The organism is Micromonospora sp. NPDC005257 (genome assembly GCF_042872445.1).
GTDB lineage: Bacteria > Actinomycetota > Actinomycetes > Mycobacteriales > Micromonosporaceae > Micromonospora.
Genome location: NZ_JBIAKL010000009.1, coordinates 188744 through 230819 on the forward strand (window position 1 = coordinate 188744; position 42076 = coordinate 230819).

Genomic DNA, 42076 nt, shown 5'->3' on the forward strand with positions numbered 1-42076 from the left:
TCCTCGCGCTCACGGGCCAACCTTAACGACGACCGTGCCGGCGAACTTGTCGTGTAGGCACTGCTGCCAGGGCTTGTCCCAGAGTTGCCACAAACCGTCGAGGTAGCTGAGGAACGGCACGAACACCCCGCCGGCGAACTCGACGAGCCAGCGCTTGCCGAGCATGCCCCGGGTCAGTGGGGCGTCCGGCTGCATCGGCACGATCCGCAGTTTCATCACCTTCTTGCCGAGCGTCTGCCCGGTCCGGCGGGCGTACTCGACGTGGTAGACCCAGTAGAAGGCGAGCAGCAGAAGCAGGACCCCGAACTCGGCGGCGAGCAGCGGCAGGAACAGGCTCGTCCAGATGTCGAGCGGGTCCGGGCCGTTCGGGCCGGCCTGCTCGACCTGGTCGACCATCCAGAAGACGAGCAGGAGGAAGACCGGCAGGAACAACACCAGCGTCACCGCCATCGCGACGGCGGTGTCGATCAGGTAGGCCAGCAGCCGGTCGCCGAAGCTCGCCAGCGGCTGTCCGTTCGGAGCCACCGGGGGCGGGAGGGGCGCCGGGGCGTACCCGGGGGGCGGGTAACCGGGCGGGCCGGTGTACCCCGGAGGAACGTGTTGTGCGGGCACCGCCGGTCCGCCGGGCGGCGCGAAGCCGCCGCCCGCAGATGGATGTCCGGCGGGCGGCGGCGTCGGGTACGGAGGAGGCTGGGTCACGCGGACAGTGTTACAGGTTGCCGCGCTTCTCCTGCTCGCGCTCGATCGCCTCGAACAGGGCCTTGAAGTTGCCCTTGCCGAAACCGAGCGAGCCGTGCCGCTCGATCAGCTCGAAGAAGACGGTTGGGCGGTCCTGCACCGGCTTGGTGAAGATCTGGAGCAGGTAGCCGTCCTCGTCCCGGTCCACCAGGATCTTGCGGGACTGCAGCTCCTCGATCGGCACCCGGACGTTGCCGATGCGGGCGCGCAGCTCAGGGTCCTCGTAGTACGAGTCCGGCGTGTCCAGGAACTCGACACCCGCCGCGCGCATGGCGTCCACGCTGGCCAGGATGTCGTTGGTGGCCACCGCGATGTGCTGGGCGCCGGGGCCCTGGTAGAACTCCAGGTACTCGTCGATCTGCGACTTCTTGCGAGCCACCGCCGGCTCGTTGAGCGGGAACTTCACCTTGCGGGTGCCGTTGGCGACCACCTTGCTCATCAGCGCCGAGTAGTCGGTGGCGATGTCGTCGCCGATGAACTCGGCCATGTTCGAGAAGCCCATGACGCGCTTGTAGAACTCGACCCACTCGTCCATCCGGCCCAGCTCCACGTTGCCGACCACGTGGTCGACCGCCTGGAAGAACCGCTTCGGCTGGAGGCCGGCGTCGATCATCGGCTGCCGGTCCACGATCGGACCGCGGGCCACGAACCCGGGCAGGAACGGGCCGGTGTAGCGGGACCTGTCGACCAGGCTGTGCCGGGTGTCGCCGTACGCGGCGATGGACGCCATCCGGACGGTGCCGTGCTCGTCGCTGACGTCGTGCGGCTCGACCAGGCCGGTCGCGCCCTGCGCCAGTGCGTGCGCGTACGCGGCGTCCACGTCCGGCACCTCCAGCGCGATGTCGGAGACGCCGTCGCTGTGCTTGGCAACGTGGTCGGCGCCGTCGGCGTCCGGGCGGACCGCCCCGGTCAGCACGAAGCGGGCCGAACCGCTGGTGAGCACGTACTGCGCGTGGTCCCGGTAGCCCTGCTCCGGACCCCGGTACGCCACGCAGGTCATGCCGAACGCGGTGGAGTAGTAGTGCGCGGCCTGCTTGGCGTTGCCCACCAGGAAGTGGACGTGGTCCATGCCCTTGACCGGGAAGGGGTCGCGGGTGATGTCGTGGTCGACCGCGCCGACGAGAGTGTCGACGTCGACCTCCTCGGTCGACTGGGGTCGGTCGATCGCCTGGGTCATGGTGGCCTCCCTCGCGTACCGGCCGGCCTCGTGGGCCGCCGTGGATGTGCTCTTCCGGCGAGGATCTACGGGCCACAGTGAGTTGGGCAACAGTTGGCATTATTCCTGGTCAGGTTGTGCATTCGGTACGGTCGGGCACCATGAACACTGGTCAGGATGTACAGCTCGATGAGCTGGACGCTCGCTTGATCGAACTGCTGACGGAGGAGCCCCGGATCGGGGTGCTGGAGTGCTCCCGGCGGCTCGGCGTGGCCCGGGGCACGGTCCAGGCCCGGCTCGACAAGCTCGTCGGCCGGGGCGTGGTGACCGGGTTCGGGCCGGACATCACGCCCGCCGCCATCGGCTTCGGGGTGACCAGCTTCGTCACCCTGGAGATCAGCCAGCGGCACGGCCACGACCAGGTCACCGCGCACCTGGCCGCGATCCCCGAGGTGCTGGAGGCGCACACCATCACCGGCTCCAGCGACCTGCTCTGCCGGATCGTCGCCCGGTCCAACGCCGACCTCCAGCGGGTCATCGACCAGATCGTCGCCTCGGAGGGCATCCGGCGCGCGTCCACGATCATCGCGCTGGCCGAGCAGATCCCGTACCGCACGTTGCCGCTCGTCCGCTCCGCCGCCCGCGGGTAAGGAAGGGCCCCGCATCAACACCTGCCCGGCAAGAAGCGCTGCGACACACCCCGCGCGGGGCCCCGGGGAGCCTGATCGTCGCTACCGTGTGCGGTGTGAAGGGCCTAGGCGTACGCGGCTGGTTGCTGCTCGGGCTCGTCACCGTGGTCGTACTCGCCGCGACAGGCGTCTGGAACCCGTTCCCGGCGCTGTGGGACTGGGTCGACCGCAGCAAGCCGATCTCCGAGCCGGACGTGGCCTGGCAGCAACGCGTCGGCGGCACGCCGCGCAGCGTCACCATCGCCGGCGACACCGTGATCGTGGAGCAGCGCACCCGCATCGAGGCGCGCAACCTCGCCGACGGCAGCCGGCTGTGGGAGCGCAAGGCCGACTGGTCGGCGGTGGCCGGCGGCGACCGGGACCCGGTCGTCGCCGTGGGCCGGCTGCTCGACAAGGGGTACGAGGTGCTCGACCCGGTCAGCGGCGTGACCCGTCGCCGCGACGGCCGCGCGATCGCCGTCTGGACGTACCGGAACCTGCTGCTGGACGCGTACTGCGTGCAGCCCACCGACTGCACGCTGCGCGCCTGGGAGCCGCGTGGCACCGCCCCGCTGTGGAGCGCGTTCCTGCCCGGCGTGCACAGCGGCGTGCTCGCCGACAACCCGGAACTGCTGGGCACCCGGCGACTGGGCGCCAACCGGATCGACGGCGGGGTGGCCGGTCCGGAGTCCGTCCCGCCGCTGCTCGGCTTCCCCGTCGACGGGCGGGTGCACGTGGTGGACACCGCCACCGGCCGGGTGCTGCAGAACGTCCAGCCCGGCCGGGAGGAGCGGCTCGCCGTGGTCGGCGGTCGGCTGCTCCGGATCGCCGCCACCTCCCGTGACGGGGGCTGCTACTACGCCGTGACCGCTGTAGACCCGGCCACCGGTCAGCAGGTGTGGCGGCGTACCGGGCTCAACCTGCGTACCGCCGACTACGCCGGCTGCGTGCAACGGGAGGACCCGCAGGGCGGGCGCAACGTCCTCATCGCTGTCGCCCCGGACGGACGTGAGGCGGTGCTCGACGGGTACGACGGCCGGCTGCTCCAGGTCGGCGCGGACGGCGAGAAGCTGCTCGCCGTGGACGACCGCTACACCGTGGTGCGCAGCGCCGACAAGGGCTCGCTGCTGGGCCGGGAGCTGTCGGCCGACCGGACCCGCTGGACCCGGCCGGCGGGCGGCAAGAGCGGCGCGGCGCTCACCCCGTACGCGGGGGTGATCACCGAGGAGAAGCCGTCCCGGCTGATCGCCGTCGAGCCGCGCGGGGGGCGGGTGCTGGTCGAGCTGCGCACCTCGGCGAACGCGCTGGCGGTCGGCCCGAACGGCATGATCATCGGCGAGGGGCGGGAGATCGGGTACGTCCGCTGGGGCCCCGGTACCGCCGCGGTGCCGGGGCGGGAGCAGGACGGCACACCTGTCGCGCCGGACCCGGGTGGCAGCTGGCGACCGCCGACCGACCAGGGCAGTTGCGGGCCGAAACGGGAACTCTGCGCCGACGGCGGGTGACTGCCTGTGAGAGCGTCGTCCCACCACCCACCTGCGGGTGCCACCGATCGACGCCTCTGCCCTAGGCTTTTCGGTCATGAGCAGTGCCGCCGCCTTCTCGTTCGCACCCCTGCTGCCGACCGGCCCCGACGAGACCGAATACCGCCTGGTCACCGACGAGGGCGTGGACGTCGTCAACGGCCCGGGAGGCCGCCGGTTCCTGACCGTGGATCCGGGCGCGCTGACCGCGCTGACGGCGGAGGCGATGCACGACATCGCCCACTTCCTGCGCCCGGCGCACCTGGCCCAGCTCCGGTCGATCATCGACGATCCGGCGGCCTCGCCGAACGACCGCTTCGTCGCGCTCGACCTGCTGCGCAACGCCAACATCGCGGCCGGTGGTGTGCTGCCGATGTGCCAGGACACCGGCACCGCGATCGTGATGGGCAAGCGCGGCCGGCACGTGCTCACCGACGGCGCCGACGCGGAGGCGATCTCGCGCGGCGTCTACCAGGCGTACACCCGGCTCAACCTGCGCTACTCGCAGCTCGCCCCGCTGACCATGTGGGACGAGCGGAACACCGGCAGCAACCTGCCCGCCCAGGTGGAGCTGTACGCCGAGGACCCGGACGGCCACCCCGACGCGTACAAGTTCCTCTTCATGGCCAAGGGGGGCGGCTCGGCCAACAAGTCCTACCTCTACCAGGAGACCAAGGCGCTGCTGAACCCGACGCGGATGATGCAGTTCCTGGAGGAGAAGCTGCGGCTCATCGGCACCGCGGCCTGTCCGCCGTACCACCTGGCCATCGTCATCGGCGGCACCTCCGCGGAGTACGCGCTGAAGACCGCGAAGTACGCCTCCGCGAAGTACCTCGACGCGCTGCCCACCCAGGGCTCGATGAGCGCGCACGGCTTCCGTGACCTGGAGCTGGAGGCCGAGGTGCTGGAGTTGACCCGCAACTTCGGCATCGGCGCGCAGTTCGGCGGGCGCTACTTCTGCCACGACGTACGGGTGGTCCGGCTGCCCCGGCACGGCGCCTCCTGCCCGGTCGCGATCGCGGTGTCCTGCTCGGCCGACCGACAGGCGGTGGCGAAGATCACCCCGTCGGGCGTCTGGCTGGAGCGGCTGGAGACCGACCCGGCGCGCTTCCTGCCCGACGTCACCGACGAGACGCTGGACACCGAGGAGGTCGTCCGCGTCGACCTGAACCGGCCGATGGACGAGATCCGGGCCGAGCTGTCGAAGTACCCGGTGAGGACCCGGCTGTCCCTGACCGGCCCGCTCGTCGTGGCCCGGGACATCGCGCACGCGAAGATCGCCGAGCGGCTGGACGCGGGCGAGCCGATGCCGCAATACCTGCGCGACCACGCGGTCTACTACGCCGGTCCGGCGAAGACCCCGGAGGGCTACGCCTCCGGCTCGTTCGGCCCCACCACCGCGGGCCGGATGGACGCGTACGTGGAGAAGTTCCAGGCGGCCGGCGGTTCGATGGTGATGCTGGCCAAGGGCAACCGGTCCGCCCAGGTCACCCGCTCCTGCCAGGCCCACGGCGGCTTCTACCTCGGCTCGATCGGCGGTCCGGCCGCGCGGCTGGCGCAGGACTGCATCAAGCACGTCGAGGTGCTCGAATACGCCGAGCTGGGCATGGAGGCGGTCTGGAAGATCGAGGTGGAGGACTTCCCCGCCTTCATCGTCGTCGACGACAAGGGCAACGACTTCTTCGCCGAGGTGACCAAGCCGGTGCTCACCGTCGGCCGGCGCTGAGTTCATCAGACGTACGCGAGGGGCGCCCGGAACGACCCGGGCGCCCCTCGGCGCGTTCGTCGTGCATCGACATCGGTGCGCCTGCCCGGCCGCGTGACCGGACAGGCACACCGCCCCCGTCGGATGCCGTAACCGACAACCCGCGACAGTCTGTGTCAGGCCGCTGCCGAACCGCTATCGAATCGCTATCGCCTGCTCCAAGCACCCGGTGATCGTCGGGCTACTCTGCTGAATGTTGCTCATGACAGGCGGGAGCGCGGATGCGGTTCGGAATCCTGGGGCCCCTGCGGGTCGGTGGCGGTGAAGCCACAGTCACCGCGGGACGGGATCGAACCGTGCTCGCCGTGTTGTTGTTGCGCCCCGGACGGGTGGTGCCGGTCGAGGATCTGGTCGACGCCGTCTGGGAGGAGCGCCCACCGGCCACCGCGCGTACCCAGCTCCAGAGCTGCGTGTCGCGGCTGCGGCAGCGGTTCGTGCGGCTCGGGTTGCCCGCCGGGACCATCGTCACCGACCCGGCCGGCTACACCATTCGGGTCGAGGCGGGTGAACTCGACGCCGAGGTGTTCGCGAGCAGTGTGGAGACGGCCCGCCGGGACGCCGCCGCCGGCCGGCTGACCGAGGCACGCCAGCACTACCGGGCCGCTCTGGCGCTGTGGCGTGGCCCGGCGCTGGCCGGCATCCCCGCCCGCAGTGTGCGGCAACGGGCCCGGGCGCTGGACGAGCAGCGGCTCGGCGTGCTGGAGGACTGCGTCGACATCGAGCTGCGGCTGCGCATGGCGGCCGATCTGATCGACGAACTGACCGAGGCGGTCGAGCGCAACCCGCTGCGGGAACGACTACGCGGGCAGTCGATGCTGGCGCTCTCGGCGGTCGGCCGCCACGCGGACGCGCTGGCCGTCTACCGGGAGGGGCGGCAGATCTACGCCGAGGAGCTGGGCATCGAACCCGGTGCGGCGTTGCAGGAGCTGCACCAGCGGATCCTCGCCGGCGACCTGGCGCTGGGCGGGTCGGAGAGCCGGGCGACCGCACCGGTACGGGCGCTGCCGCGCACGATCAGCGACTTCACCGGTCGCCAGCAGACCGTGACCCGGCTGGTGCGGGAGATCGAGGAGGGCAGCCGGGTCCAGCTCATCGACGGCATGGCGGGAAGCGGCAAGAGCACGCTCGCCGTTCAGGTGGCGACCGCGGTGGCCGGCCGGTTCCCCGACGCGCAACTCTTCGTCGACCTGTACGGGCACAGCGAACGCAGCCCGCTGAGCACCGCCGCCGCGGCGGCGACCCTGCTCCGGCAGCTCGGCGTACCCCCCGAGCGGGTGCCGATCGACCTGGCGGACCGGCTGGCGATGTGGCGTTCGGAGCTGGCCGGCCGGCGGGCGGTGGTGGTGCTCGACAACGCGGCCGACGCCGGCCAGGTGGCGCCGCTGGTGCCGAACGGCCCGGACTGCCTGGTGCTGATCACCAGCCGCCGCCGGCTGGTCGGCCTGGACTCGGGCCGGCCGTCCTCACTGCCGGTGCTCGACAGCGACGAGGCGGTCGAGCTGCTGGCCCGGGTGGCCGGCGTGGAGCGGGTCACCGCCGAGCCCGAGGCGGCGGCGGAGGTGGCCCGGCGCTGCGGTCATCTGCCGCTTGCCCTGCGGCTGGCCGGGGCCCGGCTCGCGCACCGGCCGCGCTGGCGGGTGGCCGACCTGGCGCAGCGGCTGGCCGGCGCGTCCGATCCGCTGGCCGAGCTGGTGGCCGGGGAACGCTCGGTGGCCCGCGCCTTCGCGCTGTCGTACGAGCAGGTGTCGCCGGGCGCGCAGCGGGTCTTCCGGCTGCTCGGGCTGCACCCGGGCGCCCACGCCGACAACCGGGTGCCGGCAGTGCTCGCGGAGCTGCCGCTGTCGGAGGCCCAGGACGCGCTCGACGAGCTGGTCGACGCGCACCTCGTCGAGGAGACGGAACCGGGCCGCTACCGGCTGCACGACCTGATCCGGGAGTACGCGCGGATGCTCGGCGCGCAACGCGAGTCGCCCGAGGAGCGAAGGGCGGCGACGGCCCGGCTGCTCAATTTTCACCTGCACGTCGCCGTGATCCTCGTGAAGTCGCTGGAGCCGGTCGCCCTCCACCCCCTGCCGGAGCCGGCGCGGCCCGACCTGGTGGCGGCCGCCACCGGCCTCGGTCGTCAGTGGCTGGAGGAGAACAGGCCGACCATGACGGCCCTCGTCCGGTTGGCCGAGAACGAGGGTTTCCTCCGGCAGTGCTGGCAGCTCGCCCGGGTCGGCTGGGCTATGAACTTCTACGGCGGTCATCTCGACGATCTGGTGGAGACACACCAGATCGGTCTGCGTGCCGCCGAGCGTCTGGGTGACGACGAGGCCGTGGCGACGATGCTCAACTATCTGGCTTCGGCGGACTACCGCCGAGGGCGGTTCGCCGAAGCCGTCCGGCGGATGGAGGTGGCGGTCGGCATCTACCGGCGGCTCGGCCGTCTGGACGAGTTGGGCAGGGCGCTCGGCAACCTCGGCACGGCGTACGGAGTCGACGGGCATCCTCGGCTGGCCATCGAGGTGTTCGAATCGTTGGCGTTGCTCACCCGCCGGCTGGTGGACCCGACCGCGCTGATCAACTGGCTCAACAACCTGTCGTTCACCCTGGTCGGGATCGGCTGCTACGACGAGGCCGCGCGGATATGCCGCAACCAGATGGCCCTGGCCCGGCAACTCGGCGACCTGCGGCAGCTCGGCAATGCGATCGGCCACCTCGGTATGGCGCGGCGCCGGCGTGGGGAGCGCGGCCCCGCGCGCCGGCTCCTGTGTGCCGGCCTGGGACTCAAGCGCCGGGTGGGCAACCGCTACGGCGAGGGCGAGCTGCTCAACGAGCTGGGCATGATGGAGCGCGAGGAGGGCCGGCCGGAGTCGGCCGCCGGGCTGCACTGGGAAGGGCTCGTCGCCATGACCGACGCAGGGGATCTGGTCGGGCAGTGCACGTCCCGGAACCTGTTGGCCCGGGCGATCCTCGACCAGGGTGACGTCGCCAGCGCGCTCGACCTGCACCGTCGGGTGCTCAGCGACGCCACCCGGCTCAGCGCCCGCTACGAGCAGGCCCGCGCGCTGGACGGCATGGCCCGCTGCCTGCGGCACACCGACGCCGACCAGGCCCGCCGGTACGCCGGGCGCGCGCTGGCGCTGTTCCGTCAGGTCGAGTCGCCGGACGGGCGGGAGGCCGAGGAGCTGCTGGCGGAGCTGGGCTGAGGGCCGCGCCACTTTCCCTGCACACCGCCCGGCGGCGCGGCAGGATGGTACGCGTGACGACTCCAGAGGCGACCGGCTACCGGATCGAACGCGACTCGATGGGCGAGGTGGAGGTGCCCGCCGACGCGCTGTGGCGGGCGCAGACCCAGCGCGCGGTGCAGAACTTCCCGATCTCCGGGCGCGGGCTGGAACCGGCTCAGATCAAGGCACTGGCCCAGATCAAGGGCGCGGCGGCCTTGGTGAACGGTGAACTGGGCGTGATCGACGCGGACGTGGCGCAGGCGATCGCCACCGCCGCCGCGCACGTGGCCGAGGGCGGCTACGACGACCAGTTCCCGGTGGACGTGTTCCAGACCGGGTCCGGCACCTCGTCCAACATGAACACCAACGAGGTGATCGCCACGCTGGCGAGTCGCGAGCTGGGCCGCGACGTACACCCGAACGACCACGTCAACGCGTCGCAGTCCAGCAACGATGTGTTCCCCACGTCGATCCACCTGGCCGCCACCCAGTTCGTGGTGGAGGATCTGATCCCGTCGCTGAAGCAGCTCGCGGGCGCGCTGGAGGAGAAGGCGGCCGAGTTCGAGACCGTGGTCAAGGCCGGGCGTACTCACCTGATGGACGCCACGCCGGTAACGCTCGGGCAGGAGTTCGGCGGTTACGCCGCGCAGGTGCGCTACGGCGTCGAGCGGCTGGAGTCGGCGCTGCCCCGGCTGGCCGAGCTGCCGCTGGGCGGCACCGCCGTCGGCACCGGCATCAACACACCGCTGGGCTTCGCCGACCGGGTGATCGGCAAGCTGCGGGAGTCGACCGGGCTGCCGTTGACCGAGGCGCGCAACCACTTCGAGGCGCAGGGCGCCCGGGACGCGCTGGTGGAGATGTCGGGCCAGCTCCGTACCATCGCGGTCGGCCTCTACAAGATCGCAAACGACGTACGCTGGATGGGTTCGGGCCCGCGCGCCGGGCTGCGCGAACTGCGCATCCCGGATCTCCAGCCGGGATCGTCGATCATGCCGGGCAAGGTGAACCCGGTGGTCGCCGAGGCGATGCGGCAGGTCTGCGCCCAGGTGGTCGGCAACGACGCGGCGGTGGCGTTCGCGGGTTCGCAGGGCGACTTCGAGCTGAACGTGATGCTCCCGGTGATGGGCCGCAACCTGCTGGAGTCGACCAAGCTGATCGCCGCGTCCAGCCGGCTGTTCGCCGAGCGGCTGGTGGCCGGCCTGGTCGCGGACGCCGAGGTCTGCCTGGCGTACGCGGAGGGCTCGCCGTCGATCGTCACCCCGCTCAACCGCCATCTCGGGTACGACGAGGCCGCCTCGATCGCCAAGGAGGCGCTGGCCAGGCAGGTGTCCATCCGCGAGGTGGTGATCTCCCGGGGGCACGTCGACTCGGGCAGGCTCACCGAGACCCAGCTGGACGAGGCACTGGACCTGCTCCGGATGACCCACCCCTGAGGACGGCGCCGGTAATTGCCTCGACCCGTCACCGTGGGCGCGGCATGATCCGACGGTGCGTGACGACGGCGGAGTGTTGCTGGAGACCGCGCGGCTGACGCTGCGCCGGTTCACGATGGACGACGTGGACCGGCTGGTGGCGCTGGACGCCGACCCGGAGGTCATGCGTTTCCTGACGGGTGGCGTGTCGACCCCGGCCGGGACGTTCCGGGACGAGGTGCTGCCCCGGGTGCTCGCCGGGTACGACCGGCATCCCGGGCTCGGCCGATGGGTGGCGCTGGACCGCTTCACCGGCGAGTTCCTCGGCTGGTTCGCGCTCGACCCGTCCGAGGACGGCGCCGAGGCGGAGCTGGGCTACCGGCTGCGCCGTGCGGCGTGGGGGCACGGGCTGGCCAGCGAGGGTGCGCGGGCGTTGGTGCGGCACGCCTTCGACACGGTGGGCGTGCGCCGGGTGTGGGCCGAGACGATGACGATCAACGACCGCTCCCGCGCGGTGATGGCCCGCGCCGGGTTGCGCTACGTCCGCACCTTCCACCTGACCTTCGACGACCCGATCCCGGGTACGGAGCACGGCGAGGTGGAGTACGAGCTGCGCCGCGACGAGTGGCCCGCGACGCGTCAGGAGTGGGACGCGGCGGCCCTGCGGGCCCGGTAGGCGCTCACCGCGGCCCGGTTGCCGCAGCCGGCGTCGCAGAACCGGCGGGACCGGTTCCGGGACAGGTCGACGAGCACGTTGTCGCAGTCGGGGTGGTCGCAGTGCCGCAGCCGGCTCAGCTCGCCCATCCGGACCAGGTCGGCCATCGCCATCGCGGCCTCGACGGCCATCCGGGTTGGCAGCGGCGCGTCCCGCGGCACGGCGTGCAGGTGGTACGGCTCGTCGTCGTGCCGGACGAGTTGCGGCAGCGCCTGCGACTCGCGCAGCAGTGCGTTGACGATCGCCACCACCTCGTCGGTGTCGGCATACCAGATGCGGCGCAGCCGGGGCCGCAGCGCGCGGACCTGGCGCAGTTCGGCGTCGGTGTGTTCGTGCCGGCCGCTCCATTCGTGGGTGGTGAAGAAGGCGTCCAGGGCTGCTACGTCGGGCAGCCCTTCCCGGTCGTCGCCGGCGGTGTTCACCAGCGCGGCTGCGCTGACCAGCGCGCATTCGGTGTCATGGGCGAAAAGCAACTTGACTCCTGTCGGAGGCTGCGCCTAGCGTCATCAGCATAGCCTCCCTTCACTCATGACCAGGAGAAGCCGATGCGTGAACGGTCCGGCGTCGGGCTCGGCCTGGCGCTGCTCTCCGCGATCACCTTCGCCACCTCGGGCACCTTCGCCCGCCCACTGATCACCGGGGAGTGGTCGGCGGTCGCTGTGGTGATCGCCCGGGTCGGCATCGCCGCGCTGGTGCTCGCCGTCCCCGCCGTGCTGGCGCTGCGCGGCAGGTGGGCGGTGCTGCGCCGCAACGCGCTCAGCGTGGTGCTGTTCGGGGTGCTCGGCGTGGCCACGGCGCAGGCGTGCTTCTTCAACGCGGTTCGCTACCTCCCGGTCGGTATGGCGCTCCTGCTGGAATACCTCGGCATCGTGCTCGTGGTCGGATGGATGTGGCTGGCCTACGGGCAGCGGCCCCGGCTGCTGACGGTGGCCGGCTCGGTCACCGCCCTGTGTGGACTGGTGCTCGTCCTCGACCTCACCGGCGCCGAGCGACTCGACCCGGTGGGTGTGCTCTGGGGGCTCGGCGCGGGCGTCGGGCTGGCCGGATACTTCGTCATCGCCGGCCGGATCGACTCGGGTCTGCCCTCGGTGGTGATGGCCACCGGCGGCATGGCGGTCGGCGCTCTGGCGTTGCTCCTGCTCGGCGGCATCGGCGCGCTGCCGCTCGCCGCCGGCACCGCCGACGTCACCTTCGGCGGGCACCGGGTGAGCTGGCTGGTTCCGGTCGCCGGGCTGTCGCTCATCGCCGCGGTGGTCGCGTACCTGGCCGGTGTCGCCAGCACCCGGCTGCTCGGGGCCCGGCTGTCGTCCTTCGTGGGGCTGACCGAGGTGATGTTCGCGGTGCTGATCGCCTGGCTGGTGCTCGACGAGCTGCCCGGCCTGATCCAGCTGGCCGGCGGCGTGCTCATCCTCGGCGGCGTCGCCCTGGTCCGGGCGGACGAACTGCGCGGCACACCGTCGGCGCCGGCGACCGCACCGGCCGAGCCGGCGCTGACGGGCGAGCGATGAGCGGGCGCTGACGGGCGAGCGATGAGCGGGCCGCGCGGCGCCGTCGTCTTCGACGCCGACGAGACAGTCGTCGACCTGCGCCCGGCGGTCACCGGCGCGCTCGTCGCCGTGCTCGAGGAGATGCGGCGGCGGACCCCGGCGGCGGCGCTGCGCCCGTACCACGCTCGCCGGACTGTCCACGGTGCTCACCCGCTTGACCAACTCGAATGCCTAGTTGCGGCCGATAACGGACGTCGATCTGGCGGAACGCGCTCCCGTGAGGTGGGATGACACCACGTCCCTCAACGAGAGGATCTGAATGTGGTGAGCAAGCGCTTCACCGTCGGCGCGGTCGCGGCTGCGGCCTCGCTGGCACTCACGGTGACCGGCCTGGGCATCCCGGCGAGCGCCGCGCCGTCGGACACCCGGACCTTCACCGTGCTGGCCGAGAGCGGCGTCTCCACCGACGCCGCGATCGCCGCGATCACCGCCGCCGGTGGCAAGGTCGTCGCCCGCACCGACGACGTCGGCCTCTTCCAGGTCAGAAGCGACCGGGCGGACTTCGCCAGCCGGGCCAACGCGGCCGGTGCCCTGGTCGGCGCCGCCGAGGAGAAGGCGATCGGCCGCAAGCCGAAGCTGGACCGGGTCGAGCAGGAGCACCTGCTGGCCGCCGCGGCGACCAAGGGCAAGGTCGCCAAGGGCAAGAGCAAGAAGATGGACCCGCTCGACGACAAGCTCTGGGGCCTGGACATGATCCGGGCCGACAAGGCCCGCAAGATCGAGCCGGGCGACCGTCGGGTGACCGTCGGCGTCCTGGACACCGGCGTCGACGCCAGCCAGCCCGACCTGGCACCGAACTTCAACTGGGCGCTGTCGCGCAACTTCGCCCCGGACATCCCCGAGGTGGACGGCCCGTGCGAGGTGGCGAGCTGCCTCGACCCGGTCGGCACCGACGACGGCGGGCACGGCACGCACGTGGCCGGCACCATCGGCGCCGCCGCGAACGGCTTCGGCCTGTCCGGCGTGGCCCCGAACGTCTCCCTGGTGGAGCTGAAGGGTGGCCAGGACAGCGGCTACTTCTTCCTCAACCCGGTGGTGAACGCCCTGGTGCACGCGGGCCGCTCCGGGCTGGACGTGGTGAACATGTCCTTCTACGTCGACCCGTGGCTCTACAACTGCACCGCCAACCCGGCCGACTCGCCGGAGGCCCAGGCCGAGCAGCGCACCGTGATCGAGGCGATGAAGCGGGCGCTGAACTTCGCGCACCGCAACGGCGTCACGCTCGTCGGCTCGCTCGGCAACAACCACGAGGACCTGGGCGCGCCGCGTACCGACGTGAGCAGCCCGGACTACGGCGCCGACCCGTACCCGCGCCCGATCGACAACGCGAGCTGCTGGGACCTGCCGGTCGAGGGCCCGCACGTGATCGGCGTGTCGGCGGTCGGCCCGTCCGGCAAGAAGGCCGACTACTCGAACTACGGCACCGAGCAGATCTCGGTGGCGGCGCCGGGTGGCTGGTTCCGGGACGGCTTCGGCACCGACACCTACCGCACGGACGCCAACATGATCCTCTCCACGTACCCGAAGAAGGTGCTCCAGGAGGAGGGGTCGGTCGACGAGAACGGAAACATCGTCGCCGGCTTCGAGGAGTCGGTGTTCAAGCAGTGCACCGCCAAGGGTGAGTGTGGCTACTACACCTACCTCCAGGGCACCTCGATGGCGTCCCCGCACGTCTCGGGTGTGGCGGCGCTGATCGTCAGCAAGCACGGCAAGAAGGAGGGCCGCAACGGCTACGGCATGGCGCCGAACCTGGTCGAGCAGCACCTCTACCGGACGGCGGCCGAGCACGCCTGCCCGGAGCCGCGGCTGCAGTCCTACACCAACGAGGGCCGGGACGCCGAGTTCGACGCGTACTGCGCGGGCTCGCTGAACTTCAACGGCTTCTACGGCTACGGCATCGTCGACGCCTACGCCGCGGTGAAGACCCCGGTCAAGCCGAACGTCCGACCGTAACGACAGTTTCCCCGAGGTGGCGGTGTCCGGAGTGCCCGGACACCGCCACCTCGGCGTTCCGGCCCGTGTCACGGCCGCCATCCCCGGGCCACCAGGGCGGCGCGGATCTCCCGGACCAGGGCGGGGAACTCCTTGTGCAGGCGGCGGCCGGTCACGTGCAGGACCAGCCAGCCGGCCTCGACGAGCTGGTCGAGCCGCCGCCGGTCGAAGTGCGTCCGGTCCGCGTCGGCGTGCCCCTGACCGTCGTGCTCGACGGCGACCCGGAACTCCGGCCAGGCCAGGTCGGGGTGCAGGATCAGGCCGGGCGACACGCGCACCGGATGCTGGGCCACCGGGCGCGGCAGGCCGGCGAAGACGAGGCGTACCCGCAGGTGGGACTCGGGCGGTGACTGGGCCAGCCCGTCGGTCAGGCCGAACACCCACGTCGCCCGCCGCCCACCGGGACGAGCGGCGTTCCGGGCCGCCTCGCCCGCCAACGCCGAGCGGCTCACCGAACCGGCACGCAGCAGCCCGTCGATGATGCCGACCGCCTTCACCGGATCGGCCCAGACCGCGGTCTCCCAGGCACAGGCGACCGGATCGGTACGCGGCGGCGGCCCGGCCAGGATCACCGCCGCGCCGAGTGACGGCGGCGCGTACGGTTTCGATGCCGTGCCCGCGTGTGGGGCGGTTCCTGCGGCTGAGACCGTTCGCGGGGCGGCGCCGACGGGGACCAGGAGGCCGCTGCGCGTGCTCGACATCGGGGCGTGGTGCACCCGGACACCCGGCTGCGAGTCGGCCCGGACCGTGGCCGGCAGCAGGACGTGCACGTCGTCGGTGAATCCGGCGGCGTGCTCGACCCCGTGCAGGTAGGCCGCCGAGGGGCCGGCGATCGAGGCGCCGGCCGGCATGCGCAGCAACGCGGCGCGGCAGGCCAGTGCGTGGTCGCGGTCGAGTCGCGCGTCGGCGTAGACGTCCTGCCGGAGCCGGATCCAGGACGCGCCCCGCAGATGGTGCCGGGACAGCAGCCCGCGCCGGATCGCTTCCGAGCCCCGGAAGACCTGCCAGGCCAGCTCCGGCGGTCGATGAGGATGAGGTGGCATCTGACGAGCGTGGCGGCGCACGGGCAGAGACCGGTACCCCTGTGGACAGCCGCAGCCGAGCCGCCCGCCGCGCCCTGTGGACAACCCCCGAGCGACCCGCCGGTGTGCTATCGGCCCCGTGTCAGGAGAGCGCGGCGGCCACCGCCTCGGCGGCGGCCGTGACCTGGGCGCCGACGTCCGCCACGTCGAGTGGGGTCAGCGACACCACCCCGACGCTGCCCTCCAGACCCGGCACGCCGAGCACCGGGACGGCCACCCCGTACGCGCCCGACTGCAGCTCGCCGCTGGTGCTCACCGGCCCCGGATCGCCGGTCCGCCCGGCCAGCACCGCCCGGCCCGCCGCGCCCCGCTCCAGCGGGTGCCGGGTGCCGGTCCGGTACGCCACGTGGAAGGACGTCCAGCTCGGCTCGACCACCGCCAGCGCGACCCCCTCGCCGCTCTCGACCACAGTCAGGTGGGCGGTCGCGCCGGTGCCCTCGGCGAGGCGGCGCAGCGCGGGCAGCGCTCCCTCGGCCAGCAGCGGCTGGGCGCGTCGGGCCAGGTGCAGCACGCCCACGCCGATGCGCAGGCGGCCCTCGCCGTCGCGCCGCAGCATCCCGTGGCCGGTCAGCGCGCCGACCAGCCGGTAGACGGCCGCCCGGCCGATGCCCAGCCGGTGCGCCGCCTCGGTGACTGTCAGCCCGCCCGGCGCGTCCGCGACGAGGTGCAGCAGCCGCAGACCCCGGTCCAGGGTCTGTGCGGTCTCTCCGGAACGCGCCGCCGTGTCCACAGCACGCAGCGTACGACCCGGCTCCGGCCAACCCGGAAATGTGCGGGCGGCTACCCTTGTGAGGTGACACTACGTCTGTATGACACCGCCACCCGATCGGTGCGGGACTTCGTCCCGCGGGAAGCCGGCAAGGTGGGGGTCTACCTGTGTGGTCTCACGCTCCAGGCCCCGCCGCACATCGGTCACCTTCGCTCCGGCGTCAACTACGACGTGCTGCGCCGCTGGCTGCTCAGCAAGGGCTTCGAGGTCACGTTCATCCGCAACCTGACCGACATCGACGACAAGATCCTGGTCAAGGCGATGGAGCAGGACCGGCCGTTCTGGTCGATCGCGTACGCGAACGAGCAGATCCTGGCCGCCTCCTACCGCGCGCTCAACGTGCTCCCCCCGACGTGCGAGCCGCGCGCCACCGGGCACGTCCCGGAGATGCACGAGCTGATCGCCCGGCTGATCGAGACCGGTCACGCCTATCCGGCCACCGACGGCTCCGGCGACGTCTACTTCGACGTGGCCTCCTGGCCCGCGTACGGTTCGCTGTCCGGCCAGTCGCCTGCGGACATGCAGTCCGCGGACGACGCCCCCGACCGGGGCAAGCGCGACCCGCGTGACTTCGCGCTCTGGAAGGGCGTCAAGCCGGGCGAGCCGGCCGATGCCTACTGGCCGTCGCCGTGGGGGCGCGGACGCCCCGGCTGGCACATCGAGTGCTCGGCCATGTGCTGGCGCTACCTGGGCCCCGATTTCGACATCCACGGCGGTGGGCTCGATCTGACATTCCCGCACCACGAGAACGAGATCGCCCAGTCGCAGGCCGCCGACCTGCCGTTCGCGCGCTACTGGGTGCACCACGGCCTGCTCAGCATCGGCGGCACCAAGATGGGCAAGTCGCTCGGCAACACGCTCGACCTCGACTATGTGGCCTCGCTCGGGGTCCGCACGGTGGAGCTGCGCTACTACTACGTCGCCGCGCACCACCGCTCCCGCATCGACTACTCCGAGGACGCGCTGCGCGAGGCCGCTGTCGCGTACCGGCGGATCGAGGGCTTCGTGCAGCGGGCGGCCGAGCGGGTCGGCGCGGGCCGGCCCGGCGACCTGCCGGCCGGGTTCGTCGCGGCGATGGACGACGACCTCAACACGTCTGCGGCGCTGGCGGCGCTGCACGAGGTGGTGCGCGACGGCAACACCGCGCTCACCGCCGGGGACGATGTGACCGTCCGCACGACGCTCGCCGCCACCCGGGCGATGCTGGATATCCTCGGCGTCGACCCCTTGGACCCGGCCTGGACCGGCGGCGGCCGCACGGACGACCTGCGCGGTGTGGTGGACTCCCTGATCGCGCTGGCCCTGGAGCAGCGCGCGCAGGCCCGCAGCCGCAAGGACTGGGCGGCCGCCGACGCCGTACGCGACCAGCTCAAGCAGGCAGGCGTGGTCGTCGAGGACACCCCCCAGGGCCCGCGTTGGACTATTGGAGAGCAGGACTGATGGCCGGCAACTCGCAGCGCCGTGGCCGGCGACTGACGCCGAAGGCGGGTGCCCCCAAGGGCACCGGTGGCAAGAACAAGGACTCTCTCGGCGGGCGGGGCCGCACGCTGCCCGCCGACGAGCGGCCCTGGCACAAGGCGTACTCGGGCACCGAGAAGCTGCCCCAGCGCACCGCCTGGAAGCAGGACAAGGAGCGCCGCGCCGCCGCCGAGGAGGGCCGCTCGCCCAAGATCGGCCAGCCCGGCACCAAGGACACCACCTGGGGCAAGGGCAGCCGGCCCGGTGTGCCGCTCAAGGGCGGCAAGGGCAAGCCCGGCGGCCGGGGCGGCCCTCGGGTCGCGCCGGGTCGCAAGGCCAACCCGGCGAAGGACAGCCCGGAGTTGCTGGTCGGGCGCAACCCGGTGCTGGAGTCGCTGCGCACCCAGGTGCCCGCGACCGCGCTCTACACCGCGCAGGGCATCGACATGGACGACCGGGTCAAGGAGATCGTCCGCACCGCCGCCGACCGGGGCATCGCGATCCTGGAGGTCAGCCGCGCCGAGCTGGACCGGATGACCGGCGGGGTGCTGCACCAGGGGGTAGGCCTCCAGGTGCCGCCGTTCGTCTACGAGGCGTTCGACGACCTGGTCGCCGCCGCGCTGGAGCAGGCCGCCCCGCTGCTCGTCGCGCTGGACGGGGTCACCGACCCGCGCAACCTCGGCGCTGTCATCCGGTCGGCCGCCGCGTTCGGCGCGCAGGGTGTCTTCGTACCCGAACGGCGTGCCGCCGGGATCACCGCGACCGCCTGGCGGACCAGCGCCGGCGCGGCGGCGCGCGTGCCGGTCGCCCAGGTCACCAACCTGACCCGGTCGCTCAAGGCGTGCAAGGACGCCGGCTTCGTCGTGGTCGGCCTGGACGCCGACGGGCAGACCGACCTGTACGACCTGGAGGCCGCCGTCGGCCCGCTGGTCGTGGTGGTCGGCTCGGAGGGCCGCGGGCTGTCCCGCCTGGTCGGGGAGACCTGCGACCTGACCGTCAGCATCCCGATGATCTCCGACGTGGAGTCGCTCAACGCCAGCGTCGCCGCCGCGGTCACGCTCGCCGAGGTCGCCCGCCGCCGGTCCGTCGAGGCCTGATCGAGAGTACGAAGAAGGGGCGGTCCGCCGTGGCGGGCCGCCCCTTCTTTCGCGTACGTCAGATCCGGATGCCGGTGGTGGCGTGGAAGACGTGGCTACGGCCGACACGCGGCTTGACGAACACGGTGTCGCCCATGTTCGGCATGGTGCGCCGGTCGGTGCGGACCACGAACCGCTCGTTGTGGCCCTCAAGCGCGGCGTGGCCGTAGACGTTGGCGTCGGAGCCCAGGTCCTCGACCAGCTCGACCACGACCGGCATGCCGCCCTCGGACGGGCTCACCAGGTCGCAGTCCTCCGGACGGAAGCCGACGGTGACCTTGCCGTCGCCGCCCTCGGCGCGGGCCGCCTCGACCTGCTCGCGGGTCAGCGGCATGATCATCTCGGCGAACACGCCGCCCTGGTCGGTCAGCTTCACCGTCTTGATGTTCATGGCCGGGGAGCCCATGAAGCCGGCGACGAAGACGTTGGTCGGGGTGTCGTAGAGCGCCCGCGGGGTGTCCACCTGCTGGAGCACGCCGTCGAGCATGACCGCCACCCGGTGACCCATGGTCATGGCCTCGACCTGGTCGTGGGTGACGTAGACGGTGGTGACGCCCAGCTTCGCCTGGAGCGAGGCGATCTGGGTACGGGTCTGCACACGCAGCTTGGCGTCGAGGTTCGACAGCGGCTCGTCCATGAGGAAGACCTGCGGCTCGCGGACGATCGCGCGGCCCATGGCGACACGCTGGCGCTGACCGCCGGAGAGCGCCTTCGGCTTGCGGCTGAGGAACTCCTCCAGCTGGAGCAGCCCGGCCGCTTCCTTGACCCGCCGGTCGATCTCCGCCTTCGAGGTCTTGCGCAGCTTGAGGGCGAACGCCATGTTCTCGTACACCGTCATGTGCGGGTAGAGGGCGTAGTTCTGGAAGACCATCGCGATGTCGCGGGCCTTCGGCGGGAGGTGGGTGACGTCCCGGTCGTCGATGTAGATCGCGCCGTCGTCGACGTCCTCCAGGCCGGCGAGCATCCGGAGGCTGGTGGACTTGCCGCAGCCGGACGGGCCGACCAGGACGAGGAACTCCCCGTCACCGATCTGGAGGTCGAGCTGGTTGACGGCGGGGCGCTCGGTGCCCGGATAGATCCGGGACGCCTTCGAGTAGGTGACCGTAGCCATGATGGAGCGCTTCCTTTCACCGGCAGGAACGTGCCGGACGATCCGAGTGAAGGAGCGACCGGCGCCCGAGGCGCCGGCCAACGGGGTCGTCGCTCGGGCAGCCGAGGCCGGCCGGAGTGTCGTCCGTGTCACTGCACGGTAAACGGCTTTCGCGATCGTGCCAAGACGTGGCGCGAGGGATGGGACGGACGGCATACGCATAACGGTCAGTCGGGCACGGCGCGGCATCAATCTCCCCACCTGAGAGCGCGGCCAGGTGATGATCCATCACCATCCCGGTCGGGATACCGACGTTTTCCGTGCTCGGGAGCCCTGCGAGGCGGGATTTCCGGGGCTCAGTCGCTATGCTGACCCCCAACGCACGCGCCCCTGTAGCTCAGCTGGCCAGAGCACTCGCCTTGTAAGCGAGATGTCGCCGGTTCGATCCCGGCCGGGGGCTCCAATTCCACCAAGGCACTCCGGTGCCGCCGTCGCCACGAGACGCGCGGCCGCCCAGTCGCCCGTCGCCGGATGTCGACGCCGCCGTCGCGATCGGACGTGCGTGGCCGCCTGACAGCGGCATCGCAGTGGCTCGATGAAGCGGCTAGCATGCGGGGATGGCTCACGATGACGGCGGCTCGCATGCCCTGCCCGAGGTCGTCGGAGTCGAGATCGTCGAGATGCTGGACTGGTACGACGGACCGCTGGACGGCCTGGCCCGTCATGGGGGTCGGTTGTTCTGGTTCTCGGCCGGGCCGGACTGGGTTCCGGGCCGGCCTCGACGGCTCGTCCTGTATGCGGTCAACGCAGAGCAGGCAGCTCGGTTGCGTGCAGAGGCCCAGCGGTCCGAGGCGTTCGCAGCCGCGGTTCCCGCTGATGGCGACGCCTGGGAGCCGTTGGGTTGGTTCGTCGCCTGAGCCGGCGCCGTGGGTGACGGTTCGGGCTGGACGCTCGTCGAGCGGTACTGGGATTCTGCTCGGATGACCCAGGAGCAAGCGCAGGTCCTGTCCCGTGGTGCCAACCGGGCAGTCGTGCAGGTGCCAGGCCGGGCCTTCTGACCGGCGATGAGCCGCGCCGTCGAGGAGTCCAACCGGGCGATGCTGCGCGCCCGGGACGCGATGGACCGGGCGTACGCGCAGCCGCTGGACATTCCCGCGCTGGCCCGGATCGCGTACGTCTCGGAGGCGCACTTCATCCGTACGTTCCGGGCCACCTTCGGCGAGACGCCGCACCGCTATCTGCAACGCCGCCGGGTGGAGCGTGCCATGTACCTGCTGGCGTGCACCGGCGAACCGGTCACCGAGATCTGCCACCTGGTCGGCTTCGGCAGTCTGGGCACGTTCAGCCGGACGTTCCACGGCATCGTCGGTGAGTCGCCGTCGGCCTACCGGCGCCACAAGGCCGCGCCGGCCGGCGTCCCGAGCTGTTTCACCAAGGCCTGGATGCGCCCGAGCAGCACGGCGAGCAAGCCGGCCGCCGCCGGCAAGCCGGCCACGGAGGGCAAGAAGGCCACCGCGAGACGAGCCGCCGCGGTCAACGCCTCCGGACCTGCCGCCGCACCATGACCCAGAGCCGGTCGCCGAGCCGGGTCCGCCGTACCCAGCGCAATCCGGCCAGCCGGTTCCTCGCGGGCGTACGCGGCCGCGGCGGCGCTGTTTTGGATAAGCAGCGGGCCGGAGCGCTGCTCTAGCGTCGTCGGCATGACGATGACTTCGACTTCCCGCTCCCAGATCTACGTGCTCGACCAGGACGAGGCGCTCGACTTCTATGTCGGCAAGCTCGGCCTGGAGGTCAGCACCGACCAGGATCTCGGCTTCATGCGCTGGCTCACCGTGCGTGTGCCGGGCGACCCAGGCCGGGAGATCCTGCTGGAGAAGCCGGGCCCGCCGGCCCTGGACCCGAAGACCGCCGAGCAGGTCCGGGAACTGCTCACCAAGGGCGCCTCGGGCGGGTTCCTGTTCTTCACCACCGACGACGCGCACAAGACGTACGCGGACCTGGTCGCCAACGGCGTGGAGGTGACCGACGAGCCGGCCGACCAGCCGTACGGCATCGACTTCGGCATCCGCGACCCGTTCGGCAACCGCATCCGGGTCGGGCAGATGCACCAGCGTCCATGAGAGCCGGGCGGCGGGTTAGTCTCGCTGTCCCCGACCGTGGAGGTGCCGATGCCCAGCCGACTGCTCTACCTGGTCCGCCACGGCGAGCAGGACCGCCCGGAGGAGGAGGCGGACCCCGGCCTGTCCGAGAAGGGCCGGCGGCAGGCGACGCTGCTGGGCGAGCGGCTGCGCGGCACGCGCTTCGACGCCGTACACCATGGGCCGGCCCGCCGGGCCGCGGAGACCGCCGCGCTGGTCGCGGCGTCGCTGCCGGGTGTTCCGGTACGCGCGGACGACCGCGCCGGCGACCACGTGCCGCACGACACCGACCCGGCCGAGCTGCCGGAGCGGTACGCGGCGTTCCTGGCCGGCTTCACCGAGCGGGAGCGGCGCGACGGGCCGCGCGTGACGGCGGAGGCGGTGGCCCGGTTCGCCACCGCCCCCGCGCAGGGTGACGTACGCGAGCTGGTCGTCACCCACAACTTCCTGGTCGCCTGGCTGGTGCTGAACGCGCTGGAGGCGCCGGCCCGGCGATGGATCGGGCTCAATCAGCAGAACTGCGGGCTCACGGTGATCCGCTACAGCTCGGGCGGCCCGCCGGCGCTCATCGCGTTCAACGACGTCGCCCACCTGCCGCCCGAGCTGCGTGCCACCGGCCTGCCCGACGACTACCGGATCTGACCGCGCTCAGGCGCGCAGCTTCACCACGGCGTCGGCCACGGCGCGGGCGGACTGCGGGTTCTGGCCGGTCACCAGGCGCTCGTCGACCACCACGTGCTCGGTGAAGTCCGGCGCCGGCACGTGCTGCGCGCCCGCCTCGGCGAGCTTGTCGGCGAGCAGGAACGGCACCTCGTCGGTGAGGCCGACGGCCGCCTCCTCGCTGTTCGTGAAGCCGGCCACCCGCTTGCCGGCGATCAGCCGGGAGCCGTCGGTGAGGGTGAGGTTCACCAGCGCCGCCGGTCCGTGGCAGACGGCGGCCACCACGCCGCCGCGCTCGTAGACCGAGCGGGCGATCCGGGCCAGGTCGGGGTCGTCGGGGAAGTCCCACATGGTGCCGTGACCGCCGGCGAAGAGGATCACGTCGTACCCGTCCGGGTCGACGTCGGCGGCCTTCGGCGTGTCGGTGACGCCTGCGGTCGCGAGGAAGTCGTTCTGGGTGCTGTCGTTCTCGTCCCGGCCGTCGACCGGCGGCTCCCCGCCGGCCACCGACACCAGGTCGACGTCGTACCCGGCGGCCCGGAACACCTCCCACGGCTCGGCGGCCTCGCCGACGTAGTAGCCGGTCGAGCGGCCGGTGCGGCCCAGCTCGGAGTGACTGGTCATGGCGATGAGTGCGCGAGTCATGCCCTCCATGCTGGCCCGCTCGCCCGTCCGCCGGCCATAGGCCGAAGTCACAGCCGGATCGGGTTTGAGGTCCGGGCGGGTCAGCCGGTGGCGTCGCCGAGCAGTTCGACCACCTGCGCGGTGACGGCCGGTGGCCGGGCGGCGGCCCCGCAGTCCACGTACCCGGTCTGGGCCGGGCCGACGGTCAGCCGGTAGGTGAACCCGTCGGCGCAGTTGTCCGGGCCCTTGGTTTCCGCGGTCTCGGCGGCCAGCCGGGGGTCGGTGGTGAGCTGCTGCAGCCGGGTGAGGTCCGCCGTGGCGAGCCGGCCCTCCTGGGCGGCGCCGGTCCGGTCGGTCTTGGTCCACTGGCCGTCCGGCCGCACGGTGACCGTGTCCTTCACCCCGGCTATGCCGCCGGACTTCACGAGCACGACCTCGGCGGCCAGCGGCGAGGGGCCGTCCGTGATGACGGGTGGCGCGTCGGTGCGGGCGCAGCCGGCGATCGGGACGAGAAGGGCGGCGACGGCAGCGATGGCGGGGGCAGCTCTCATACCCGATCGGACGCGCGACGGGACCACCCGGTTCCGGGTCACCGCTCCTCCTCATCCGTTCGGTCAGTGTCTCCGGCGAGAGCACGCCAGCCTCTTTCACGTTTTTCGATGTATCGCTATATCTACACCAGTGACAACCCCCGTCACAACATCCGCCTTCCAGGAGGGCCCGTGAAAAGATCCGTCGCCGCCGTCAGCGCAGCGCTGCTCACCAGCAGCGTGCTGGCCTGCGTCACCACCTCTGCGCAAGCGGCAGCGCCAAGCGCACCCAGCGCTGAGGCCTCGGCCGTAGCCCGGTCCGCGAGCCTGCTGCGTGCCAACCCCGGCGCCGTCCAGGGCGCCAGTGGTGAGGCCTATCAGGCCGTCCGCACCAAGGTCGACCCGTCCGGGGCGGCGCACACCCGCTACAGCCGGACCTACCAGGGCCTCCGGGTGTACGGCGGTGACTTCGTCATCCACACCGCCGCGAACGGCACCATGACCGGCGCGTCGGTCAGCCTCTCCGCCCCGCTGACCCTGGGCACCACCGCGAAGGTCGGAGCGGAGGCCGCCAAGGCCAGCGCCCGCAAGGCGTTCTCCGGCTCGCTCACCTCGGTCGGCGCACCGGAGCTGTTCGTCGACGCCAGCAGCGGCAAGGGCCGTCTCGCCTGGGAGACCGTCGCGACCGGCTGGAAGGCGGACAAGCAGACGCCGTCGAAGCTGCACGTCGTCACCGACGCCACCACCGGCAAGGTGATCGGCTCGTACGACGAGATCGAGACGGTGGCCGGCACGGGCCAGGGCATCTACACCGGCTCGGTCACCATCGACACGACGCTGTCCGGCAGCACGTACCAGATGATCGACCCGGTACGCGGCAACGGCCGTACCTGCGACATGAACAACGGGACCTCCAGCTGCACCACGTTGACCGACGCGGACAACGCGTGGGGCACCGGCGCCAACTCGAACCGGCAGTCGGCCGCCGTGGACGCCCACTTCGGTGCCGCCAAGACGTTCGACTACTTCAAGAACGTGCACGGCCGCAACGGCATCTTCGGCAACGGCCAGGGCGTGCCGAGCCGGGTGCACTACGGCAACAACTACGTGAACGCGTTCTGGGACGGCGCCCAGATGACCTACGGCGACGGCTCCAGCAACTCCCGCCCCCTGGTCTCGCTGGACGTGGCCGGGCACGAGATGAGCCACGGCGTCACCGAGGCGCTGGCCGGGCTGGTCTATTCCGGTGAGTCCGGCGGCCTCAACGAGTCGACCAGCGACATCTTCGGCAACATGGTGGAGTTCTACGCCGCCGCGCCGAGCGACGCGGGCGACTACCAGGTCGGCGAGAAGATCAACATCAACGGCAACGGTACGCCGCTGCGCTACATGTACAACCCGTCGCTGGACGGCTCGTCCGACTCCTGCTGGTCCACCAGCACGAAGAACAAGGACGTGCACTACTCCTCCGGCGTCGGCAACCACTTCTTCTTCAACCTCGCCGAGGGCACCGGCGCCACCGCGTACGGCACCTCGCCGGTCTGCGGCTCGGCCCCGGCGGTCACCGGCATCGGCCGCACCAAGGCGGAGAAGATCTGGTACCGGGCGCTCGACGTGTACTTCACCTCGAACACCTCGTACGTGAACACCAGCAACCCGGCCAACACCGCCCGCGCGTACAGCCTGCGGGCCGCTACCGACCTGTACGGCAACTGCTCCACCGAGTACAAGACCGTCCAGGCGGCGTGGACCGCGGTGAACGTCGCCGGCAACGACGCGCCGTGCAGCTCGACCGGCAACGACTTCTCCGTCTCGCTCTCGCCGACCGCCGGGTCGGTGACCGCGGGCGGTTCGGTCTCCGCCACCGTCGCCACGTCCACCACCAGCGGCACCGCGCAGACCGTGACGTTCTCCGCGTCCGGCCTGCCGACCGGCGCCACCGCGTCGTTCAGCCCCGCCTCGGTGACCTCGGGCGGCTCGTCCACGCTCACCATCTCCACCAGCTCCAGCACCCCGACCGGCACCTACTCGGTGACGGTCAGCGGCAGCGCGGCGTCCGGCGCCAAGACCGCCACGTACTCGCTGACCGTGAGCAGCGTCGGCGGCGGCTGCACCGGCGCGGGCCAGAAGCTCGGCAACCCCGGCTTCGAGTCCGGCAACACGGTCTGGTCCGCCAGCTCCGGCGTGATCGGGCAGCACGGCAGCAGCCAGCCGACCCGCACCGGATCCTGGAACGCGTGGATGAACGGCTACGGCAGCACCCGTACCGAGACGCTGTCGCAGTCGGTGAGCCTGCCGAGCGGCTGCTCCGCGTACACCCTCTCGTTCTGGCTGCACATCGACACGGCGGAGACCACCAGCAGCGTCCAGTACGACAAGCTGAACGTGCAGGTGCTCAACTCGTCCGGCTCGGTGCTGGCCACGCTGGCGACCTACTCGAACCTGAACAAGGCCAGCGGCTACAGCCAGAAGTCGTTCAACCTGGCGGCGTACGCCGGGCAGACCGTCACGCTGAAGTTCACCGGCACCGAGGACGTCTCGCTGCAGACCTCGTTCGTGCTCGACGACACCGCGATCAACGTCTCCTGACCTGACCGCCGACTCCGGGGCCCGGCGGCCACCCCACGCGGGTGGTCGCCGGGCCCCGGCCGTTACGGTCGCACCATGTCCGACGCGGAACTGACAGTCGCCCTGGACGGCCCGGTGGCGACGGTGGTCATCCACAACCCGGCCCGGCGCAACGCCATGACCCCGGCCATGTGGCGGCAGCTCCCGGTGCTGCTCGACGGCCTGGAGGCGGACCCGGCGGTACGGGTGCTGGTGCTCACCGGCGCGGGCGGCACGTTCTGCGCCGGCGCCGACCTCGGCGACCTGGACGAGCTGCTGGCCGCCGGTGACGGCAGCATCGCGGTGGCCGCCGAGGAACGGCTCGCCGCATTCGGCCGCCCCACCGTGGCGGCGATCGAGGGTGCCTGCGTGGGCGGCGGCTGTCAGCTCGCCGTCGCCTGCGACCTGCGGCTGGCCGCCGCGGACGCCCGGTTCGGCGTACCCCCGGCCCGGCTCGGCCTGGTCTACCCGGCACCGACCACCCGGCGGCTGGCCGCGCTGGTCGGACCGTCCGCTGCGAAGCATCTCCTGTTCACCAGCGAGCTGGTCGACGCCGAGCGGGCACTGCGGATCGGCCTGGTGGACGAGGTGTTGCCGGCCGGGGACCTGGCCGGGCGGGTGGCGGCGCTGACCGCCACCATCGCCGAGCGGTCCCGGCTCACCGTGACCGCCGCGAAGGAGATCGTCGACGGGCGTGCCGACGCCGACCGGCTGGCCTGGTGGCACGCCCAGGTGCGGGACAGCGGCGAGGCCCGCGAGGGGGTTGCGGCCGTCAACGAGCGCCGGCCGCCGCGCTTCGGCTGGACCCCGCCCGCCACGCGCTGACCGCCGTTTGACCGGCATCCCCCGATGGGTACGTCCCGGCCGTCGAACGGGGGACCATCGTGGACGCTGATTCGGAACGTCGGGAGATCAAGCGGGGACGCCACCGTGTCCGGCTGCTGCTGGTCGGCACGGTGTTGACGTTCGCGCTGGCCGAGGCGTTCCTGCGGGAACACCCCGGCGATCCGGCGGTCAGCGTGTCGACCGGCTCCCGCTGACCTGGGTCAGTAGCTCGTCCACCGACCACTGGTCGGAGGCGTGTTCGCCGTGCTTCGCGGCGAGCACCCGGCCGTCCGGCGCGATCAGGAAGTCGGCCGGCAGCCCGAGCCGGCCGCCGTGCGGCGTGCGGGACGGCAGCCGTTCGCGGCCGCGCAGGACGTGCCAGGTGCCGGTCGCCACGGCACGCAGGATCGGCAGCCAGGCGCGTGGGTCGAGCAGCGACCGCCGCGCCGACTCCACCCCGAACTCCCGGTAGAGCCGCCGGTCCGGATCGGCCACGACGGCGAACGGCAGGTCGGCGACGTGCTCGCGCAGTTCGTCGGCGGGGAGTGGAAGAGGACCACCTCGCGTACGCCGGCCGCCTCGATCTCGGCGTGCCGGCGGACGATCGAGCGCAGGTGGAGGTTGCAGACCGGGCAGCCGGCGAAGCGACGGAACTGGAGGTGGACCAGGCGGTCCGGGTCCGGCAGGGCGACCTGGGCGCCGGTCACGCTGGTCAGGTGGCGGGGGTTGACGACGTCCATGCGCGCTCCCGTTGTAGGCGTACGGCGTACTCCTACAACCGTAGGCGTATCTTGTACGCTGTCAAGGCCATGCCTCGTCCCCGTTCCCTGACCCCGGCCCGGCTCGCCGACGCGGCGCTCGCGGTGCTCGACCGGGACGGCCTCGCCGGCCTCACCATGCGCGCGGTCGGCACGCAGCTCGGCACCAGCACGATGGGCCTCTACCGCTACGTCGCCGACCGCGACGAATTGGAGGCGCTCGTCGTCGAGCGGGTCCTCGACCGGGTGGACACCCGGCCGCCGCTCGACGTCCCGTGGCCGGACGGCGTCCGGGAGCTGGCCGACCGGGTACGCCACGCGGTCGGCGCCCATCCGGCCGTCGTCCCGTTGCTGCCCGCGCACCGGCACCGCTCACCGGCGATCCTGCGCTGGGGAGAGGCGGTGCTCGCGGTGCTGACCCGGGCCGGCTTCACCGGAACCGGGCGGGTGGTCGCGTTCCGCGCCCTGCTCGGCTACGTGGTCGGCGCGATCCAGATGGAACACCTCGGCGCGCTGGCCGGCCCCGGCACGGCTGCCATCGAGGCGCTGCCCCGCGACGAGTTCCCCCTGCTCGCCGAGACCGCGCGCGACGCCGGCGCGGTCGGACCGGAGGACGAGTTCGGTGGTGGGCTGGACCTCCTGCTCGACGGGCTGGCCCGGCGTCTCGACACCTAGGGCATGGTGGGACCGGCGGGCGCGGCGCCGGGAAGTACCCCCGGCACCGCCCCCTGTGCCCGCCGGCCGTCCGTCACCGCGCCAGCGCGGCCCAGCTCGGTGTCACCGGCTCCCGCCGCAGCGGCATGCCCGCCTCGGCGGGGGTCCGGTCACCCTTGCGCTGGTTGCACGCGTAGCAGGCGGCGGTGGTGTTCCCCCAGGTGTTCCGGCCACCGCGGGAGCGGGGCAGGACGTGGTCGATGGTGGTGGCCGCGCCGTCGCAGTACGCGCACCGCCGCCGGTCGCGGGCCAGCACCCCGGCCCGGGACCAGGCCGGGCCGGCGCTGAACCGCCAGCGGGTCACCACGTACCGGACGAGGCGGACCACCCGTGGCAGCGGGAAGACGCCGATCACCCGGTCCGGCTCGGCCTCGTGGATCTCGGCGACCCGGCGGCAGAGCATCCGGATCGCGTGCTTGACGGTGACCCGGTGCAGCGGGCCGAGGTCGGCGTTTATGACGAGGACGGCGTCCACCGGGCTCTCCCTTCACGATCGGCGGTACGGCGACGAAAAAGCCGCCCGGTCCACGGGACCGGGCGGCGACGACGGGGACGCGCGACGTACGCGTCAGCCGTGCCCTCCGGGCCAGGGGCCGTGTTCCCGACAGGCGTCACCGAGCAGCCACGACGTCATCGTGGTGGCGGATCGTAGCGACATCGTCGGCTCCTGAAGCGGTGGTTGACCTTGCGCGATCACGGTAGATCGATTCGGGAATCATGGCCAACGTATTTCGATCCGTCGTCGGCGGGCCGCCGCTGCCGTCCGGCCCGCCCGGCACGTCCCGCGGCGGTGAGCGGCCGGTCGATCCGGGCGGTCATCTGCACCACCAGCTCGCTGTCCAGCAGCGGGCGGTTCACCTCGGCCGCCACCGACAGCGTGGGCGTGGAGATCGACCGCCAGATCGCGGTGAGCCCGGCGCCGAGGCCGACGAGCGCCACCGCCGCCCTGGTGGTGGGGGAGCCGGCCGCGGCGGCCGCGCTGACCCCGACGACCGCGAGCAGCACCACCAGCAGCGGCGCCAGCACCGGCCAGAAGATGCCCCGGGCCGCCTGCGCCACCAGCTTCCGGTCCCGGATGATGACGTTGCGGGCGACCACCGCCCAGTTCTCCTCGTCCAGCAGGTCGCGCGGGTGCAGGCCGCCGGTCAGCACGTCCTGCCACAGGTCGCCCTGGTTGCGTAGTTCGCGGGCCAGCTCGGCGAGCCCGGCCTCGCCCGGGTCGCCGACAGTGGCGCGACCGACGGCGGTGGCCCAGGCGGCGAGGGAGCGGCGCACCACGGCGGCCGAGTACGGCGGCAGCACGCTCGCCAGCTCGTCCAGCCACCTGCCGATCTGGATGTGCCGGCCTGCGAAGCGCCCGGCGAGCTGGTCGGCGTCGCCGCGCCGGACGGTGTCGGCGAGCGAGCGCCCGAGCCGGTACGCCACGCCCACCCGGTGGTTCGTCGCCATCGTCCAGCGCAGCACGTCGATGTTGAGGTCGTCGAGCGCGCGCAGCAGCGGTTCCCGGTCGGTCCCGGTGGCGCCTCGGGCGACGGCGGTGGACGGCACCGTACGGCCGGCTGGGGTGAGCGGCGCGATCTGGGCCAGCGCGACGTCCACGCCGTCGAGGTACATGCCGAGCCGGTGCCGCCCGGCCAGCTCGGTCAGGTTCGACAGCTTCGGCGGCGCCGGCATCTGCCGGTTCCCGTCCTCGGCCAGGTCGGCGGTCTGCGCGTGGTGGTAGGCGTCCGCCATCGACCAGCCGAGTCGCAGCGCGGTGACCACCGCGGTCCGTTCGTCCCGCGGTGTCCCGTACTCCTCGTCGCGCCGCTCGCGCGTCGCGGTGCTCACCGCCCGACCTCCCGTGTCACCGGATCAGTCGAGCGTAGAGCCGTTTTTGTTCGCTTATGGGTGTTTCGGGCCAGTCTTACCGGCCAGGAGGCCGCGCGGACGGATCGAGCGGACCGGCTCGGCCGCCGCCCCCTCGGCGCGCAGGATGTGGTTCGCCGCGATGATCCCGGTGGCCGCAGAGCGTTCCATCAGCGCGCTCGGGAAGTCGGTGCGGATGCCGTCACCGGCCAGGTAGAGGCCGGGCGCGTCGGTCTCCACTCCGGGACGCCAGGCGTGGCTGCCCGGCGTGAACGCCGGGGCCTGCGCCTCGACCCGGGCACGCAGCTCGCGTACCCGCAGGTCGGCGACCTCCGGCCAGAGCGCGGTCAGCTCCCGCAGCATCCGCGCGGCCAGCTCGTCGGCCGGCACGTCCGGCTCGCAGGCGTACGCGTGCAGCTCCACCACCGAACCACCGGTCCGCTCGGCCCAGCGCCGGGGCTCGTCCTCCAGCCGGTGGTAGAGCGTCACCGAGTCCAGCGTGGGCTGCCGGGAGACGCCGCTGAACACCGCCCGGTCGGCCCGGACGTCCCCGTCCATCCAGTAGCGCGCCACCGCGTACGGCGGCCCGGGCCGGCCGAACGCGGGCATCCGCGCCACCAGCTCGGGTGCCGCCGCGACCAGGCCGGGGGAGGCGTCGACCAGCGCGGCGAGCGCCGGTGGGTCCACCGCGAGCACCACGTGCGGCGCCTCCCAGACGTCACCGTCGGCGCCGGTCACCCGCCAACCCGCTGCGGTACGGTCCAGGCGGGCCGCCGCCGCGCCGGTCAGCACCCGGCCGCCGTGCTTCTCCACGTACCGGGGCAGCGGCTCCCAGATCGCCGTGCCGTAGTCCCGGTCCGGGCAGTCGAAGGCCAACCCTTCCGGGTTGCCGAGCAGGTAGAAGTGGAACTGCGCGATCATCTCGGCGGCCGACATCTCCGCCTCGTGATTGAAGAACGAGTGCGAGAAGACCTCGAACAGCATGGCGCGCGCCCGGTCCGGCAGCCGCAGCGAGCTGAGCAACTCGTCGGCGGTGCGCTCGTCGAACTCCTCGTAGGTGCGTACCGGGTCGTAGGTGAGCAGCGGCAGCGCGGCGTCCCGGTCCATCGAGCGCAGGTCCGCCAGGCGCAGGCTGGGGCTGCGCAGCAGCAGCGCCAGCAGGTTCGCCGGCGGCGCGGGCGGCAGCTTGCCGAACTCCTCGGTCGGCCACTGCTCGGACAGGATCGGATAGCCCGGGATCGGCTTGAGGAAGCCCAGCGCCGGATCGACCCGGCGCAGGATCGACCGCCAGTTCCAGTACTGCCGGAAGAACGCGTGGAAGCCGTGCTCGTTGCGCTGGACACCGTCGCGCAGCTCCTCCGGCCAGGCGCCGAGCCGCCCGCCGAGGTGCGGCGCGGCCTCCAGCACCGTCACCGCCACCCCGCGCTCGGCCAGCACCACCGCCGCCGACATGCCGGCGATTCCGCCGCCCACCACGAGCGCCGGGACCGGGCGCGGCACGCGGTCGGCGCCACCGCCGCCCGGGTCCACCACGTGCTCGCGTACGCCGATCAGACGACCTACCACTTGCGACAGGCTCACGGGGGCATCCTTCGGTCGGCGGTGCTCACAGTCTGCCTGAGGCGGAAGGAAGGCACCCGTTCTGACGCATCCGGATCTGCGGCCCTGCCCTTCACGGCAGGCAGCGGCGCGGGCGGTCCGACGGCGGCCAGACGTACTCCAGGTCGGGGGAGACGTCGGTGAACAACCGTGCGTAGTGGACGGGGTCCTTGCGCAGCAGCGACGACCGGTGACTGCGGTGCAGGTCGCCGCGGCCCAGCCAGGGCGGCAGTTCACCGGCGGCGGCCAACTCCTCCTGGGTGCGGATCAGCGAGACGCCGCAGGCGGTGGCCAGGTCGGTGGCGAGCGTGCCGGCGCAGGTGTCGGCCCGGCCCGGCTCGCACCACACCGCGCACATGTCCAGCCCGTACCGGGTCAGCGCCTCCTCGTACCCGGCCCACATCTTCACCGCGGGGTGGTTGCGCCAGCCGTAGTCCGGCCGGGTCAGCCCGCGCAGCACCTGGATCGCCTCCACACGCTGCTTGCCCAGCCGCTTCTGGTCCAGCGTGCGCGCGCTGGCCAGGAAGTCCGGATACGGCAGGAACGTCTGCATGCCGGTGCGTTACCCGTACCCGGACCCGCCATGCGTTCATGATCGTCGGGGCTGCGCGCATCGCGAGCGGCTGACTACGATCCGGACATGGCCGAGCCACTGCGTGACCGCGCGCGCCGCGCGACCGGCTGGCGGCTCCGGATGAACGGGGACGAACGCCCGCACTACGTGGTCTGCGGCTCCGACCCGCTCGCCTACTGGGTGGTCCGGTCGCTGCTCGCCACCGACAGCGCCGACGGCCGGGTGCGGGTCACGCTCGTGGTGCCGGCCCGCCGCCGGTCCGAGGGCCCCGACGGGCGGGACGTGCCGGGGGTACGGGTGGTCACGGCCGAGCGCCTCGACGAGGCGGCGTTCCGCCGGGCCGGGCTGGCGGGCGCGGCCGGGCTGGCCCTGCTGCACCAGGACGACGTGGGAAACATGCACGCCGCGCTCTGCGCACAGGAGGTCGAGTCGCGGCTGCGCCTGGTGGTGCGCATGTTCAACACCAACCTGGCGGACGGGCTGCGGCAGCTCTTCCCCGACTCGGCGGTCCTCTCCGACGCCTCGATGGCCGCGCCCGCCTTTGTCGCCGCCGCGCTGGGCGAGGTGGCGCCGACCCACTTCCGGCACGGCGGTCGCACGCTCTACGTGGCCCGCCGCGACGACGTACGCCCGCAGGACATGGTCTGCGGCCTGGCCGTCACCACCGACCCGGACCTGGTCCGGGTGCTGCCCGCCGACGAGGCGACGGCCGACGTGGTGCTGGCCGAGGCGACCGGGCGGCCGGCGGGCACCGAGGTGGCCGCGCGGCGGCTGGTACGGGCGCGGCGGCGACGGCAGCCGATGGCGGTGCTGCTCCGCGCGGTCCGCCACTTCGCCACCCGCAAGATCGGCATCGCGGTGCTGGTGCTGCTCGCGGTGATCGCGGCGCTGGGCTGGCTCAACGCCCGGGCCGCCGACGTGAGCTGGAGCGAGGCGGTCTACCTGACCCTGGTCACCACGCTCACCGGCCAGGACCCGGACGTCAACAAGCCGGTCGCGGCCCAGGTGATGCAGGTGGTGCTGAACCTGGCCGGGCTGGCGCTGATTCCGCTGATCACGGCCGCCGTCGTCGACGGCGTCGTCAACGCCCGGCTGGCGCTGCACGCCGGCCGGGTCCAGCCGGACCGTTCCGGGCACGTGGTGCTGGTCGGGCTGGGCCGGATCGGCACCCGCGTGATGGCGCAGTTGCACGACTTCGGCGTCGAGGTGGTGGCGATCGACAAGGACCCGGACGCGCGCGGTGCCGCGCTGGCGCACCGGCTGGGGGTGCCGCTGATCGTGGGCGACGCGGGCCGGGAGGAGACGCTCCGGTCCGCCTCGGTGGACACCTGCCAGGCGCTGGTGGTGGTCTCCACCGACGACGGGACGAACCTGCGGGCCGCGCTGATCGCCCGGTCTCTCGACCCGGACCTGCGCGTGGTGCTGCGGCTGTTCGACGGCGACTTCGCCGAGCGGATCCAGCAGGCGTTCGGCATCGGCATCTCGCGCAGTGTGTCCTACCTGGCCGCACCGGCGTTCGCGGCGGCCCTGCTCGATCGCGCGGTCATCGCCACCATCCCGGTCGCCCGGCACGCGCTGCTGGTCACCGAGGTGCCGGTGGTGGCCGGTTCGCCGCTGGACGGAAGCCCGCTGAGCGCGGTGGCCCGGCCCGGCGAGGTACGCCTGCTCGCGCACGCCCGGCCGAACCAGAAGGTCGACTGGTCGGCCGACCCGCGCATGGTGATCCAGGCCGGGGACCGGCTCACGGTGGTGGCCCGGCGGGCCGGGCTGACCGCGCTGCTGCGGCAGACCACGCCCGCGCCGCCGTCGGCACCTGCCGGCCCGCCCGCCACGCGCCACCCGCGGGAGTGACCGGACGTGTGACAGTGGCCCGGCGGACCGGCGGACCGGAGCGATCGAGCGCGTCAGGCCGGACGGCGGCGGCGGGCGGCGTACCCGAGCGCGCCGAGGGCGAGCACGCCGAACCCGGCGAGCACGCTCGGCGGCGGCAGTTTGACCGCCAGCACCAGGCAGCCGACCAGCCCCAGCGCGGCGAGCAGCCGTACCGGGACGCGCCGGTCCCGGTCCGGGCCGAGCGTCAGCGCCGACGCGTTTGTGATCGCGTAGTAGACCAGCACGGTGCAGCTGGAGAAGCCGATCGCGGCCCGGACGTCGCCCACCGCCACCACGGCGGCCACCACGGCGGCCACCGCCAGTTCGGCGCGGTGCGGCACCCGGTGGCGCGGATGCACCGCCGCCAGCGCGCCCGGCAGGTCCCGCCGCCGCGCCATCGCCAGCGTGGTCCGGCCGACGCCGGCGAGCAGGGACAGCAGCACCCCGGTCACCGCGACGGCGGCGCCGGTCCGGACCAGCCACGCCAGCCCCGGGTGCCCGGCGGCGGTCACCACCTCGACCAGCGGCGCGTCGGTCGCGGCCAGCCTGTCGGCGCCGAGCACGCCGAGCGCGACCACGGCGAGCGTCAGGTAGATCGCCAGCACCGCGCCGAGCGCCAACGGCACGGCCCGGGGGATGGTGCGCGCCGGGTCGCGTACCTCCCCGCCCAGCGTGGCGATTCGCGCGTACCCGGCGAAGGCGAAGAACAGCAGACCGGCGGCGGTCAGCACGCCGCCCGCGCCGATGTCGGCCGGTGCGGTGAGCCGGTCGGCGGCCACCTGCGGCGCTCCGGTCACCGCCACCACGGCGAGCACCGTGAGCACCACCGCGACGAGCACCCGGGTGGCGGTGGCGGTCTTGCCTATGCCGCGCAGGTTCACCGCGGTCACCGCCACCACCGCGAGGACCGCGACGAGCCGCGCCCGCCCCGGCCACAGGTACGCCCCGATGGTCAGCGCCATGGCCGCACAGCTCGCCGTCTTGCCGACCACGAATCCCCAGCCGGCGAGGAAACCGGCGAACGGGTGCAGCCGTTCCCGGCCGTAGACGTAGGTGCCGCCGGACTCGGGGTAGCGGGCGGCGAGCCGGGCCGAACTGGTCGCGTTGCAGTAGGCGATGAAGCCGGCCACCGCCAGCGCGACCAGCAGGCCGGGACCGCCGGCCGCCTCGGCGGCGGGGGCGAAGACCACGAAGACGCCCGCGCCGAGCATCGAGCCGAGACCGATGACCACCGCGTCGGGTACGCCGAGTCGGCGCGCCAGCAGTTCCACACCGGCAGCCTAGGGGTACGAGGTGAATGGCGGGTTCGGCCGCCCGGACAATTGACGAAAATCATTTGCATAATTACAGGCTGCTCAGCGGTGGTCGATGCCGGGCCTGCTCGGTAGAGTCATTTATGCAGGTCAGCGCACAGATCCACGATTAAGTCCGCGCGGCTCGCAGATGCCCCGCGCGGATTATCCGATCGCGATGACGAAGTTTTCTCTGCGTCGATCGGGCAAAGGTGCCCGCGAATCGGCTCCGGCAATTTCGGGAACGTCCGCTCCGCGACCGCGGGAGGTACCGCACATGACGCTCTTCGGCTGGGACGCCAGTGACTACGACGTCGACCGGGGGTTGACCACCGACCGGATCCGGGAGGCCCGCGCCGCGGGGATCGACTTCATGACCTACAAGGGCACGGAACAGTCGCGCGACGGCACGTTCCACAGCCAGTACTACGGGGTGATGCTCACCGCGGCCAAGGACGCGGGCATCCCGTTCCTGGGCATGTACGTGGTGGTGCACTCCGGTGTCTCCGTCGAGGACCAGGTCACCACGGCGATCGACTACGCCGACCGGCACACCCCCTGGTGGCGCGACTACGACCGGTTCTTCTGGCAGATCGACCTGGAACGCTGGCCGACCGACGACGTGCCGCCGCACGTCGGCGTCGATGTGGGCCGGGAACTGGAGCAGCGCACCGGCAAGGTCGCGGTGATGTACGCCTCGCGCGGCGAGTACGGCGACGACGACCTGGGCGACTTCCCGCGCTGGAACGCCGACTACCCGTACCGGGTGGCCGAGGACTTCAAGGCCGCGTACGCGCGGGCCGGCGGGGACTCCGGACCGGGGTGGGTCCGTTACGGCCGCCCGGAGGCGACGCCAAGGATCTGGCAGTACACCGATTCGGCGATCATCGGCCGTCAGCACACCTGTGACGCGGACGCGTTCCGCGGCACCGCCGACGACTTCGCGAGGATGATCGGCGAGCGGACGTCCCGACCGCCGCAGCGGGAGGTGATCGCCACCTTCCACAGCACCGCGCACCCGGGCGACACCCTTGAGACCACCGACCGGTTCCACGCCATCCGCTGGGCGACCGGCCTCTACCACTGGACCGTGCCGCAGACCGGGCTGGTGAGCATCCAGGCGACCATCGACCTGCGCGGGTTGCGGCGCGACGACCTCGTCCGGGTGCGCGCCGAGTACACCAGGCCGGGGCACGGGGAGAGCGACACCCCGCTGCTGACGCAGGAGCGGGTGTCGATCGACCCGGCCTCGGCCGGGGGAGTGTTCGTCGTGAACACGCCGAACGAACGTGTCGAGTTGCCGAGGGACACCGAGATCCGCATCCAGGTGGCGGTGCGGCCCGGTGACGGCGACCGCCGCCGCCGGCTGACCTACAGCACCCGTACCCGGATCAGCATCGTGGAGATCCGGACGGCCGACTGAGCGCTGCGCCGCCCGCCGTCACCGCGTCGCGGAGGTGGCTGGCGGCGACTCCCAGCCGACCTGGCGCCGCCAGTCGCCGAGCCGGCGCGGCAGCGGCAGGCCGTCGCAGGGCACCCGGTGCAGCAGGCGGTCCAGCAGCAGGCCGAGCAGCAGGCCGGCGACCGAGTCGGTCAGCCAGTGCCAGCCCAGGTAGACGGTGGTGCAGAAGACCACCGCCGGAGGCACCACCCGGATCGCCGTGACCAGCAGGGGCGGCACGGTACGGCCGAGGGTGCGCGCGAGCGGGGCCAGCAGCAGGGCCAGGACGCCGTACCAGACGATCGCGTTGGCGACGTGCCCGGACGGGTACGACTGCGCGAAACGCACCGGCAGGTCGTGCTGGAACAGCGGCAGCGTCTGCTCCGGCGACAGGAACGGCTCCTTGACCGAGGCGCTGGGCGCGGGGCGGGCCGTCCACACCTTCAACGGGCCGACCGTGAAGAACGTGAGCACGAACCCGATCACCGGCGGCAGCAGCGGCCGTGCCGAACGCAGCCGCAGCGCCAGCAGCACGCCGAGCCCGGCCGCGAGCAGCGTCAGCGGGGTGCCCTGGCCGAGCAGGTTCAACGTCATCGCCACCCAGCGGGCGGCGGCCGGGCGATTCTCGTCGGACCAGTCGGCCACCGCACGGTCGAGGCCGAACAGGTGACCGGAGGCCAGCGCGACGGTCAGCGCCACCACTGCCGCGAGCAGCAGCCCGTCGAACCACCACCCGGCCGGCCGGACCGGCCGCAGCCGCAGGTCACCGCGTACCCCCGAGGTCTGACGCACGCGACCACGCTACCGGCCGCCGACGGCGTCGCGGCGGCGCGGGCATCGGCGGCTGTGTGCCCAACCACGAAGGGAAGCGCGGCGCGGGGGTCAGCGGTCACACTGGTTGCCGTGCGGATCACCTCGGCTCTCGTCGACCCGGCGCTGCTCGACCTCCCCTGGTCGACCCCGCTGGAGCAGTGGCCTGCCGAACACCTGGTGGCGCTGCCCCAGGGCATCTCCCGGCACATCGTGCGGTTCGTGCGGCTCGGCGGGTACGTCTACGCGGTGAAGGAGACCGGCGAGCGGGTCGCCGAGCGGGAGTACGACCTGCTGCGGGCGCTGGAACGGATCGACTTCCCGTCGGTCGAGGCCATCGCGATCGTGGCCGACCGGCAGACCGACGACGGTGAGCCGCTGGACCCGGTGCTGATCACCCGGCACCTCCAGTTCTCCCTGCCCTACCGGGCGCTGTTCTCCAACACGCTGCGCCCGGAGACGATGAACCGGCTGCTGGACGCGCTGGCCGCGCTGATCGTGCGGATGCACCTGACCGGCTTCTTCTGGGGCGACTGCTCGCTGTCGAACACGCTGTTCCGGCGCGACGCGGGCGCGTTCGCCGCCTACCTTGTCGACGCGGAGACCGGCGCGCTGCACCCGTCGCTGTCGAACGGCCAGCGCGGCGAGGACCTGGAGATCGCCCGGGTCAACATCTTCGGCGAGGCGCTCGACCTCCAGGCCGCCGGCCTGCTGCACGAGTCGATCGACCCGGAGGTGGTCTGCGAGGAGGTCGTGCGGCGCTACGAGCGGCTCTGGCACGAGATCACCTACGAGCAGCAGGTCGAGCGCGCCGCCCGGCACGACATCGAGCGCCGCATCCGCCGCCTCAACGAGCTGGGCTTCGACGTGGCCGAGGTGGCCATGTCCACAGTCGACAACGGGCGCTACCTGGTCCGGCCGAAGGTGGTGGACGCCGGCTACCACACCCGGCGGCTGCTGCGCCTGACCGGCCTGGACGCGGAGGAGAACCAGGCCCGCAAGCTCCTCAACGACCTGGACGCCTACCGGCTGGAGAGCGACCTGACCGACGAGCAGCAGGCGGCGCACCGCTGGCTGACCGAGGTCTTCGAGCCGGTGGTCCGGGCCGTCCCCGGCCACCTGCGGCGCAAGTTGGAGCCGCAGGAGCTGTTCGCCCAGATCATCGAGCACAAGTGGCTGCTCTCCGAGCAGGCCGGACGGGACGTCGGGATGCGTCAGGCGGTGCAGTCGTACCTGGCCGACGTGCTGGTGCACCGCCCGGACGAGCAGGCGGTGCTCGGCGTCGAGGCGCCCACCGCCTGACCGCCGGGCGGATCACTCCACCCAGTCGCCGCCGCGCATCACCCGTACCACGTTCAGGTCGTCGTCCAGCTCCACCAGGTCGGCGCGCAGCCCGGTGCGCAACGCGCCCACCCGGTCGGCCAGCCCGATCGCGCGGGCGGGAGTGGTGGCGACCATCCGGCAGGCGTCCGGCAGGCTCACGCCCGCGCCGACCGCGTGCCGCAGCGCCGCGTCCATGGTGAGCGTGCTGCCGGCGATCGCGCCGCCACGGCTGAGCCGGGCCACCCCGCCGGCCACCGTCACCGCCTGGCCGCCCAGCTCGTACTCGCCGTCGGGCATCCCGGCGGCGGCCATCGCGTCGGTGATCAGCGCGGCCCGCTCCGGACCTGCCACCGAGGCGGCGAAGCCGAGCATCCCGTCGTGCAGGTGCACCCCGTCGGCGACCAGCTCGCACACCACGTTCGGGGCCTCCAGCAGCGCCACCACCGGACCGGGCTCGCGGTGGTGCACCGGGCGCATCCCGTTGAACAGGTGGGTGCCGACTGTCGCGCCCGCCGCCACGGCCGCCCGGGTCTGCTCCCAGGTGGCGTCGGTGTGTCCGATCGCCGCCACCACGCCGTGCGCCACCAGCAGCTCGATCGCCTTGGTGGCGCCGTCCCGCTCCGGGGCGAGCGTGACCATGCGCACCGCGCCGCCGCCCAGCTCGATCAGCTCGGTCAGCTCGGCGACCGACGGGTCGCGCAGGAACTCCGGGTTCTGCGCGCCGCACCGGTCGGCGGACAGGTACGGGCCCTCGAAGTGGATCCCGGCCAGCACGCCCTCCTCCACCAGCGGGCGGTAGGCGGCGGTGGCGTCGCGCATCAGGTCGAACGGGGAACTGACCAGGCTCGCCAGCAGCGTGGTCGTGCCGTGCCCGCTGTGGAACGTGGCGGCCCGTCGTGCCGACTCCGGATCGCCGGTGGTGAACGTGTGCCCGCCGCCGCCGTGGGTGTGCATGTCCACGAAGCCCGGCACGATCCAGTGGCCGTCGCGCGCCGACGGGTACTCGGCGACAGCGGTGATCCGCCCGTCCGCGAACTCCACGCAGCCCTGCCGGATGACGCCGGTCGGGGTCACCACCTTGCCGGTCACGCGCCGGGTCATCGACTCTCCTTCGCCAGGGTGTCCAGGGCCAGCAGGGCGGCGCCCAGGCAGCCCGCCTCGTCACCGAGGCCGGCCCCGACCAGGCGCGGCTCGCGGTGGAACGTCAGCCGCTCGCGCAACGCCCGCCGCAGCGGATCGAACAGCCCGGGACCGGCCTGGGCCAGGCCGCCGCCGAGCACCACCGTCGACACATCGTAGAGCGCCTGCCCGGTGGCGAGTCCATCGGCGAGCGCCTCGACCGCCTCCTGCCACACCTCCACGGCGAGCGGTTCCCCGGCCGCCGCCCGGTCGGCCACCTGAGCGGCGGTGGTGGGTGCGCCGGACAGCTCGGCGTACCGGCGTCCGATCGCCGAGGCCGACGACACCGCCTCCAGGCAGCCGGTACGCCCGCAGCCGCAGCGCGGGCCGCCCGGGCGTACCAGGATGTGGCCGATCTCCCCGGCGGCGCCGTGCGCGCCGGTGGCGGCCGACCCGCCGACCACGTGGGCGGCGGCGATGCCGGTGCCGATCGCGACGAACAGCACGTGGCCGGCGTCCCGCCCGGCGCCGAGCCGCGCCTCGGCCAGGCCGCCCGCCCGCACGTCGTGGCCGAGCGCCGCCGGCAGTCCCAGCCGCGTGCGGGCCAGCTCCCGCAGGGGTACGTCCCGGAAGCCCACGTTCGCCGACCAGACCGCCACCCCGCGCGCCTCGTCGACCACCCCGGGTACGGCGATGCCGCAGGCCACCGGCGTACGGCCGTCGGCGCGGGCCTTGCCGGCCAGTCCTTCGGCCACGTCGAGGATCGTGCCGGTCACCGCCTCCGGACCGCGCTGCGCGTCGGTGGCGTGCCGTTCGGTGTGCACTGTCGTGCCGTCCGGCCGGACCAGGGCGCACTTCATCCCGGTGCCGCCCACGTCCAGCGCGACGACGACCTCGTCGCGTGAACTCACGCCGTCTGCCAGCTGGGCATGCGCTCACGGCCCTCGCTGCGCTCGGTGCGTTCGCTCATGCGGTGCTGGCTGGGCATGCGCTCACGGCCCTCGCTGCGCTCGGTGCGTTCGCTCATGCGGTGCTGGCTGGGCATGCGCTCACGGCCCTCGCTGCGCTCGGTGCGTTCG

Annotated in this window: 38 protein-coding genes, 1 tRNA gene and 1 pseudogene; 23 read left to right on the top strand and 17 right to left on the bottom strand. The window is 72.7% G+C overall.

Translation table 11 applies throughout. The annotated features are described in order from the left end of the window. Positions 1 to 9 precede the first annotated feature (9 nt). Positions 10 to 525 carry an RDD family protein gene (locus ACFYO8_RS20305; protein ID WP_355093765.1) on the bottom strand — a complete coding sequence of 172 codons (516 nt, stop codon included), beginning with the start codon at positions 523 to 525 and terminating at the stop codon, positions 10 to 12. A 184-nt stretch (positions 526 to 709) separates the two neighbouring features. Continuing rightward, complete coding sequence (hppD, locus tag ACFYO8_RS20310; RefSeq protein WP_354868797.1) at positions 710 to 1915, bottom strand: 4-hydroxyphenylpyruvate dioxygenase; 1206 nt, start codon at positions 1913 to 1915, stop codon at positions 710 to 712. A gap of 140 nt (positions 1916 to 2055) precedes the next feature. On the opposite strand from hppD, the gene ACFYO8_RS20315 reads away from it, so the two are divergent. From ACFYO8_RS20315 to ACFYO8_RS20340, 6 genes are all read left to right on the top strand, one after another. After that, on the top strand, positions 2056 to 2544 hold the full coding sequence (locus ACFYO8_RS20315; protein ID WP_354868794.1) for an Lrp/AsnC family transcriptional regulator: 489 nt from the start codon (positions 2056 to 2058) through the stop codon (positions 2542 to 2544). 86 nt (positions 2545 to 2630) lie between these two features. Continuing rightward, the gene (locus ACFYO8_RS20320) at positions 2631 to 4067 is read left to right on the top strand and encodes a PQQ-binding-like beta-propeller repeat protein (RefSeq protein ID WP_354868791.1); all 1437 of its coding nucleotides are present in this window, start codon (positions 2631 to 2633) and stop codon (positions 4065 to 4067) included. 76 nt (positions 4068 to 4143) lie between these two features. Further along, positions 4144 to 5811 carry a fumarate hydratase gene (locus tag ACFYO8_RS20325; protein WP_354868789.1) on the top strand — a complete coding sequence of 556 codons (1668 nt, stop codon included), beginning with the start codon at positions 4144 to 4146 and terminating at the stop codon, positions 5809 to 5811. Positions 5812 to 6071: 260 nt separating this feature from the next. After that, on the top strand, positions 6072 to 9041 hold the full coding sequence (locus ACFYO8_RS20330) for a BTAD domain-containing putative transcriptional regulator (protein ID WP_354868787.1): 2970 nt from the start codon (positions 6072 to 6074) through the stop codon (positions 9039 to 9041). A gap of 44 nt (positions 9042 to 9085) precedes the next feature. Beyond that, positions 9086 to 10495 (top strand): class II fumarate hydratase, encoded by a 1410-nt coding sequence (locus ACFYO8_RS20335; protein ID WP_354868785.1) that lies wholly within the window; start codon positions 9086 to 9088, stop codon positions 10493 to 10495. 55 nt (positions 10496 to 10550) lie between these two features. Further along, positions 10551 to 11150, top strand: coding sequence for a GNAT family N-acetyltransferase (locus ACFYO8_RS20340; RefSeq protein WP_354868783.1), 600 nt, complete (start codon positions 10551 to 10553; stop codon positions 11148 to 11150). Here the strand turns inward: ACFYO8_RS20340 and ACFYO8_RS20345 are convergent. Then, entirely contained in the window at positions 11114 to 11662 is a 549-nt protein-coding gene (locus ACFYO8_RS20345) for a CGNR zinc finger domain-containing protein (protein ID WP_354868780.1), read from the bottom strand. The genes ACFYO8_RS20340 and ACFYO8_RS20345 overlap by 37 nt on opposite strands. 72 nt (positions 11663 to 11734) lie before the next feature. Between ACFYO8_RS20345 and ACFYO8_RS20350 the strand changes: the two genes are divergently transcribed. The 3 genes and pseudogenes from ACFYO8_RS20350 (at position 11735) to ACFYO8_RS20360 (ending at position 14689) form a co-directional block, all read left to right on the top strand. Further along, on the top strand, positions 11735 to 12697 hold the full coding sequence (locus ACFYO8_RS20350; RefSeq protein WP_354868777.1) for a DMT family transporter: 963 nt from the start codon (positions 11735 to 11737) through the stop codon (positions 12695 to 12697). A 21-nt stretch (positions 12698 to 12718) separates the two neighbouring features. Beyond that, positions 12719 to 12844: pseudogene (locus ACFYO8_RS20355) on the top strand (HAD family hydrolase); the annotation flags it as partial. 156 nt (positions 12845 to 13000) lie between these two features. Continuing rightward, the gene (locus ACFYO8_RS20360) at positions 13001 to 14689 is read left to right on the top strand and encodes a S8 family serine peptidase (RefSeq protein ID WP_355093920.1); all 1689 of its coding nucleotides are present in this window, start codon (positions 13001 to 13003) and stop codon (positions 14687 to 14689) included. 68 nt (positions 14690 to 14757) lie between these two features. On the opposite strand, the gene ACFYO8_RS20365 is transcribed toward ACFYO8_RS20360, so the two are convergent. Both ACFYO8_RS20365 and ACFYO8_RS20370 read right to left on the bottom strand, forming a co-directional pair. Beyond that, positions 14758 to 15771 carry a hypothetical protein gene (locus ACFYO8_RS20365; protein ID WP_355093922.1) on the bottom strand — a complete coding sequence of 338 codons (1014 nt, stop codon included), beginning with the start codon at positions 15769 to 15771 and terminating at the stop codon, positions 14758 to 14760. Positions 15772 to 15892: 121 nt separating this feature from the next. Continuing rightward, positions 15893 to 16540, bottom strand: a complete 648-nt coding sequence (locus ACFYO8_RS20370; protein ID WP_354868768.1) for a helix-turn-helix domain-containing protein — start codon at positions 16538 to 16540, stop codon at positions 15893 to 15895. 63 nt (positions 16541 to 16603) lie between these two features. Between ACFYO8_RS20370 and cysS the strand changes: the two genes are divergently transcribed. Together cysS and rlmB are read left to right on the top strand one after the other, a co-directional pair. Continuing rightward, entirely contained in the window at positions 16604 to 18019 is a 1416-nt protein-coding gene (gene cysS / locus ACFYO8_RS20375; protein WP_354868765.1) for a cysteine--tRNA ligase, read from the top strand. Then, positions 18019 to 19134: a 23S rRNA (guanosine(2251)-2'-O)-methyltransferase RlmB gene (gene rlmB / locus ACFYO8_RS20380; RefSeq protein WP_354868762.1), complete on the top strand. Its 1116-nt coding sequence runs from the start codon at positions 18019 to 18021 to the stop codon at positions 19132 to 19134. Before cysS ends, rlmB begins: the two co-directional genes overlap by 1 nt. A gap of 58 nt (positions 19135 to 19192) precedes the next feature. On the opposite strand, the gene ACFYO8_RS20385 is transcribed toward rlmB, so the two are convergent. Continuing rightward, on the bottom strand, positions 19193 to 20284 hold the full coding sequence (locus ACFYO8_RS20385; protein WP_357708631.1) for a sn-glycerol-3-phosphate ABC transporter ATP-binding protein UgpC: 1092 nt from the start codon (positions 20282 to 20284) through the stop codon (positions 19193 to 19195). 365 nt (positions 20285 to 20649) lie between these two features. On the opposite strand from ACFYO8_RS20385, the gene ACFYO8_RS20390 reads away from it, so the two are divergent. From ACFYO8_RS20390 to ACFYO8_RS20410, 5 genes are all read left to right on the top strand, one after another. Beyond that, positions 20650 to 20726, top strand: a tRNA-Thr gene (locus ACFYO8_RS20390). Between the two features lie 154 nt (positions 20727 to 20880). Beyond that, positions 20881 to 21180: a hypothetical protein gene (locus ACFYO8_RS20395; RefSeq protein ID WP_355093924.1), complete on the top strand. Its 300-nt coding sequence runs from the start codon at positions 20881 to 20883 to the stop codon at positions 21178 to 21180. 147 nt (positions 21181 to 21327) lie between these two features. Further along, positions 21328 to 21828, top strand: coding sequence for an AraC family transcriptional regulator (locus ACFYO8_RS20400; protein WP_355093926.1), 501 nt, complete (start codon positions 21328 to 21330; stop codon positions 21826 to 21828). A 135-nt stretch (positions 21829 to 21963) separates the two neighbouring features. After that, on the top strand, positions 21964 to 22383 hold the full coding sequence (locus tag ACFYO8_RS20405) for a VOC family protein (protein ID WP_355093928.1): 420 nt from the start codon (positions 21964 to 21966) through the stop codon (positions 22381 to 22383). Between the two features lie 48 nt (positions 22384 to 22431). Beyond that, a complete protein-coding gene (locus ACFYO8_RS20410) occupies positions 22432 to 23043 on the top strand; it encodes a histidine phosphatase family protein (protein ID WP_355093930.1) in 612 nt (203 codons plus the stop codon). A gap of 6 nt (positions 23044 to 23049) precedes the next feature. Here the strand turns inward: ACFYO8_RS20410 and ACFYO8_RS20415 are convergent, their stop codons facing one another. Both ACFYO8_RS20415 and ACFYO8_RS20420 read right to left on the bottom strand, forming a co-directional pair. Then, entirely contained in the window at positions 23050 to 23706 is a 657-nt protein-coding gene (locus ACFYO8_RS20415; protein ID WP_354868748.1) for a type 1 glutamine amidotransferase domain-containing protein, read from the bottom strand. An 80-nt stretch (positions 23707 to 23786) separates the two neighbouring features. Continuing rightward, positions 23787 to 24236, bottom strand: a complete 450-nt coding sequence (locus ACFYO8_RS20420) for a hypothetical protein (RefSeq protein WP_354868746.1) — start codon at positions 24234 to 24236, stop codon at positions 23787 to 23789. Positions 24237 to 24407: 171 nt separating this feature from the next. Between ACFYO8_RS20420 and ACFYO8_RS20425 the strand changes: the two genes are divergently transcribed. From ACFYO8_RS20425 to ACFYO8_RS20435, 3 genes are all read left to right on the top strand, one after another. After that, on the top strand, positions 24408 to 26804 hold the full coding sequence (locus ACFYO8_RS20425; RefSeq protein ID WP_354868744.1) for a M4 family metallopeptidase: 2397 nt from the start codon (positions 24408 to 24410) through the stop codon (positions 26802 to 26804). 75 nt (positions 26805 to 26879) lie between these two features. Continuing rightward, a complete protein-coding gene (locus ACFYO8_RS20430; protein WP_354868742.1) occupies positions 26880 to 27647 on the top strand; it encodes an enoyl-CoA hydratase/isomerase family protein in 768 nt (255 codons plus the stop codon). A 59-nt stretch (positions 27648 to 27706) separates the two neighbouring features. Then, entirely contained in the window at positions 27707 to 27862 is a 156-nt protein-coding gene (locus ACFYO8_RS20435) for a hypothetical protein (RefSeq protein WP_354868739.1), read from the top strand. On the opposite strand, the gene ACFYO8_RS20440 is transcribed toward ACFYO8_RS20435, so the two are convergent. Continuing rightward, positions 27837 to 28142, bottom strand: a complete 306-nt coding sequence (locus ACFYO8_RS20440; RefSeq protein ID WP_354868737.1) for a hypothetical protein — start codon at positions 28140 to 28142, stop codon at positions 27837 to 27839. The two genes, ACFYO8_RS20435 and ACFYO8_RS20440, sit on opposite strands and share 26 nt — an antisense overlap. A 314-nt stretch (positions 28143 to 28456) precedes the next feature. On the opposite strand from ACFYO8_RS20440, the gene ACFYO8_RS20445 reads away from it, so the two are divergent. Beyond that, entirely contained in the window at positions 28457 to 29080 is a 624-nt protein-coding gene (locus ACFYO8_RS20445; protein WP_354868735.1) for a TetR/AcrR family transcriptional regulator C-terminal domain-containing protein, read from the top strand. 73 nt (positions 29081 to 29153) lie between these two features. On the opposite strand, the gene ACFYO8_RS20450 is transcribed toward ACFYO8_RS20445, so the two are convergent. From ACFYO8_RS20450 to ACFYO8_RS20465, 4 genes are all read right to left on the bottom strand, one after another. Continuing rightward, entirely contained in the window at positions 29154 to 29594 is a 441-nt protein-coding gene (locus tag ACFYO8_RS20450; RefSeq protein ID WP_354868732.1) for an HNH endonuclease, read from the bottom strand. A 218-nt stretch (positions 29595 to 29812) separates the two neighbouring features. Next, complete coding sequence (locus ACFYO8_RS20455; protein WP_354868730.1) at positions 29813 to 30949, bottom strand: hypothetical protein; 1137 nt, start codon at positions 30947 to 30949, stop codon at positions 29813 to 29815. Between the two features lie 54 nt (positions 30950 to 31003). Then, complete coding sequence (locus ACFYO8_RS20460) at positions 31004 to 32548, bottom strand: FAD-dependent oxidoreductase (protein ID WP_354868728.1); 1545 nt, start codon at positions 32546 to 32548, stop codon at positions 31004 to 31006. A 91-nt stretch (positions 32549 to 32639) separates the two neighbouring features. Then, positions 32640 to 33119, bottom strand: coding sequence for an MSMEG_6728 family protein (locus ACFYO8_RS20465; RefSeq protein WP_354868725.1), 480 nt, complete (start codon positions 33117 to 33119; stop codon positions 32640 to 32642). A gap of 87 nt (positions 33120 to 33206) precedes the next feature. Here ACFYO8_RS20465 and ACFYO8_RS20470 point away from each other — a divergent pair, with 87 nt between their 5' ends. Continuing rightward, positions 33207 to 34991, top strand: a complete 1785-nt coding sequence (locus ACFYO8_RS20470) for a potassium channel family protein (RefSeq protein WP_387188117.1) — start codon at positions 33207 to 33209, stop codon at positions 34989 to 34991. A 53-nt stretch (positions 34992 to 35044) separates the two neighbouring features. Here ACFYO8_RS20470 and ACFYO8_RS20475 read toward each other — a convergent pair whose 3' ends face one another. Next, positions 35045 to 36283, bottom strand: a complete 1239-nt coding sequence (locus ACFYO8_RS20475) for an APC family permease (RefSeq protein WP_354868723.1) — start codon at positions 36281 to 36283, stop codon at positions 35045 to 35047. 298 nt (positions 36284 to 36581) lie between these two features. On the opposite strand from ACFYO8_RS20475, the gene ACFYO8_RS20480 reads away from it, so the two are divergent. Beyond that, positions 36582 to 37727, top strand: coding sequence for a hypothetical protein (locus ACFYO8_RS20480; protein ID WP_354868721.1), 1146 nt, complete (start codon positions 36582 to 36584; stop codon positions 37725 to 37727). 18 nt (positions 37728 to 37745) lie between these two features. On the opposite strand, the gene ACFYO8_RS20485 is transcribed toward ACFYO8_RS20480, so the two are convergent. Further along, the gene (locus ACFYO8_RS20485; protein WP_354868718.1) at positions 37746 to 38537 is read right to left on the bottom strand and encodes a phosphatase PAP2 family protein; all 792 of its coding nucleotides are present in this window, start codon (positions 38535 to 38537) and stop codon (positions 37746 to 37748) included. A 111-nt stretch (positions 38538 to 38648) separates the two neighbouring features. On the opposite strand from ACFYO8_RS20485, the gene ACFYO8_RS20490 reads away from it, so the two are divergent. Beyond that, positions 38649 to 39857 carry a DUF4032 domain-containing protein gene (locus tag ACFYO8_RS20490; protein ID WP_354868716.1) on the top strand — a complete coding sequence of 403 codons (1209 nt, stop codon included), beginning with the start codon at positions 38649 to 38651 and terminating at the stop codon, positions 39855 to 39857. 12 nt (positions 39858 to 39869) lie between these two features. On the opposite strand, the gene nagA is transcribed toward ACFYO8_RS20490, so the two are convergent. After that, a complete protein-coding gene (gene nagA / locus ACFYO8_RS20495) occupies positions 39870 to 40979 on the bottom strand; it encodes an N-acetylglucosamine-6-phosphate deacetylase (protein WP_354868714.1) in 1110 nt (369 codons plus the stop codon). Then, complete coding sequence (locus tag ACFYO8_RS20500; protein WP_387257404.1) at positions 40976 to 41908, bottom strand: ROK family protein; 933 nt, start codon at positions 41906 to 41908, stop codon at positions 40976 to 40978. Before ACFYO8_RS20500 ends, nagA begins: the two co-directional genes overlap by 4 nt. Positions 41909 to 42076: the final 168 nt, after the last annotated feature.

Excerpts from the sequence above, each read along its gene's own strand:
- hppD (WP_354868797.1), bottom strand. The coding sequence starts at position 1,915 with ATGACCCAGGCGATCGACCGACCCCAGTCGACCGAGGAGGTCGACGTC.
- ACFYO8_RS20315 (WP_354868794.1), top strand. The coding sequence starts at position 2,056 with ATGAACACTGGTCAGGATGTACAGCTCGATGAGCTGGACGCTCGCTTG.
- ACFYO8_RS20325 (WP_354868789.1), top strand. The coding sequence starts at position 4,144 with ATGAGCAGTGCCGCCGCCTTCTCGTTCGCACCCCTGCTGCCGACCGGC.
- ACFYO8_RS20330 (WP_354868787.1), top strand. The coding sequence starts at position 6,072 with ATGCGGTTCGGAATCCTGGGGCCCCTGCGGGTCGGTGGCGGTGAAGCC.
- ACFYO8_RS20335 (WP_354868785.1), top strand. The coding sequence starts at position 9,086 with ATGGTACGCGTGACGACTCCAGAGGCGACCGGCTACCGGATCGAACGC.
- ACFYO8_RS20350 (WP_354868777.1), top strand. The coding sequence starts at position 11,735 with ATGCGTGAACGGTCCGGCGTCGGGCTCGGCCTGGCGCTGCTCTCCGCG.
- ACFYO8_RS20365 (WP_355093922.1), bottom strand. The coding sequence starts at position 15,771 with ATGCCACCTCATCCTCATCGACCGCCGGAGCTGGCCTGGCAGGTCTTC.
- rlmB (WP_354868762.1), top strand. The coding sequence starts at position 18,019 with ATGGCCGGCAACTCGCAGCGCCGTGGCCGGCGACTGACGCCGAAGGCG.
- ACFYO8_RS20385 (WP_357708631.1), bottom strand. The coding sequence starts at position 20,284 with ATGGCTACGGTCACCTACTCGAAGGCGTCCCGGATCTATCCGGGCACC.
- ACFYO8_RS20395 (WP_355093924.1), top strand. The coding sequence starts at position 20,881 with ATGGCTCACGATGACGGCGGCTCGCATGCCCTGCCCGAGGTCGTCGGA.
- ACFYO8_RS20400 (WP_355093926.1), top strand. The coding sequence starts at position 21,328 with ATGAGCCGCGCCGTCGAGGAGTCCAACCGGGCGATGCTGCGCGCCCGG.
- ACFYO8_RS20405 (WP_355093928.1), top strand. The coding sequence starts at position 21,964 with ATGACGATGACTTCGACTTCCCGCTCCCAGATCTACGTGCTCGACCAG.
- ACFYO8_RS20410 (WP_355093930.1), top strand. The coding sequence starts at position 22,432 with ATGCCCAGCCGACTGCTCTACCTGGTCCGCCACGGCGAGCAGGACCGC.
- ACFYO8_RS20415 (WP_354868748.1), bottom strand. The coding sequence starts at position 23,706 with ATGACTCGCGCACTCATCGCCATGACCAGTCACTCCGAGCTGGGCCGC.
- ACFYO8_RS20420 (WP_354868746.1), bottom strand. The coding sequence starts at position 24,236 with ATGAGAGCTGCCCCCGCCATCGCTGCCGTCGCCGCCCTTCTCGTCCCG.
- ACFYO8_RS20430 (WP_354868742.1), top strand. The coding sequence starts at position 26,880 with ATGTCCGACGCGGAACTGACAGTCGCCCTGGACGGCCCGGTGGCGACG.
- ACFYO8_RS20445 (WP_354868735.1), top strand. The coding sequence starts at position 28,457 with ATGCCTCGTCCCCGTTCCCTGACCCCGGCCCGGCTCGCCGACGCGGCG.
- ACFYO8_RS20465 (WP_354868725.1), bottom strand. The coding sequence starts at position 33,119 with ATGCAGACGTTCCTGCCGTATCCGGACTTCCTGGCCAGCGCGCGCACG.
- ACFYO8_RS20470 (WP_387188117.1), top strand. The coding sequence starts at position 33,207 with ATGGCCGAGCCACTGCGTGACCGCGCGCGCCGCGCGACCGGCTGGCGG.
- ACFYO8_RS20480 (WP_354868721.1), top strand. The coding sequence starts at position 36,582 with ATGACGCTCTTCGGCTGGGACGCCAGTGACTACGACGTCGACCGGGGG.
- nagA (WP_354868714.1), bottom strand. The coding sequence starts at position 40,979 with ATGACCCGGCGCGTGACCGGCAAGGTGGTGACCCCGACCGGCGTCATC.